Source organism: Virgibacillus senegalensis, from assembly GCF_000821245.2.
GTDB lineage: Bacteria > Bacillota > Bacilli > Bacillales > Amphibacillaceae > Sediminibacillus > Sediminibacillus senegalensis.
In genome coordinates, this window is the sequence record NZ_LN611424.1 from 835,368 (window position 1) to 893,038 (window position 57,671).

50 protein-coding genes, 2 tRNA genes, 3 pseudogenes and 2 riboswitches (1 of these 57 only partly in view) are annotated in these 57,671 nt (G+C 43.5%); of the genes and pseudogenes, 33 read left to right on the forward strand and 22 right to left on the reverse strand.

Features of this window, described 5'->3' with window-relative positions; genetic code table 11:
- From BN1067_RS08150 to BN1067_RS08160, 3 genes are all read right to left on the reverse strand, one after another.
- Positions 1 to 641, reverse strand: a 641-nt coding sequence (locus tag BN1067_RS08150; protein ID WP_199868490.1) for an NTTRR-F1 domain, incomplete at its 3' end; no start/stop codon positions are given.
- A 133-nt stretch (positions 642 to 774) separates the two neighbouring features.
- Positions 775 to 2,163, reverse strand: a complete 1,389-nt coding sequence (locus BN1067_RS08155; protein ID WP_053218391.1) for an LLM class flavin-dependent oxidoreductase — start codon at positions 2,161 to 2,163, stop codon at positions 775 to 777.
- A 35-nt stretch (positions 2,164 to 2,198) separates the two neighbouring features.
- On the reverse strand, positions 2,199 to 3,698 hold the full coding sequence (locus tag BN1067_RS08160; protein ID WP_053218392.1) for a sodium:solute symporter family protein: 1,500 nt from the start codon (positions 3,696 to 3,698) through the stop codon (positions 2,199 to 2,201).
- Between the two features lie 183 nt (positions 3,699 to 3,881).
- Positions 3,882 to 4,034: riboswitch (SAM riboswitch) on the reverse strand.
- A 230-nt stretch (positions 4,035 to 4,264) separates the two neighbouring features.
- Between BN1067_RS08160 and BN1067_RS08165 the strand changes: the two genes are divergently transcribed.
- Positions 4,265 to 4,531: a hypothetical protein gene (locus BN1067_RS08165; protein WP_053218393.1), complete on the forward strand. Its 267-nt coding sequence runs from the start codon at positions 4,265 to 4,267 to the stop codon at positions 4,529 to 4,531.
- A 228-nt stretch (positions 4,532 to 4,759) separates the two neighbouring features.
- On the opposite strand, the gene BN1067_RS08170 is transcribed toward BN1067_RS08165, so the two are convergent.
- Together BN1067_RS08170 and BN1067_RS20140 are read right to left on the reverse strand one after the other, a co-directional pair.
- Positions 4,760 to 5,521, reverse strand: a complete 762-nt coding sequence (locus BN1067_RS08170; RefSeq protein WP_053218394.1) for an STAS domain-containing protein — start codon at positions 5,519 to 5,521, stop codon at positions 4,760 to 4,762.
- Positions 5,508 to 5,945, reverse strand: a complete 438-nt coding sequence (locus BN1067_RS20140) for a cobalamin-dependent protein (RefSeq protein WP_053218395.1) — start codon at positions 5,943 to 5,945, stop codon at positions 5,508 to 5,510. The genes BN1067_RS08170 and BN1067_RS20140 overlap by 14 nt, the downstream gene beginning before the upstream one ends.
- Before the next feature lie 471 nt (positions 5,946 to 6,416).
- On the opposite strand from BN1067_RS20140, the pseudogene BN1067_RS20145 reads away from it, so the two are divergent.
- A pseudogene (locus BN1067_RS20145) lies at positions 6,417 to 6,671 on the forward strand (IS5/IS1182 family transposase); the annotation flags it as partial.
- Positions 6,672 to 6,819: 148 nt separating this feature from the next.
- Here the strand turns inward: BN1067_RS20145 and BN1067_RS08180 are convergent.
- The 5 genes from BN1067_RS08180 to BN1067_RS08195 all read right to left on the reverse strand — a co-directional run bounded on the left by BN1067_RS08180 (position 6,820) and on the right by BN1067_RS08195 (position 11,184).
- Positions 6,820 to 7,413, reverse strand: a complete 594-nt coding sequence (locus BN1067_RS08180) for a nitroreductase family protein (RefSeq protein WP_053218396.1) — start codon at positions 7,411 to 7,413, stop codon at positions 6,820 to 6,822.
- A 145-nt stretch (positions 7,414 to 7,558) separates the two neighbouring features.
- Positions 7,559 to 8,689 (reverse strand): zinc-dependent alcohol dehydrogenase, encoded by a 1,131-nt coding sequence (locus tag BN1067_RS08185; protein ID WP_053218397.1) that lies wholly within the window; start codon positions 8,687 to 8,689, stop codon positions 7,559 to 7,561.
- A 163-nt stretch (positions 8,690 to 8,852) separates the two neighbouring features.
- Entirely contained in the window at positions 8,853 to 9,575 is a 723-nt protein-coding gene (locus tag BN1067_RS19830) for an amino acid ABC transporter ATP-binding protein (protein ID WP_053218398.1), read from the reverse strand.
- A complete protein-coding gene (locus BN1067_RS19835) occupies positions 9,576 to 10,238 on the reverse strand; it encodes an amino acid ABC transporter permease (RefSeq protein ID WP_053218399.1) in 663 nt (220 codons plus the stop codon).
- A 172-nt stretch (positions 10,239 to 10,410) separates the two neighbouring features.
- On the reverse strand, positions 10,411 to 11,184 hold the full coding sequence (locus tag BN1067_RS08195; RefSeq protein WP_053218400.1) for a transporter substrate-binding domain-containing protein: 774 nt from the start codon (positions 11,182 to 11,184) through the stop codon (positions 10,411 to 10,413).
- A 311-nt stretch (positions 11,185 to 11,495) separates the two neighbouring features.
- Between BN1067_RS08195 and BN1067_RS08200 the strand changes: the two genes are divergently transcribed.
- The 9 genes and pseudogenes from BN1067_RS08200 to BN1067_RS08240 all read left to right on the forward strand — a co-directional run bounded on the left by BN1067_RS08200 (position 11,496) and on the right by BN1067_RS08240 (position 17,219).
- A tRNA-Thr gene (locus BN1067_RS08200) sits at positions 11,496 to 11,568 on the forward strand.
- Between the two features lie 9 nt (positions 11,569 to 11,577).
- Positions 11,578 to 11,670, forward strand: a tRNA-Ser gene (locus tag BN1067_RS08205).
- A gap of 157 nt (positions 11,671 to 11,827) precedes the next feature.
- Positions 11,828 to 12,703 carry a 6-phosphofructokinase gene (locus BN1067_RS08210; protein WP_053218401.1) on the forward strand — a complete coding sequence of 292 codons (876 nt, stop codon included), beginning with the start codon at positions 11,828 to 11,830 and terminating at the stop codon, positions 12,701 to 12,703.
- A gap of 380 nt (positions 12,704 to 13,083) precedes the next feature.
- Positions 13,084 to 13,506, forward strand: a pseudogene (locus BN1067_RS08215) (transposase); the annotation flags it as partial.
- 290 nt (positions 13,507 to 13,796) lie between these two features.
- Positions 13,797 to 14,348 carry an acyltransferase family protein gene (locus BN1067_RS08220; protein ID WP_053218403.1) on the forward strand — a complete coding sequence of 184 codons (552 nt, stop codon included), beginning with the start codon at positions 13,797 to 13,799 and terminating at the stop codon, positions 14,346 to 14,348.
- 26 nt (positions 14,349 to 14,374) lie between these two features.
- A pseudogene (locus tag BN1067_RS08225) lies at positions 14,375 to 14,797 on the forward strand (transposase); the annotation flags it as partial.
- Between the two features lie 290 nt (positions 14,798 to 15,087).
- The gene (locus BN1067_RS08230; RefSeq protein WP_053218404.1) at positions 15,088 to 16,194 is read left to right on the forward strand and encodes an acyltransferase family protein; all 1,107 of its coding nucleotides are present in this window, start codon (positions 15,088 to 15,090) and stop codon (positions 16,192 to 16,194) included.
- Between the two features lie 180 nt (positions 16,195 to 16,374).
- Entirely contained in the window at positions 16,375 to 16,836 is a 462-nt protein-coding gene (locus tag BN1067_RS08235; RefSeq protein ID WP_053218405.1) for a chemotaxis protein CheW, read from the forward strand.
- 26 nt (positions 16,837 to 16,862) lie between these two features.
- The gene (locus BN1067_RS08240) at positions 16,863 to 17,219 is read left to right on the forward strand and encodes a response regulator (protein ID WP_053218406.1); all 357 of its coding nucleotides are present in this window, start codon (positions 16,863 to 16,865) and stop codon (positions 17,217 to 17,219) included.
- A gap of 102 nt (positions 17,220 to 17,321) precedes the next feature.
- Here the strand turns inward: BN1067_RS08240 and BN1067_RS08245 are convergent, their stop codons facing one another.
- The 6 genes from BN1067_RS08245 to BN1067_RS08270 form a co-directional block, all read right to left on the reverse strand.
- Complete coding sequence (locus tag BN1067_RS08245) at positions 17,322 to 18,275, reverse strand: ribose-phosphate diphosphokinase (protein ID WP_053218407.1); 954 nt, start codon at positions 18,273 to 18,275, stop codon at positions 17,322 to 17,324.
- 204 nt (positions 18,276 to 18,479) lie between these two features.
- A complete protein-coding gene (locus tag BN1067_RS08250) occupies positions 18,480 to 18,959 on the reverse strand; it encodes an NUDIX hydrolase (protein ID WP_053218408.1) in 480 nt (159 codons plus the stop codon).
- Between the two features lie 201 nt (positions 18,960 to 19,160).
- Positions 19,161 to 19,880 carry a metallophosphoesterase family protein gene (locus tag BN1067_RS08255; RefSeq protein WP_053218409.1) on the reverse strand — a complete coding sequence of 240 codons (720 nt, stop codon included), beginning with the start codon at positions 19,878 to 19,880 and terminating at the stop codon, positions 19,161 to 19,163.
- A gap of 153 nt (positions 19,881 to 20,033) precedes the next feature.
- Positions 20,034 to 21,365, reverse strand: coding sequence for a (Fe-S)-binding protein (locus BN1067_RS08260; RefSeq protein WP_053218410.1), 1,332 nt, complete (start codon positions 21,363 to 21,365; stop codon positions 20,034 to 20,036).
- Positions 21,365 to 22,774 carry a glycolate oxidase subunit GlcD gene (gene glcD, locus BN1067_RS08265; RefSeq protein WP_053218411.1) on the reverse strand — a complete coding sequence of 470 codons (1,410 nt, stop codon included), beginning with the start codon at positions 22,772 to 22,774 and terminating at the stop codon, positions 21,365 to 21,367. Before glcD ends, BN1067_RS08260 begins: the two co-directional genes overlap by 1 nt.
- Positions 22,775 to 22,867: 93 nt before the next feature.
- Entirely contained in the window at positions 22,868 to 23,998 is a 1,131-nt protein-coding gene (locus BN1067_RS08270; protein WP_053218412.1) for a CdaR family transcriptional regulator, read from the reverse strand.
- A 229-nt stretch (positions 23,999 to 24,227) separates the two neighbouring features.
- Here BN1067_RS08270 and BN1067_RS08275 point away from each other — a divergent pair, with 229 nt between their 5' ends.
- Complete coding sequence (locus BN1067_RS08275; protein WP_053218413.1) at positions 24,228 to 24,494, forward strand: hypothetical protein; 267 nt, start codon at positions 24,228 to 24,230, stop codon at positions 24,492 to 24,494.
- A gap of 147 nt (positions 24,495 to 24,641) precedes the next feature.
- Here BN1067_RS08275 and BN1067_RS08280 read toward each other — a convergent pair whose 3' ends face one another.
- Entirely contained in the window at positions 24,642 to 25,181 is a 540-nt protein-coding gene (locus BN1067_RS08280; protein WP_053218414.1) for a hypothetical protein, read from the reverse strand.
- Between the two features lie 152 nt (positions 25,182 to 25,333).
- Here BN1067_RS08280 and BN1067_RS08285 point away from each other — a divergent pair, with 152 nt between their 5' ends.
- The 5 genes from BN1067_RS08285 (at position 25,334) to BN1067_RS08305 (ending at position 30,956) form a co-directional block, all read left to right on the forward strand.
- Positions 25,334 to 25,927 (forward strand): TetR/AcrR family transcriptional regulator, encoded by a 594-nt coding sequence (locus tag BN1067_RS08285; protein WP_053218415.1) that lies wholly within the window; start codon positions 25,334 to 25,336, stop codon positions 25,925 to 25,927.
- Positions 25,928 to 25,941: 14 nt separating this feature from the next.
- On the forward strand, positions 25,942 to 27,102 hold the full coding sequence (locus BN1067_RS08290; RefSeq protein ID WP_053218416.1) for a GNAT family N-acetyltransferase: 1,161 nt from the start codon (positions 25,942 to 25,944) through the stop codon (positions 27,100 to 27,102).
- A 90-nt stretch (positions 27,103 to 27,192) separates the two neighbouring features.
- Complete coding sequence (locus BN1067_RS08295) at positions 27,193 to 28,029, forward strand: DUF1206 domain-containing protein (RefSeq protein WP_053218417.1); 837 nt, start codon at positions 27,193 to 27,195, stop codon at positions 28,027 to 28,029.
- A gap of 196 nt (positions 28,030 to 28,225) precedes the next feature.
- A riboswitch (cyclic di-GMP riboswitch) is annotated at positions 28,226 to 28,333 on the forward strand.
- A gap of 247 nt (positions 28,334 to 28,580) precedes the next feature.
- A complete protein-coding gene (locus BN1067_RS20150) occupies positions 28,581 to 29,162 on the forward strand; it encodes a response regulator transcription factor (RefSeq protein ID WP_234400651.1) in 582 nt (193 codons plus the stop codon).
- 72 nt (positions 29,163 to 29,234) lie between these two features.
- Positions 29,235 to 30,956, forward strand: coding sequence for a methyl-accepting chemotaxis protein (locus tag BN1067_RS08305; protein ID WP_053218418.1), 1,722 nt, complete (start codon positions 29,235 to 29,237; stop codon positions 30,954 to 30,956).
- A gap of 207 nt (positions 30,957 to 31,163) precedes the next feature.
- Here the strand turns inward: BN1067_RS08305 and BN1067_RS08310 are convergent, their stop codons facing one another.
- The 3 genes from BN1067_RS08310 to BN1067_RS08320 form a co-directional block, all read right to left on the reverse strand.
- Positions 31,164 to 31,349 carry a hypothetical protein gene (locus BN1067_RS08310; protein ID WP_053218419.1) on the reverse strand — a complete coding sequence of 62 codons (186 nt, stop codon included), beginning with the start codon at positions 31,347 to 31,349 and terminating at the stop codon, positions 31,164 to 31,166.
- 120 nt (positions 31,350 to 31,469) lie between these two features.
- Positions 31,470 to 32,099, reverse strand: a complete 630-nt coding sequence (locus BN1067_RS08315; RefSeq protein ID WP_053218420.1) for a class D sortase — start codon at positions 32,097 to 32,099, stop codon at positions 31,470 to 31,472.
- 22 nt (positions 32,100 to 32,121) lie between these two features.
- Positions 32,122 to 33,615 carry an alkaline phosphatase gene (locus tag BN1067_RS08320; RefSeq protein WP_053218529.1) on the reverse strand — a complete coding sequence of 498 codons (1,494 nt, stop codon included), beginning with the start codon at positions 33,613 to 33,615 and terminating at the stop codon, positions 32,122 to 32,124.
- A 460-nt stretch (positions 33,616 to 34,075) separates the two neighbouring features.
- On the opposite strand from BN1067_RS08320, the gene gndA reads away from it, so the two are divergent.
- On the forward strand, positions 34,076 to 35,494 hold the full coding sequence (gene gndA, locus BN1067_RS08325; protein ID WP_053218421.1) for an NADP-dependent phosphogluconate dehydrogenase: 1,419 nt from the start codon (positions 34,076 to 34,078) through the stop codon (positions 35,492 to 35,494).
- A gap of 192 nt (positions 35,495 to 35,686) precedes the next feature.
- On the opposite strand, the gene zwf is transcribed toward gndA, so the two are convergent.
- Positions 35,687 to 37,162 carry a glucose-6-phosphate dehydrogenase gene (zwf, locus tag BN1067_RS08330; protein ID WP_053218422.1) on the reverse strand — a complete coding sequence of 492 codons (1,476 nt, stop codon included), beginning with the start codon at positions 37,160 to 37,162 and terminating at the stop codon, positions 35,687 to 35,689.
- Positions 37,163 to 37,466: 304 nt separating this feature from the next.
- Between zwf and BN1067_RS08335 the strand changes: the two genes are divergently transcribed.
- The 13 genes from BN1067_RS08335 to BN1067_RS08395 all read left to right on the forward strand — a co-directional run bounded on the left by BN1067_RS08335 (position 37,467) and on the right by BN1067_RS08395 (position 52,083).
- Positions 37,467 to 38,483 (forward strand): LacI family DNA-binding transcriptional regulator, encoded by a 1,017-nt coding sequence (locus tag BN1067_RS08335; protein ID WP_053218423.1) that lies wholly within the window; start codon positions 37,467 to 37,469, stop codon positions 38,481 to 38,483.
- Positions 38,484 to 38,564: 81 nt separating this feature from the next.
- Positions 38,565 to 40,250 (forward strand): glycoside hydrolase family 13 protein, encoded by a 1,686-nt coding sequence (locus tag BN1067_RS08340; RefSeq protein WP_053218424.1) that lies wholly within the window; start codon positions 38,565 to 38,567, stop codon positions 40,248 to 40,250.
- 121 nt (positions 40,251 to 40,371) lie between these two features.
- On the forward strand, positions 40,372 to 41,598 hold the full coding sequence (locus BN1067_RS08345; protein ID WP_234400652.1) for an ABC transporter substrate-binding protein: 1,227 nt from the start codon (positions 40,372 to 40,374) through the stop codon (positions 41,596 to 41,598).
- Between the two features lie 15 nt (positions 41,599 to 41,613).
- Complete coding sequence (locus BN1067_RS08350; RefSeq protein WP_199868491.1) at positions 41,614 to 42,477, forward strand: carbohydrate ABC transporter permease; 864 nt, start codon at positions 41,614 to 41,616, stop codon at positions 42,475 to 42,477.
- The gene (locus tag BN1067_RS08355; protein WP_053218425.1) at positions 42,474 to 43,295 is read left to right on the forward strand and encodes a carbohydrate ABC transporter permease; all 822 of its coding nucleotides are present in this window, start codon (positions 42,474 to 42,476) and stop codon (positions 43,293 to 43,295) included. Before BN1067_RS08350 ends, BN1067_RS08355 begins: the two co-directional genes overlap by 4 nt.
- A gap of 380 nt (positions 43,296 to 43,675) precedes the next feature.
- Complete coding sequence (locus tag BN1067_RS08360; protein WP_053218426.1) at positions 43,676 to 44,245, forward strand: isochorismatase family protein; 570 nt, start codon at positions 43,676 to 43,678, stop codon at positions 44,243 to 44,245.
- Between the two features lie 143 nt (positions 44,246 to 44,388).
- Entirely contained in the window at positions 44,389 to 44,763 is a 375-nt protein-coding gene (locus BN1067_RS08365) for a PH domain-containing protein (protein WP_053218427.1), read from the forward strand.
- 157 nt (positions 44,764 to 44,920) lie between these two features.
- Positions 44,921 to 45,844, forward strand: coding sequence for an ArsR/SmtB family transcription factor (locus BN1067_RS08370; RefSeq protein WP_053218428.1), 924 nt, complete (start codon positions 44,921 to 44,923; stop codon positions 45,842 to 45,844).
- A 215-nt stretch (positions 45,845 to 46,059) separates the two neighbouring features.
- Positions 46,060 to 47,085 (forward strand): family 43 glycosylhydrolase, encoded by a 1,026-nt coding sequence (locus BN1067_RS08375; protein ID WP_053218429.1) that lies wholly within the window; start codon positions 46,060 to 46,062, stop codon positions 47,083 to 47,085.
- A 56-nt stretch (positions 47,086 to 47,141) separates the two neighbouring features.
- Entirely contained in the window at positions 47,142 to 48,431 is a 1,290-nt protein-coding gene (locus tag BN1067_RS08380; RefSeq protein ID WP_053218430.1) for an ABC transporter substrate-binding protein, read from the forward strand.
- Between the two features lie 99 nt (positions 48,432 to 48,530).
- Positions 48,531 to 49,466 (forward strand): carbohydrate ABC transporter permease, encoded by a 936-nt coding sequence (locus BN1067_RS08385; RefSeq protein WP_053218431.1) that lies wholly within the window; start codon positions 48,531 to 48,533, stop codon positions 49,464 to 49,466.
- Positions 49,463 to 50,296 carry a carbohydrate ABC transporter permease gene (locus tag BN1067_RS08390; protein ID WP_053218432.1) on the forward strand — a complete coding sequence of 278 codons (834 nt, stop codon included), beginning with the start codon at positions 49,463 to 49,465 and terminating at the stop codon, positions 50,294 to 50,296. The genes BN1067_RS08385 and BN1067_RS08390 overlap by 4 nt, the downstream gene beginning before the upstream one ends.
- Positions 50,297 to 50,313: 17 nt before the next feature.
- On the forward strand, positions 50,314 to 52,083 hold the full coding sequence (locus tag BN1067_RS08395) for a glycoside hydrolase family 2 protein (protein WP_053218433.1): 1,770 nt from the start codon (positions 50,314 to 50,316) through the stop codon (positions 52,081 to 52,083).
- A 343-nt stretch (positions 52,084 to 52,426) separates the two neighbouring features.
- Here BN1067_RS08395 and BN1067_RS08400 read toward each other — a convergent pair whose 3' ends face one another.
- On the reverse strand, positions 52,427 to 53,614 hold the full coding sequence (locus BN1067_RS08400; RefSeq protein ID WP_053218434.1) for an MFS transporter: 1,188 nt from the start codon (positions 53,612 to 53,614) through the stop codon (positions 52,427 to 52,429).
- A 507-nt stretch (positions 53,615 to 54,121) separates the two neighbouring features.
- On the opposite strand from BN1067_RS08400, the gene BN1067_RS08405 reads away from it, so the two are divergent.
- Together BN1067_RS08405 and esaA are read left to right on the forward strand one after the other, a co-directional pair.
- A complete protein-coding gene (locus tag BN1067_RS08405; RefSeq protein ID WP_053218435.1) occupies positions 54,122 to 54,418 on the forward strand; it encodes a WXG100 family type VII secretion target in 297 nt (98 codons plus the stop codon).
- 258 nt (positions 54,419 to 54,676) lie between these two features.
- A protein-coding gene (gene esaA, locus BN1067_RS08410) for a type VII secretion protein EsaA (RefSeq protein ID WP_053218436.1) crosses the window boundary here: on the forward strand, positions 54,677 to 57,671 show its 5' portion. It continues 551 nt past the right edge of the window; only the first 2,995 of its 3,546 coding nucleotides appear in the window; its start codon is at positions 54,677 to 54,679; its stop codon lies beyond the right edge, outside the window.

Sequence of the window (57,671 nt, forward strand, 5' to 3'; positions counted from 1 at the left end):
GTAGTCCCCGTAGGTCCAGTAGCCCCAGTAGGTCCGGCAGCCCCAGTAGGTCCGGAAGCGCCGGTAGGTCCAGTAGCCCCCGTAGCCCCAGTAGGTCCGGTAGCCCCCGTAGGTCCGGTAGCCCCCGTAGGTCCGGTAATGCCCTGGATGTCGTCATTATCTGTTCCCAGGAATGCCACATCATCTACAAATACATAAGGAGTCATGAGTGAACTGACCGGTTTACTGATTAGTATTTGTGCTTGCGTAGTAGTAGGCGGAGATTTATCGGTGGTTTGATAAATCTCTATCCAAGTATCTTCAATAGCAGAAGGAATGCTGTCATATACAATATCAACTTTTAATCCTTCCGTTAGTACGTTTTCTTGGTCATCCAGGAATAACACTTGGAATCGGATAACTGGGCTTGCTTGTAAATTACTTTTAGATAGAGAAGCGATTAGCTCATAGCTTTTATTTGGCTCTGCAGACACAATTTGAGAAAGAGTAGATTGAGTAGAACTGAATGCCATCCTGGCTGCATAATATCCAGAGTGTTTATGTGTAGAGGAGATGCTTACATTTTGGGCCTGCCAATTTGATAAATCACCTGATTCAAAGCTGCCATTTACGATTGAATTATCGATGGAGATGATAGCCACCTCCTTTCTACTCGTTTAATTTAATCGTATGCTGGCAAGGACAGCTTGTTTCAGACAGCTGTCTTTAGAAAAATAACGAATAAAAAAATGAGTGAATAATGGAGAAAAGTAAACGGACAGTCGAGACTGTCCGTTAACGAAAGGATGCTGCATTATTTCTGTATCTACTGCCGGGGTGGTCCGCGGGCAGGACGGCTTCCTGGGAGAAAAGTTTTTCTCTCAGGCTTCCTTGCTTGTACGACTTTTTATAAATCCCGCGTTTTTGCAGAACAGGAACGACTAATTCCACAAAAGCTTCTAAATCACCAGGGGTGACAAGATGGTTTAGGTTAAATCCGTCTACTCCAGATTCTTCGAATTGAAATTGGATGGCGTCAGCTACTTCTTCTGGATTTCCGACAATAATATTGGTACGGTCCAAGGTTTCAAATCGGTCGAGTACTTCCCCAACGGTCAATTTTTTAGGAGCGTCTTTTGTAAGTGTTGCCGCTTTGTAATGTCCGCCCTCTGTCTTTTTGGTGTATTCAAATGGCAAGGAGCGATCCCATTCCTCATACTCCGCAATATCGGAGCCGCTTGCACCATATTGTGCTTTGGCTGCATCCGGACTCCAATGACTGGCATATTCTGCATATTTTTGTTCCGCTTCCTCGGTAGTTTCCCCGACAATCACATTGAGGAAGGATAAAAATTTTATTTTGGAACTATCACGTCCATGTTTTGCGGCCCGTTCTTTGATGTCTTCGATATAATAACGAATCCTTTCCGGAGTCGGACCACCAACAAAAATACACTCAGCATGTTTGGCGGCGAAAGCACGACCGCGTTCTGAAGTTCCTGCCTGGTAGAGAACCGGCGTTCTTTGCGGGGATGGTTCACTAAGATGAGGACCCTCTACCCGGAAATACTTGCCACGGTGATTAATTTCGTTTACTTTATCAGGATCTATGAGAACACCTTTGTGTTTGTCCTCGATGAAAGCATCGTTTTCCCAGCTGCCTTCCCAAAGTTGATACGACACATCCAGATATTCGTCGGCGATATCATATCGCTCATCGTGTTTAATCATTTCTTCAAGACCAAAGTTTCTTGCTGCGTTTGGCAAGTAGGATGTCACGATATTCCAGGCAATCCTGCCATTGGTTAAATGGTCAAGTGTGGAAAAGCGTCTTGCATTGCCGAAGGGTGGTTCATAGGTGGTACTGACAGTAATGGCAAATGCCAGGTGTTCGGTCGCTTGAGCCATTGCCGAGACAAGCAGGGCGGGGTCGTTTACCGGTACTTGCAATCCATCCCGAATGGACGGTGCTTTACTTTTGCGGTAAACGTCGTAAATGCCGAGCACATCTGCAAAAAATACGGCATCGAATTTCCCTTTTTCTAACAAGCGGGCAAGGTCTACCCAATATTGCAAGTCTTTATAGCTGCGATGTCGCTTGGTATTTGGGTGCTTCCAAAGACCATGTGAATTATGCATCGCACTGTTCATTTCAAACGCATGTAAAATAATTTGTTTTGTCAACAGAAATCCCTCCTGAAAAAAATTGTTATTGCGATTCAAGCACTATGTTTGCCAGCGATACTTACCTTAGGTCTGATTACAGCTGCCAAGTAGCTGGCTGCCATCATGCTGATTAATCCAAGTGTGGAACTGACAAACAGGGCAATATATAAATTTGGCAGCAGGTCGAATTGCGTAAAGGCTAAATAGGACAGGGAACCGGTTAAAACGGAAACAATTGCACCGGTTTGGTTTCCTTTCTTCCAAAAGTAGCCTAGCAGGACTGGACCGAATACGCCGCTGATGATGGCCGAGAAGCTGAACTGGATTAGCATGGCCAGGGATTCTGGTCGACTTATCGACAAGTAAAGGGAAGCACCACCGACAACAATCAAAGAAGACTTAGCGATGATAACTGCGCGTTGGTCATAGTTGATGGAGGAAAGACTTGCCCGGGTTTTTTGAACCAGCGGCAAATAAATGTCATTCCCGATACTGGAAGTTATCGACAGATAAAGACTGTCTGTGCTCGAAAGCACAGCTGAAATGACTCCGACAATCATCAATGCAACAAGGATCGGTGGAAATGCTTCGATTAAATAAGCGGGCAATGCTTGATCTGCCTCGTCCAGGCCTGGAACGAGAATTCTTGCGGCAAATCCGCCGAATACGGGCAGGTATGAGATGAAAAACAGATGGACACCGCTGGAAATGACAAATGGCCGCAGTTCTTCTTCCGTTTCGATCGCCAAAATTTTGTTTAAAAGCTGAGGCATCAAAACAAAACTGATCATGAGAAATTGAATGGCCAGAACGGTCGGTACACTGTCATAAGGTCCGTCAGGCGAAAAAGTGGAAACAAGTGCAGGGTTGATGGCCGCCAATTGATCAAACATCCGGTTAAACACCTGGAAACCACCCCCGATTGTCCAGAACAATGAAGTAACAATTAAGACAGAGGTGACAGACATCAATACTCCTTGGAAAGCATCGGTGATAATTTGCGCGAACGCTCCACCAAGCCCTATGTAAACAATGGTGATGACGACTCCGATGACTACTCCCCACTCATATGGGATGCCAATAATGGTTTCAAATATCGTGGCCAATCCAACGTTTTGGCCAACAATATAATAGATATTGAACAAGAGCAGGATGGACACCAGAATTTGCAGCGTTTTGCTGTTATACCTTTTTCCCAGCCATTCCGGAAGGGTGGAAACACCGCCGTTTTGCTTTTGGTATTTCCAAAAGGTTTTGGCGAACAGAAGCAAGCCGAGCCAGGCGGTACCAAAGCTTCCCAAGGTGTACCATAATACCGAGATGCCGTATTGATAGGCAAGTCCAGGCAAACCCAAATATAAATTGGCGCTGGCAAAGGTGGCGGCAAAGCTTGCTCCGACCAGCCAGGGGCTCACTTTTCCGCGAGCAGTGGCAAAGCCTGTCATCGTCCTACTGTGTCGAGCCCCCCGGTGGCCGATATAAAAAACAACAAAAAAGTACCCAACTAAAAGTGCCACAATCATAAAAATGGTCCAGGTTGGCAATGTACTCATTTAGCTGCCTCCTTGTTTTTTGGATAAATAATCGAGCAGACAAGACTGCCAATCACCCCGAAACCTAATGCAGACAATCCATACATCAGAAACATGCTACATCCTCCTTTTATGTTTTGAGCAATTAAAAAACCTCTTTCCAAGAGAAAGAGGTTTTTTTATCCAAAATATCCAACGCCCTTTCTCTCATCTTGCAGTATCGCTACTGCAGGAATTAGCACCGTGCTTTAAGCGGTAAGAACCGCGGCGCAGCTAAACGCCCCATCTCACAATGGTATTACAGTCGGTTGCCGGGCTTCATCGGGCCAATTTCCCTCCACCTGCTCTTGATAAGAGACAACTTATTTTATTTGGTTTTCAATTAATTAGGAATTATATTACCAGTGGTACCGATCACTGTCAACACATAATTCTGAATATTCGTTTATCTATTTGGTTGATACTTATCATTATTGTTACCACGCCTGACTATGGGATGCCTTTGATTCTCTGGTGATAGATTCTGCTTCTATTTTTTCGATAAGATGCATAGAAATAGAATAAATAAAAGCAGAGGAGGAAGTGGAGTGGGCGGGAAGGCGTTATTGGACGAGCTCGAAGATCAACTATTAAAAATGTGTGTTTCTTATGGAATTGAAGCCACTCAATCGAAGGATTTGATGCAGTTATGGGCAGAGCTGGTAGAAAATTTGGATCAGGGGACTAAGCGGCTGCTATATCTTCAATTGCAGAAAGATGTAGCTAATAGAAAAGGAGTTATCTTTCAACAAATGCTTGATCGGTTACAACAAGAAGAACTGTCTTTTTCTATAAAAAGTTATCGGACAGGTTAATAGCCTTTTAACAGTAGATTTGCGCCGGAAGCCATCCATTCTTTTGATGGGTACAAGTGATTAGGTAGAATAAAAAACATGAACGCACAAGCGTTCATGTTTTTTAGTGCTTCTCAAGGTTGGTTGACCTGCATGATAGAATGATGGCGCAAGGATACCTCCACTCTTTTTCTTTTAACGGTTCATCACTGGAGGGCAAAGCTTTTCCAGATTGGTTGACTGCCATTCCTATTTGTTATTACCACCAAAATAGTGATGAATTGCCTGGCTCAAGCTGGTAACAGTCTTGGCTTTTAAAAAACGGCGAAGGTTGTTGATTGCTTGTGCATGTTTTGGTTTAACCCCGCATAGTACTATTTCCTGTCCCATAAGATGGATTGTGTTCATCAGTTCTTCCAGACTATTGATTCCTTCCCTGCTTATGTTTCCGACGGCGGTAAAATCAAATAGCAAGTAATCGATGGAGGAATCATAGATGAAGCGGAGGATGTCCGTTTTAATGATATCCAGTTTTTCTGGGGGTAAGTCGCCAAAGAATGGAACAAGCGCAACATCTTCATCAAGCGGGATGACAGGGCCAGAAAGTTTGTTTACTCGTTCAATCGCGTCTTCCAGTTCTTCTTTCTTTGCCAACAGTTCAAAATCCGTGCTATTCAATCTGTCTCTCAATTTCTGGAGCTGGTCTGTAATTTTCTCCGTCTTTTCTGGAGCCTCAAAACAAATAATATGGCCATCCTCACTGTTCCAGTGAATATTTACTTCATAAGCTGCTGAAGGATTATTTTTCGTTTTTAAATTCAGCTCTACATTGTTATCGACTATTTCCGGATAGATGTTACTTCTGGCTTTTTCCATGCTTTCCTCATCCACAAGACTTAAAAACCCATCTCCAATCATAAATAGCTGTTTTGCCTTATCAGACATGGAAAGGATGTCTAGGTTTTTATTGATCTTAAAATAAGGAAGAGGCAGGTATTCAGCTTGCTCCATCAACCTCAACCTCCTCTCGCGAAGGATCCAGCCATTGATTCAATGTATGAAGGTTGTCAAAAATGGCTGTTTCTTTACTCGTAAATTTGGATAAACCATGAATCCCGGCGAGGCGGCCGCCCACGATGACTTTGAGATGAAATGGCAAACTCTCCAAATCATCGATGTATTTTTTTAATAGTGGAAGCCGGTAGGAAAGGGCAGCAGATAATCCGATAACATCTGGTTTCCAGTCGGTTGCCTGTTGTAGCGCATACTCCAATGGCAGATTGGCTCCGAGCAGTCTTGTCTTCCAGCTTTTTTCCGCGCAAAGTGCCACAAAACCCGAAGCTTGATCTACCAATCTGGATCGATTTTGATAGATGGCAATAACTTCTTCTGATTTTTCCGAAGGTACTTCGAATATGGAATGGACGATATACATATGGACACCCTTCGTTTCTGTTAAATTAAATATTTTCGAATATACCGATTACAATCATCCTATCATGAATCATCTTTGTCTATAAACCTATAAGCATAACGGTGGAAGGAGTTTCCTGAATGGGAATTTTAATGGGAATGTTGCGGACAGAATGGGGATGATCAACTGGAAAGCTAGCTATATGGAAGAGGTAATCAAAGCGAAAGCAGTTTGCTTCCGAATAAGAGCATAATAAAAGCATCGCTGCTCAGGAGGCAACTGAAAAAGTTCTTTCAACCTTCCGCGAATCGCTTGTCGGTGGATGCTTGCCGCGGGCACGGCCTCAGCTAACTTGGTCAAGAAAATCACTTGACCAAGTGGATCTTCGGCTAGCGCTGTTCCTGCGGCGTCACCATCGCTCGCATCGTGGAATTACCAAGGGTCAATCTTTTTATTTAATTTAAAAAAGAAAATCACTCTTTTTTCTTGTACTGTTATAAACATGGTGCCAAAACCAAAAGTTATTCGGTCAGCTTAAAATCTGGAGAACATATCGCTCAACTCACCTTTCAAAACAGTGATACCTTTAAAGAAAGGGCGAAGGAACGATATAAGATTAAAGCTAAAAATAGCGAATGGAAGCATAGACACGGATATGAGGCCGCCTCATCTTCGGGTCTCGAAGGCATGCGCGTTCAAGGTGCGATGCGATTTTCAACGGCAAACGTAAAACGAATCGTTAACTAATGAAGGAATAGAGGCACAAACCTTAAAAATTAGACGAAAAGCGGTCAGTATGGAATAATTTCCGCACAGACCGCTTGTTTAAAATTCTACCTAGCATAAAACTTCGGTTTTTCAGTGGTCACCTTCTCAGCCATGCTTTTTCATCGTTTTAAAAAGATCCTTCATGAATCGTTTCATCGAGTGGGCGACGGGGAGAAGGCTGTTCTCTTTCTTGAAGGTTTACCGGCAAAGCGGATTTTTGGCCCTGGTAGCCAATGGCGACCACGGCGTGTAGCGCGTATTTATCCGGGATATTTAAAACCTTCCGGGCTTTTTCTTTGTCGAAACCACCCATTGGATGGGTTACAAGCCCTTTTAAGGAAGCTTGTAAAGACAGATAGCCCCAAGCAGCGCCCGTGTCAAAGGCATGGGCTGCATTTTCTCCCATTTTATCATCCGTTTTCTCCGAAATGATCAAGGTAAGCACTGGCGCTTTCTCACACCAAGTCAGATTACCAGGCAAAATAAAAGAATGGAATTTTTCCAGATCGTCCTTTGTTCTTGCTACGACAAACCGCCAAGGTTGAATGTTGAGAGCAGAAGGTGCCCAGCGTGCTGCCTCAAATACACTGAATAAAATCTCGTCTGGGACGGCCTTATCCAAAAAGGAGCGCGGAGACCAGCGGTTGATAAATAACGGGTCTATATCGTAACCGGCTTTCCGGTACTTTTCTATTTCCGGTACTACTTTCGCAGAACTCATCTAATATCCCCCTTTTGTTTATTTCCGAGTGTTAGAATAAGTATAAAAAAGTTTGAATTTGACAGCAAGATAAATGCTTACCGATCAACTCGGAATTAAAAAAACGGACAACAGATTCAATCTGTTGTCCGTTTTTTTATAAGTCTCAAGGTTTGAGTACGACTTTGATGCAACCATCTTCCTTTTTATCGAATAATCGATAGGATTCTGCTGCATCGTCCAGACTGACTTTGTGGGTAATGATGTCCGTCGGATCGAAAACCCCGTTTTCTACCATCTGATACAATTCCGGCATGAAATGAATGACGGGAGCCTGTCCGGCCTTTACGGTAACATTGCGGGAGAAAATCGAATTCATCGGATAAGCTGTAGCAGGCGCTCCATACACGCCCGTCAATTGGATCGTACCGAATTTTTTTACGGAGTGTGCTGCCGTGATAATCGGGTCAATCGTACCAACTTGCCCTGCGAGTGTCTTTACGTGGTCTTTCATGGTGACTTTCCCATCCATTCCGACGCAGTCGATAACCACTTCAGCTCCGCCTCGAGTAATTTCATGTAAATGGTTGCCCATATCGCTGAATTCCTCGAAATTATACACTTCGACGTTGTTGGTTCGTTTAGCGTGCTCCAGCCGGTAAGGGACATGATCGACAGCAATTACGCGGTTTGCACCTTTCAACCAGGCGAATTTTTGCATTAACAATCCGACTGGGCCTGCACCGAGGACGATTACAGTATCTCCTTCTTTAACGCCACTTCCGACGACACTCCAGTAAGCGGTTGGAACAATATCGGAGAGAAACAACAAACTTTCATCCTCAAGTTCGCTGCTTTCAGGTACTACAAAAGAAGAAAAATCTGCATAAGGCACACGTAAGTATTCGGCCTGTCCACCGGGATAGTTGCCGTACATTTCCGAATAACCGAAGTAGGCACCTGTATCACGGTGCGGGTTTGCATTGTCGCACTGGCTTTCCATTTGGTTTTTACAAAAGTGGCATTCGCCACAACCCACATTGAATGGAATAACGACACGGTCGCCTTTCTTTACCTTTTTAACATCCGGTCCCACTTCTTCGACTATTCCCATTGGTTCATGGCCGATTACATAATCGTCTCCGAGAGGGATATGTCCATGATATAAATGTAAATCGGAACCGCAAATGGCGGTGGATGTAATCCGGACAATCATATCGTCTCCAGTTGTGATCGAAGGATCTGCGACATTTTTCACTTCTACTTTTTCTTTGCCCTGATTGGTTACTGCTTTCACTCGCTCACACACCTTTCCATACGTGTTGCTTGTCTATTGCCGTAGGCGACCGATTTGAAACCTTTTCTGTTTTACGTCAATAAACATTACGATAGAGAAGAGGGTGAAGTTCGAAAATGAAAAAACCGCCCTCTGTGGACGGTTTTCATAAACTGCTGCCAAATTATAAAATTTTACTTAAAAAGGATTGTGTGCGTTCATTTTGAGGATGGAGAAATACCTGCTCTGGATCACCTTCCTCTTGAATGATTCCTTCATCCATGAAAATAACGCGATCTCCGACTTCACGTGCAAACCCCATCTCATGGGTGACAACAACCATGGTCATGCCTTCGTTTGCAAGGTCTTTCATGACCTGTAGTACTTCACCGACCAACTCGGGGTCTAATGCGGAAGTAGGCTCGTCAAACAACATATATTCCGGATTCATCGCCAGGGCACGAGCGATGGCAACCCTTTGTTTTTGTCCACCGGAAAGGCTCTCCGGGTATGCTTCGGCCTTATCAGATAACCCAACCTTTTCAAGTAATGGTATCGCCACATCCTTGGCTTCCTTCTCTGACATCCTTTTTACTTTTATGGGAGCAAGCGTGATATTTTCCAATACGGTTTTGTGTGGAAAAAGATTGAAATGCTGAAAAACCATCCCGACGTTGGTACGCAATTTATTGATATCAGTTGACGGGTCTGTCAAATCGGTCCCGTCGATGATTACCTGACCAGATGTGATGTCTTCCAAAAGGTTCAGGCAGCGCAGCAGTGTACTTTTTCCGGAACCAGACGGGCCTATGACACATACAACTTCTTTTTGGTTGATAGTGGCGTTGATTCCTGAGAGCACTTCAACGTCACCAAACGATTTATGCAAGTCTTTGATTTCAATCATTTATACATCCAGCTTCCTTTCTAAACGTCGTAAAATGATAGAGGTAGGAATCGTGATGATCAGATAAAGGACACAAACCATCACAAGAGTTTCGAAAATCTCGTAAGTCACATTGTAGTACTGTTTTCCCATGTAAAGTACTTCATGAACAGCGATAACAGAAAACAAAGAAGTGTCCTTCAAGCTGATGACAAACTGATTTCCAAGCGGCGGGATCATTCGTTTGAAAGCTTGGGGCCAAACGATATAGCGCATGGTTTGTTTTTCGGTAAGGCCAAGAGATCGACCGGCTTCACGCTGTCCTTTTTCGATCGAATAAACAGCCCCACGGACGATTTCGGCTATGTAAGCAGCGGCATTGATCGTGATTGCGACGATTGCTGCGGTCAGGGCATTGATGCTGAGCCCGATCAAATCCTCTGTCAGCCCATAATAGATGAACAATACTTGAGCCAAGATCGGTGTACCTCGTACGACTTCTACATAAACGGTACAAATGCCCTGTATCAGTTTGTTTTTTGAAAGCTTGCCGAGCCCGACTATCCCGCCAAGGATAAAGCCAAGGAATAAACCGGCTATCGTTATTAACAAGGTCATTTTCAACCCTTCAAACAGGGTTGGCAGTGAGTTTATATATGGTGAATCCATTATTGCTTCAATCATGCATGCATCTCCCCTTGATTGACAAGGCGCCTGAAAGCAGAATCATCATCCTGCCAGACGCACGTTTTTATTTACGTTGCTTTTGATGAAAAGCGACAACAGCCTTTCTAAAAAATAGCGTAACAAGCTTTCGCTTGTTACGCCTGATACTTGCTGTTCTGGATCTGCCGGCTTATTCTGCAGGCTCCGTGCCGAACCATTTTTTATAGATTTCATCGTAAGTACCATTTTCTTTTAGAGTTGCCAACGCCTCGTTTACTGGGTCAACCAGCTCGGAGTCTTTCGGGAACGCAATACCGTAAGGCTGTCCTTCCATTACATCGCCAACCGTTTTTAGCTTTCCTTCGGCATTTTCCTTGATATAATATTGAACGTTCGGCAAGTCATAAAGTACGGCATCAAGGCGGTCTTTTTCCAGATTCATATAAGCTGTTACGATTTCCGGATAGGCTACGACTTCGGCATCCGTGTTAGCGTTCAAATAGGATTCACTCGTTGAACCTTGTCGGGTACCGACTTTCAAGCCATCGACATCATTAATTGACTGGACATCCGATTCTTCCGGTACCGTAAGGATCAAACCTGAATCATAATAGGAGTCGGAAAAGGAAATCGTTTCTTTTCGCTCATCGGTAATTGAAATACCGGCGATTCCGATTGGAAATTTCCCTGATTGCATGGAGGCAATCAAACCATCGAATTCCATTGTTTCAAATTCTACATTAAAGCCTGCCTCATCGGCGATTGCCTTAATCAAATCGATATCGAAACCTTCCATTTCTCCGGTTTCAGGATTTTTATATTCGAATGGCTGGAAGTTGGCATCGGTGGCCACTGTATAGGTTTCGCCATCTTTGGATTCTCCCGATGTTTCGTCTGAGCCGCAAGCTGCTAACATTAATAAAGATAGTAACAGTGCAAATATACCTACATATGCTTTTTTCATGCTTTTGCTATCCCCCTTGTATATTTTGAATACCCTTCCATTATCCCAAATATTTTGAAAATCATAAATTTTCAAAAACATAGAAATAATAGAGTTAAGTTTGATATTTTATCATGAGAACCATATAGCAGCGATATGATGCAAAATAGCTGTAGGTTTGTTTGTTTTTCTATGAAATACAAATGAATAGAGCACAAAGACAGTTTTAAGGATTACTTTGGAGAGCATAAAATTTTTTATTGGAAATCCAGCAAGTTGGTTGAAGAAAAACAGAAAATGTATTATTATTTTCTATGTGCTTTTAAAGACTCGCTGGTGTAGCACAGTTGGTAGTGCACTTCACTCGTAATGAAGGGGTCGGAGGTTCGAGTCCTCTCACCAGCACTTGTATATGGAGAAGTACCCAAGTCCGGCTGAAGGGGATGCACTCGAAATGCATTAGGGCGGGTTACCGCCGCGTGGGTTCGAATCCCACCTTCTCCGCCACTTATTTTTATTTCGTCCTTCTTTTTCCACTCTCTTTTCTTCTGAATTTCTCTTCATTGATTTATTACTTTTCATTACTCCTTATGAGCAACCTGTTTTTCAAGTGAATTTTTTGTATAATGAGCGGTAGACTACATCAGGAAGTGAGGCGGTATATGTGCATATAGGAATTATCAACTTTGAAATGGCGCCAGCCGGAGTAAATCAACTTTTACATAAAGTGATTTCTGAGCTTTTGTATACCCATACAGTCACTGGGGTCAGACTAGATCAACGGTCCGGCGTGCTTACTTATAAAAATTTTGCCGAAGAAAACATTTCAGGAGCATTTGTGGATTTTAAAAATGTCTTGCAGCTTTCACCGCTTTCAGAGGATTTATCTGTATACGACGCCCTCGGAGAATTTGACGCCATACTAGCGATTGGACCGCAGCAGGTAGCATCGATGGTCGAAATGCTTCGGGAAAGGCTCGGGGAAACGAGATGCTTATTTATCCCCGTGTCGATATACAACAATGTGGAAGGGACTGATCTGTCTTTAGGTTATGACACGGCACTCAATTATATGATTGAAAGTATCCTGCGCATTCGCGATACGATTGATTCTTTGAAGTATCCTAACCCTCGTTTGCTGGGGGTTCAACTCGGAGCCAAAGCGCCAAAGCACGTACTTGATGAAGTAGCGCTGGCAGTCAATGGGCATGTCCTGCATCACGACTTCGATGATGGGGATGTTCTAGCATTGAAAACCAAGTTGCAGAAAGAATTTGCTCTTGGACATACCCATGCATTTTTGCTGTTTGACGAGCGAATCGCTGCGGAACGAATTCCGAACGAACTTTTGGTGGACATCGCAATCGATTGGAAGACGCATGGTATCGATGAAGCTCTCTGTATGGGACCGGATCCGACTGCACAGGACCGCATCATTGCCATGAAACTTGCCGGGGCAATCCTTGAATGGGTGGAAAATAACCGGACAGGCGGGAAATTGTTATTTCAAGCGAAAGAGGCGCAGTTACAATTAGATTAACGAAAATTCAGGTTTGTTAATAAGATCGGGAAGGCTGTCGTGATTTCTGACCTTATGAAATCTATTATCAAGTTTCCTTCTATCGATCAGCAAATGAAAATAACTCCAATAAGTTAACCAAACTGAAAAGTCCTTTCTAATCTAGAAGAAATTTAAAAAGTTTGTTGTTGATTCTCACGAATCGCTTATCGGTGGATGCTTGCCGCGGGCACGGCCTCAGCTAACTTGGTCAAGAAGATCACTTAACCAAGTGGATCTTCGGCTCGCGCTGTTCCCGCAGGCGTCACCACCGAACGTTTATCGTGGAATCAACAGAGGATAAATGATAAAGAAGTGACTTTCTTTAAATTCTAAAAGAAAGTCACTCTTTTTCTTGTACACTGAAAACCATCTATACATTGTCTGATGGGGATCTCGTGGAACGAGCTCAGGTAGACATGTCCTTCAAATATTTCCTTGAAATGGCACCAGAAGATGACGTCATTGATCCCAGCTTATTAGCTTACTTCCGTCGTAAACGTCTGAAAGACACAAACCTTTTAGATCTCCTGATTGGAAAAACCGTAGAGGTCGCTCTTGAGAAAGGCGTGATTCAATCGAAGTCTCTTATCCTTGATGCGACACACACCAAGGCTCGATACAATCAAACATCCTCTCAAGAAGTATTACGTAGCCGTTCCAAGAACGTCCGTAAAATGATTTATTCTATCGATGAATCCATGAAGAAAAAATTTCCTGAGAAACCAACCGAAGATACGCTTAAAGCTGAGCTGGACTATTCAGAACGTCTTGTCGAAGTCATATGTATGGAAATTAAATTCCATACATACCGCTTTTTAAAATTCTACTTTTCAAAGACCTTCAGTTTTTCAGTGGCCTCGTTACGGTTAGCTTTCTTTTTCCCGGTTGCTTTTATTATCTTTGGCCAGCCTGTGGTCGATAGGACGGACTTGTTCCTGCCAGCCGCCACGTCTTAGCTTTCCCTTAACTTGAATAGTTCAATGACATTAAAACCGGAAGGACTTTTTACCGCTAGAAGCCTAAATGGAAGCTCAAGCGGGTATTTCCCTAGTAAAGGCGAGGAGGTAAATCGATGAAGACATACCATAGCATTGATTTCGGCAAGTTTCTGGCTATGCTGGGAATTGTTTATATACATGCTCAGGCATTTGCATCTGTTCAACTTGCTGCCGGCTTTGACGGCGAGCAGCTGGACATCATTTTAAAGGTGCTGGCAAGGTTTAGTGTACCCTTTTTCTTTATTGCCTCCGGCTTTTTATTCACCATGAAAACAAACAGCAATGATAGGGCGTTTGGTTATTTTTTATCCTACACGAAAAAACTGCTGTTATTGTATGTTACCTGGTTTATCGTTTATGCGGTTTACGATTATGCGAAAATTGCCTGGGAGAGTGGGGGAATGGTTAATCAACAGACTGAAGATTATGTCGGCGGTTTGCTTACGAAGGAGTTTTTTGTTTACGGTGTAAGCAACACACAGTATCACCTTTGGTTTTTACCGGCACTGATTTGGGCGACTATTATTCTCTATTGTTTTATGCGGATGCAGGCGGTTNCCACCGAACGTTTATCGTGGAATCAACAGAGGATAAATGATAAAGAAGTGACTTTCTTTAAATTCTAAAAGAAAGTCACTCTTTTTCTTGTACACTGAAAACCATCTATACATTGTCTGATGGGGATCTCGTGGAACGAGCTCAGGTAGACATGTCCTTCAAATATTTCCTTGAAATGGCACCAGAAGATGACGTCATTGATCCCAGCTTATTAGCTTACTTCCGTCGTAAACGTCTGAAAGACACAAACCTTTTAGATCTCCTGATTGGAAAAACCGTAGAGGTCGCTCTTGAGAAAGGCGTGATTCAATCGAAGTCTCTTATCCTTGATGCGACACACACCAAGGCTCGATACAATCAAACATCCTCTCAAGAAGTATTACGTAGCCGTTCCAAGAACGTCCGTAAAATGATTTATTCTATCGATGAATCCATGAAGAAAAAATTTCCTGAGAAACCAACCGAAGATACGCTTAAAGCTGAGCTGGACTATTCAGAACGTCTTGTCGAAGTCATATGTATGGAAATTAAATTCCATACATACCGCTTTTTAAAATTCTACTTTTCAAAGACCTTCAGTTTTTCAGTGGCCTCGTTACGGTTAGCTTTCTTTTTCCCGGTTGCTTTTATTATCTTTGGCCAGCCTGTGGTCGATAGGACGGACTTGTTCCTGCCAGCCGCCACGTCTTAGCTTTCCCTTAACTTGAATAGTTCAATGACATTAAAACCGGAAGGACTTTTTACCGCTAGAAGCCTAAATGGAAGCTCAAGCGGGTATTTCCCTAGTAAAGGCGAGGAGGTAAATCGATGAAGACATACCATAGCATTGATTTCGGCAAGTTTCTGGCTATGCTGGGAATTGTTTATATACATGCTCAGGCATTTGCATCTGTTCAACTTGCTGCCGGCTTTGACGGCGAGCAGCTGGACATCATTTTAAAGGTGCTGGCAAGGTTTAGTGTACCCTTTTTCTTTATTGCCTCCGGCTTTTTATTCACCATGAAAACAAACAGCAATGATAGGGCGTTTGGTTATTTTTTATCCTACACGAAAAAACTGCTGTTATTGTATGTTACCTGGTTTATCGTTTATGCGGTTTACGATTATGCGAAAATTGCCTGGGAGAGTGGGGGAATGGTTAATCAACAGACTGAAGATTATGTCGGCGGTTTGCTTACGAAGGAGTTTTTTGTTTACGGTGTAAGCAACACACAGTATCACCTTTGGTTTTTACCGGCACTGATTTGGGCGACTATTATTCTCTATTGTTTTATGCGGATGCAGGCGGTTAGTCTGTTGCTGGTTATCAGCTTTGCTCTGCACTTGTTTGGGTTGACCGGCCAAGGCTATTCCTTGTTATATGATATACCCTTTAACACAAGAGACCCGTTCTTTTTCGGTTTGTTTTATGTGGCTCTTGGAAGCTTTTTGGCACTTAAGCACGAAAAGGCAGAAATCCTCGCTTCGCGGGTTAGCGGGGTTATTTATATGTCGGCCATACCATTTCTGCTTTTCCTTCAGCTTATGGAGCGTAACTGGACGATGGAACATTTGGGGGGGATCCATGAAGAATACTTCCTTTCTACGATTCCGTTAAGTCTGTTGATATTTGCTGCTTTAATGAAATTTCGAACCATCGGGGAGGCAACTCATTACAATCGAATCGGAAGGAATACAATCGGAATATTTGTCATTCATCCTCTGATCATCAGTGTGACGCATCTTTGTTTGGCGGCTGCCGGACTAGAATGGTGGAAGGAGCATCTATTATACGGTTTATTATTTTTTCCTTTCGTTTATTTCAGTTCCTACTTTATCTATCGATTGATTCAATTGGGGAAGCAGCGACTATATCGTTTTGTGAAAATCCCCCTGATTGGAAGGGAGCGAAACCTAAGAAGTTGGTTTCGTTAATAAGAACAGAATTTCAAGATGAAAAAAAAGAGAAAAGGAATTGGTAAAATTTTGTTGAAAAATACGCTTTAATAGTCTAATATTACTAGATAAATAAGTCTATCTAACCTAAAAGCTTAGGGTCTGGAAATCGATCAAGTTAAAGAATGACAGATGGATAGAAACACAGGGGGAATCAGGATGCAGACGGCAGTTAAGACCATTATTTTTCAATTGAAACAACAACAGTACGGCGTGGATATCCAGCAGGTCCGTTCCATTGAGCGTTTGGTCGATGTAACGGAGGTTCCAAATACATCTGATTTCATTAAAGGAATTGTCAATTTGCGAGGAGAAGTAATTCCTATTATTGACTTGAAAGAGCGATTGGGTTTGGGTAGAAAGGACTATACGGATGAAACAAGAGTCCTGATCATTGAAATTGATGGTGTGACTGCTGGTTTGATTGTTGATGAAGCAAAAGACGTGATCGATATCGACCCGGACTTGATCGATCCAGCTCCCAAGATGGCAGGAGGAATTCATTCGGCCTTCTTGAAAGGTGTCGCGAAACTGGAGGACCGATTGCTGATTATGCTTGATTTTGCCAGTATTTTTGATATCGAAGAAATGCAGGAAGTAAAAGAGATAAGCCAAGTTTAATTTCAACAGAGTGGGGGATTTAGCATATGAAGAGCGTACTCGTTACGGATGACGCAGCCTTTATGCGATTGCAGCTCAAAGACATTTTAAGCAACATTGGTCTGGAAGTAATCGGGGAAGCAGCAAACGGGCAGGAAGCAGTGGAAAAATATAAAGAACTGCAGCCTGACTTAGTGACAATGGATATTACCATGCCGGAAATGAACGGTGTAGAGGCATTGCAGGCCATCAGACAATATGATGATGATGCGAATGTGATAATGTGCTCGGCAATGGGGCAGCAGGCGATGGTAGTAGAAGCAATCAAAGCCGGTGCGAAAGATTTCATCGTCAAACCATTTACCGCGGAACGAATTGAAGCAGCATTGCAAAAATTCATGTGAACGAAGGTCTATAGGCGCGTTCATCATCTTACAGCGATGGACGCAAGATGAAAGCACTGCATAAACGGAAGAAACCAGAGCCTTTCAGGGCTCTGGTTTTTATCAATCAAATAATGGGCTGACTGAACGATCTTCAAAAACTCTGGTAATCGCATCGCTCATCAACGGTGCTACCGATAGCTGTGTAATGCGGTCAAGGTGTTTCTCTTCCGGAATCGGGATGCTGTTGGTGACAATCAATTCTTTCAGCTCGGAGTTTTTGATTTTATCAATTGCAATACCGGATAAAACCGGATGGGTACAGCAGGCATAGACTTCCTTGGCGCCTTTCGCCATCAATGCTTTGGTTCCACTGGTCATACGTGTTCCGGTATCGACGATATCGTCGACCAGGACGGCCGTTTTTCCTTCGATATTTCCGACAATATTCGATTCGCCGACTTCTGTTTCCCTTGGCCCGCGTTTATCGATGATAGCGATAGGAGCTTTCAGATGATCGGCAAGCTGTCTTGCGCGCGATACACTGCCATGATCCGGTGACACAACGACCACGTCTTCGAACTGTTTTTCCTGCAAGTAATTAGCCAAAATAGGAATGCCTGCTAATTGGTCGACCGGAATATTGAAAAATCCCTGGATTTGCGGAGCGTGCAAGTCTAACGATATCACACGGGAAGCTCCGGATTCCTGAATTAAGTCTGCGACGAGCTTTGCAGTGATTGGTTCTCTCGGCCGCGCTTTACGGTCTTGTCTGGCATAGCCATAATAAGGGATCACAACATTGATCGTCTTGGCTGAAGCCCGCTTCAATGTATCAATCATTATTAGTAATTCTAAGATATGTTGGTTCACCGGTTCACTTGTAGACTGGATGACAAAGACGTCGCATCCGCGGACGCTTTCTTCGATACTGATTCGTACCTCACCGTCACTAAAGGTTGTCACCGTACTTTTTCCAAGTTCCACACCCATATTGTCGGCGATTTCTTCTGCCAGAGGCAGGTTGGAGCTTAACGAAAAAACTTTCATTTTTGATTCCTGGAAGTCTCTCGACACACTTGATTCCTCCTTGTTTACAGGGGTCTGTTACATTTGTTTTCCAACAATTTGTCAGGTTACAACCTGTTTATGTAAGGATTTTATTATCTCAAAAACAATTCAGGTAAACAAGCTGTACGCAATGCGAAGAGTGTCTAAAACGAGACTGGGTTAGATAGCTGTTATTCTCACTGCAAAATAAAACAAAGGATAGAACGCAGATTATCCCTTACCTACGCGGAGGAAAGGTGCAGGTGTTCTCCGGATAAAATGCTTATCGATAAAAGCAAGGTTTTCATCGTTTCCTGGGAGAGTTACGGTTTCGATTGCTTCCTCAACAGTCAGCCATTTGTACGCACTATGTTCGTGGTTAAGGATAACCTGCTGCCGACTGTCGACATAACCAACAAAGAGGGGAGCCATATAGATGTATTCCTCCTGCGGCGAGTAAAACTGGTCGAATCTATTGGAAGAATACAGCATCACTTCATTTATACCGGTTTCTTCTTTAATCTCCCGCAAGGCTGCTTCCCATGCTTTTTCTCCCTGTTCGATACTTCCGCCGATATAGCACCAGGCACCATCGAGGATTTTGCTTGTCCGTTTGACTAATAAAACATGATAGCGACCTTCGATTTTCTTTAATAGAATAGCTGCTATACCTCGACAGCTGATTGGAACTTCAAAAATGGTTTGCGACATTGGACATCTCCTTTCGAAATCCGTTTTACAATGTTCCATGGTTGGATGATCTGTTTGTGACACCTGAGTTGGTTTTTTGTCTTTCTGTTGTGTACATAATTGCTCTCTTATTTATATTAGCATGATTTTCCCTATGGAAAGTGGAGAGAAACGAAAAAACTGCCCATCACCAAGTTGTGACAGGCAGTTTAAGCCACATTTTTATTGAACAGCAGCCTTACGAAGGATGTTTTCCATCATATCGATATTCGGATAGTTGTACTGATGATACTTTTCAATCGTCTTTTCTATATCATAAGCTACTTTTCTAATGCTTGTACTTACAGAGCCATTATGGACTTCGAGCATAGCATAAGACGCTTTGGCAATTCCGTCGAAAGGAAGGCCGACACTGCCTAGATTGACAACCGTTTTTCCTTTGATTGTCCGAATGTATGATTGATGAATATGACCATACAAATAGACGTCTGCTGGAGCTTTTGCCAGCTTGGATTCCACTGTGCTCTCCGCTGCATCTGGCGGCACGATTTCAAATAAACTGTCGGGGGTGGCATGGAAGACATGAACAGTTATTCCGTCTAGATCCAGCAGTTTCTGTTCGGAAAGTCCGGCTAAGTAGTCGACATCCTGCTTTTCAAGCTGGGAAACCGTCCAGTCCCGTTCTTTGTTCATAAGTTCCAGTGCCTGCTCCGGTACTTCTCCATCCTTGATTCCCCGAACGACCCATTCGTCAGCATTTCCTTTGACTACATCGGTATCCAGATTGCGGATAAGGTCGATTGAACGCTTTGGTTCTGGTCCGCGAAAGGCAATGTCGCCCAGCACAAGCACTTTGTCGACTTGCTCGGTTTCGATATCGTGCAGCACTGCATCGAGCGCATCGGCATTGCCGTGTATATCGGAAATACATGCAACTTTCATGACTATCTCTCTCCTCGTTATAAGTACTTTTGTTTATCGTAGCAGATTTCTTTTGCTCATAAAAAGATTGTGCTGTGTTTGCAGCTCTAAACAAAAAGAAAACCACCGTCTTGGTAGCTTTCATTTTTAAGGTTGTTGCTTCGATTTGTGGGATTATGCTGGATTGGCATTTTCGTAGGCTTCTAAAAGTAGATCAACGATATGGACAGCCCTCATATGATCAGAGAGTCCTTCTTTTTCAATTCCCAGTTTCATTTGCAAGAGACAGCCTGGATTGGCTGTAACGATCGTTTTTGCCTTAGTCGCTTTGGTTTGTTCCATTTTGTAATCAAGAATCTGCATAGATATCTCCGTTTCGACCAGATTGTAAATCCCGGCCGATCCACAGCACCGTCCCGCATCCTTCATCTCCACGTATTGAGCACCTTCGATCGAAGATAACAGTTTTCTTGGTTCCATGAATGTTTTTTGGACATTCTTCAAATGGCAGGAGTCCTGGTACGTGATGATTTCCTCCGAAAGGGACAACGGCTGTTGATCAAAGCCTAGCTCCACCAATACACTGGAAATGTCCTTTATCTTGCTGGAAAATGCTTCAGCGCGTTGTTTCCACTCCGGTTCATCTTTCAATAAATGACCGTAATCGACTAAAAAGGCACCACAGCCTCCGGCATTGGTAATAATGTAATCCACTCCGGTTTCTTCAAACGCGGCGATATTACGCTTTGCCATTGTCTTTGCCTGTTGTTTTTCCCCGCTATGTCCATGGAGGGCGCCGCAACATGCCTGGGCTTCAGGCACAACAATCTCACATCCGGCATACTGCAACAGCTTTGTCGTCGCCTCGTTGGTCGGAAGAAAGACAGTGTCCATCAAGCAGCCTGAAAAAAAGGCGACACGTTTTTTTGCAGGGACTGTCGGCTGCAAATACCGCGGCCGTTGTTTCATGGTTTTGCTTGTCGGAACATCTGGCAATACCTTTTCCATCAACTGCATAGATTCTGGGAGCAGCTTCATCATGCCTGATTTACGGGCTACGGTCCGCAATCCGGAACGCTGATAAAAGCCCAGAAGACCGGTAAGTCCGATCATGCGGTTTTGATAGGGAAACAGGCCCTGGAATGCAGCCTTGCGCACGGCTTTGACTGGTAGGGGTTGCTCCTGATTTTGGTAGATAATATCCCTTGCCTGTTCCAGTAAATGGCCATAGTTGACGCCGGAGGGGCAAACTGGTTCACATGCCCGACAGCCAAGGCACATATCCAGCGAACGCTTTACATCATCATCAGGTTCGATATCTCCATCTACAACCGCTTTCATAAGTGCGATTCGTCCGCGAGGAGAGTGGGCTTCGTCTTTACCGGACTCGATGTAGGTAGGGCAGCTGGGCAGGCAAAAACCGCAGCGCATACAGTTCAGTAATTCGTCATAATCCATCTTTTCTTGGAATTGCTGTTGAATCCGTTGTTTTTCAGCTGTCTTCATTAGGTAATCACCACCCGTTTCCTGCTTTCCTTGGCAAACATTTTTCCTGGATTCATGATATTTTTCGGATCAAATGCTTGTTTGACGGAATGCATCGCTTCTACCCCCGCCTCTCCAAGCTTCAGATGCAAATAAGGGGCCTTCATAGCACCAACCCCGTGTTCGCCGGTTATCGTTCCGCCAAGTGCAACGGCAGTAGTGAAAATTTCTTCGAAGGCTTGTTCCACCCGTTCCATTTCTTCTTTATCCCGTGCATCTGTCAAACAGGTAGGGTGCAGATTTCCGTCACCTGCATGGCCGAATGTACAAATATCAACCTGATATTTTTCTGCAATTTTATTGATGGCATGAACCATGTTGGCAATCTCGGAACGAGGAACGGTAGCATCCTCGAGGATGGTGGTCGGTTTTAACCGTGCCAACGCTGATAAAGCAGATCTCCTTGCGGTCCTTAGTGCTTCCGCTTCCACCTCAGAAGCGGCCATGCTTACTTCGATTGCCTGGTTATCTTCACAAATCGAGACAATTTTTTCGATATCTTTTTCCACAACGGCGGCATCGCCATCCTGTTCGATCAACAGGACTGCTTTGGCATGTGTTGGCAGACCAATATTGGAAAAGTCTTCGACGACTTTAATGGTAGGCTGATCCAAAAATTCAAGGGTAGCCGGAATAATTTTGCCTGCAATGATTTTGGAAACGGTCCGGGCTGCAGCTTCCATGTCTTCATAAAGGGCCAACACGGTCTTTTTCGTTTCTGGCAAAGGGATTAATTTTAACGTTGCTTCGGTAATAATCCCGAGAGTCCCCTCCGATCCAACAAATAACCTGGTTAAGTCGTATCCAGCCACGTCTTTTGCCAGCTTTCCGCCTGTCCGGATTTTTTCCCCATTTGGAAGGACGACTTCCAGCCCTATTACATAGTCACGGGTCACTCCGTATTTCAATCCGCGTAAACCACCGGAATTCTCATTGATATTTCCGCCGATTTGGGAAACTTTCATCGAACTTGGGTCGGGAGGATAAAACAATCCCTTCGTTTCAACTGCTTCCATTAGCTCCAGGGTGTTCACGCCAGGCTGTGTCGTCACTGTTAAATTCTCTTCATCGATTTCGATAATTTTGTCCAAATGCTTCATCAAAAGGACAACACCACCCTTAAGGGGAGTAGTACCGGCGCTTAAATTGGTTCCGGATCCCCTGGGAACGATGGGTATTTCCTGTTCATTGCACCACTTTACCACCTGGGAAACCTCTGAACTGTTGCGGGGAGAAACAACTGCGTCCGGCATCGCTTGAAATTGGGGAGTAGCGTCAAACGAGTAGACAAGCTTGCTCGCTTGGGAAGTTTCCACGTTTTCTTTCCCGACAATGGCCGTCAATAGTTCCAATCCATCTTTTGTCAGCATGTCATTCTCCTTATCTCTTATCTCGTTTTCTTTTATTGTAATGCTGGTTCTCAGGCAATTGTATGGAGAAACCTACAAAAAAGACTTTGATATTTACGACTGATTTGTATATTCTTCCAAAAATAACATAGCTAAATAGAAAGAAACCTGGGAGTGAAGCTGCTTGGGGTCATGACCGGTCAGTTCTTCGATTTTACTCAAGCGGTAGTGGATGGTGTTGGTATGGACTTTTAACTGGCGCGCTGTTTCCGCAATCTGCGCGTTATTGGACAAAAACACGTTCAAGGTAGTCAAGAGCCCTGAATCCGGGCGAAGACTGCCAAGACTGCGCTCAATAAAAGCTGTTTTGGTAGCTGCTTGTATGTCTTCGATACAAAGTTCCAATAACAAATTATCATAAAAGACGAGTGGCACCCGCTTTAATGCAATCGCCAACGTTTTTTCGGTTTTTTGAAACAGCTGTTTCATTGCCTTTGGAGGCCCGGATGGTCCCACTCCAATTTCTGGGACAAACCCAACACGCTTCTTCATATGCTGTTGGAATCGGGCAAACAGTCTGTGGTAATCCGATGATACTAGAGAATCCGATGACTCCAGCTCATCATGAATAAGCAGGCAATGGTCGTTTCCCCAGCTTAGTAACGTGTCTGTTGTTCTTTTTTCGAACCATTCACGGGCCAGTCGGTAATATGCGGCTGCGTTTTGGCTGTCCAGAGAGGGAAAGTGGATAAGGGAACACCGTTTCCAGGTGGTCATATCGAATCCTAAAATCTGGCCGTTGTGCAGGAAAGCGTCGTCCGCTTCTTCTTGCTGAATCCAATCAAGAAAATAGGCTTCCATTCTCCGGTTTTTCCACTCCGTCTGTTGGAAGTAGATATTTTCCTGGATGAGCAATTCGGTCATTTTCTTGACCAGTGAACCAAACGGTGCAACCTTTTCCGGGAGGCCGGTAATACCAATCACGCCGATCGGCTCTCCGTCGAAGTAAATCGGAAGATTGATCCCTGCCTTTACACCTTTTAGTTTCCTTTCATCTGCCTCGGAGAGAATCAATTCCGTTTTTCGATGGCAGGCTAAGACGGCTCCTTCATGAAAGCTGCCGACACGTCTTTTATCCGTACTGGCAATAATGTTACCGGCTGGATCAACGATGATCAGATGTTCGTCCATCAATGTTTTAACTTCCGATACAATTTTTCTGCCTAGTTCAGGGGTCAAATACATAATCGCATCCCCTTTACATGATTTGATAGAAAGCTAGAAGAGCGGCAGCATAGACTGTTTGTCCGCTTTCTTAGCCGAAAACTCTGTCCTAGTTAAGATTGTAGCAGACAAACCTGTAATCGTATACAACGTTATGAAGACAGTACTTTTTTACAGAATTCCGTTTATTTTGACTATCCAATGTCCATACTACAGCTAAATCATAAACCGGAATGGAGGTCTTAAGCGGATGAAGGATGATATTGCACTGAAGGAATTATATTACCAAGTTTTGAAAACTTGTTTTGCATACGAAATTCATATGGAACCGGGGATGACCTTTATCGACATGTGGAAAGCATTGATCGTAAAAATGGATGATCAAACAAAAGCAGTCCTAAAAGCAAGGCTTCAGCAGGATGTCCAGGAAAAACGAGGGACCACTTTTGAAAAAATGCTGTTGCTGCTTGAAAGGCAGGAAGCAAGCTTTAAAGAGTCACAGAAGCAGATAGGGTAATAGGGAGAAGAAAAAGCCTGAAGAGTTGCTTCCTTTAAAAGGATGCTCTTCAGGCTTTTTCATTTAATAAGGGGTAATATACTCTGGCATGGTGGCCAACCAGATCGAAGTTTCATTTTAGGTGGAAGCCTTTTGTCACCAGACTAGTCAAGATTTTGCCTGCTTTGGCCATATGAAATAGCTGATAGTAGCAAAGGTATCAACCCCAACGACCAATGCCCACATTTTGATTATTCCTGCCAACGCTTCTGTGCGTTCTGGATTGTCGATTATGAAAATTGTAATGGAAAGTAGCCCGGCACCGATGAAGAATGCCAACAAATGCCGCAGCCAGCCCTTGGCATAATGTCTGGCATAAGCAAAGCCATACCGCTTTGGCGGTTTTTCCCCTTGTTTAAGGATGTAATATTGGAAGCGTTGATCGGCCCAATCTATCATACTTTTGCCGAATGCTATGGAGCTGCCGATGTAAATAGCGGCAACTCCATGGGCAACTGTTGCTGCCGTCCCCCGGTACAAATCAAAGCCAGCAAGCACTAATAATAACAAATCGATCACCGGTGTGGATGCCAGGAAAACCAGACCCAGCTTTTCTTTTTTAAAAAGATATCGGGTGGTCAATCCGGCGATGATGGCAACCCAAAACCCTATTTCGCACAAAACGATCATCCAAGCGATGAAATTCAACTATTTTTCTCCTTCCTTCAATGAATGAACATAAGTCCAGTTAATTTTATTAATACAATTGTATTGGATAATACGATCATAGCACGACTGTTTTTTTAATACAATCGTATTAAAAAATTGAATAATCTTCGTTAAGTTGCTATCGTAAGAATATGCCAAAAATAGTGAATCATGAACAACGTAGAAACCAAATAGCAGAAGCGGCATGGCGGGTTATCCTTAAACATGGAATGGAAGGGGTGACAGTGCGTAAGGTAGCAGAAGAGGCAGGATTATCGCTTGGTGCCTTGCGTTATTACTTCTCGAACCAGGAAGGATTGCTCCGCTATGCGATCAATTTAGTTAAGGATAGAGTTGCGGAGAGGATCAAGCAGATTATAAGCCGTGACTTACCGCCTAAGCAGAAAATGCTCAACGTGTTACTGGAAATTGTTCCAACAAACCAACAAACAAGAGCAGAGATGGAGGTGTGGTTTACTTTTATTTCTTATGCACGGCATCACCGTCATCTCCTGGAGGAAGAAGGAGATGGAATCTTACAAGCCATTCAATTGATGTTTGGTTATTTGCAGAAAAAAGGGTTGCTGCGTAAAGGGCTCGATATCGAATTGGAAACGGAGAAACTGTATGCAATAGTAGATGGATTGGCACTGCATGCCATGCTGGAACCAAAACGGGTAACAGAGAAACAGGCGGCGAAGGTTATCTCCAGTCATTTGGAGAATATATTGGGGGAATCAGAATAAAGGGGGAACCAACGGTGGGAGAAATCATACAATTGACTGAAAAGGATTTTCCGGAAATTTTTGCTTTATCCAAATTTGCCTTTCAATATGAAATTCCTCCAGAGGATATGCAGAAAAGAATTGAAGAAACCAAGCGGCATAAAATTTGGGGTTGGATGGAGCAGGGAGTCCTTGCAGGCAAGCTCCATCTCCATTCCTTTTCTTGTTATTTGGACGGTGAAAAATTTGCAATGGGAGGAATCGGGGGTGTGGCTACATGGCCGGAACATCGCCGGAAAGGGATAATCAAAAGACTATTGTACCACGCGCTTCTTGATATGAAAAGAAACGGTCAGACACTATCTTTCCTGCATCCATTTTCTTTCCCTTTTTATCGAAAGTATGGGTGGGAGCTCGTTTTTACCAACAAACATTATTCCATCCCGATGGAGCGGTTAAAGAAAGATTGGAATGGCAGCGGGTATGTCCGCAGAATAGAAAAGGACATTCCTTTTTTGCAATCCCTATATACACCATACGCCCTTCGGTACAACGGGATGCTGGCCAGAGATGAAAAATGGTGGCAGCAAAGGGTCTTGACTGGGAACGATCATATAGCAGTGGCCTATGATGAGAAGGGCAAGGCAGAAGGCTATCTTATTTACCATGTAAAGAATGATGTGTTTACGGTAGAGGAGTTTGTGCATCTATCGTTGAATGCCTGGCATGTACTCATGCAATTCATCGCCAACCATGATTCCATGGCTGAAAAGGTGGAAATGGTGGCATCAGAAAATGATCATTTACCCTTATGGATCGATGAACCAAGGTTCCCACAGGAAATCAAGCCTTATTTCATGGCACGGATTGTCGATGTGCAAGCCTTTCTGGACGCCTATCCTTTTCGGGAATCACAAGGTTCAGTACCAGTCTATCTACATGTGGACGATGATTTTTTGCCAGACAATGCAGGAAATTACCGCATTGAGGGTGGGCAAGTGGTTCGCAAAGACGATGAAATTCCTGCCGAAAACGGTATTTTTTGCACGATCCAGCAGCTTACTGTGATGCTGCTTGGCGCAAAGCGGCCCATGGAGTTATATACTGCTGGATTAATTAGCGGCAGTAGTGTGGCCGTGAAACAGCTGGAGGAAATCGTCCCTGTTCAGCAGACGTATCTTACCGACTTTTTTTAATGTTGCATCGGAAGTTGCCAGGCAAGTTTCGCTTTTTTTCGTAGGGGAATAAAAGATAATACCTCAATCATGCGAAAGAAGGAAACAAATATGGATATATCTTCCGAGAAAATAGATTTAAAGAAGCAACAGAAGCAGGCCAAGCCTTGGATCCGCCGGTTTGGAAGAATCGGTTATATGGCACAGGGAGTGGTGTTTGCCTTGATCGGAATTCTTGCTTTTATGGCGGCTATTGGTGTGGGCGGAAAGACTTCTGGAACAAGTGGGATGTTTCAATCGCTAGCCGCCCTGCCATTTGGAGAAATACTGATCTGGATTATTGGCTTCGGACTTTTCGGTTACATTGTCTGGCAGTTGATCAGGGCATTTAAAGATCCGGATGGCTACGGAAAAAACATAAGAGGATTGACGGTTCGTGCAGGCTTCATCATCAGTGCGATGATTTATGGAGGCATCGCCTTCAAAGCGCTTCAAATTGCCATGCATGCCGGCAGCAGCGGGAGTTCCGAGCAAACGATGTCGGCAAAGCTTTTATCCCAGCCTTTTGGCCCATGGTTGCTTGGGCTGTTTGGAGTTATTGTCTTTGGTTTTGCTATCTATGAAGCAGGAATCGGCATCACAGGCAGTTACATGAAAAAGTTCGAGCAGGGCGAAATGGAGAAAAAGGAAGAAAAAACCGCGATAATCGCCGGTAAAGTCGGAATGATTTCCCGGGGAATAGTGTTTGGTCTTGTCGGATTTTTCTTTGTACAAACGGCTGTCACGACAAATCCCGATAAGGCGAAGGGATTGGATGAAGCGCTGTCGGAGTTGGCTCAACAGCCGTTTGGAAGATGGATGCTCGGGATCGTTTCCCTCGGATTTATATTGTTTGGGCTATACCAATTATTCAGAGGACGGTATCAAAAAATGGATTTCGGCCAATAGACCGATAGGAAAAAGCCAGCTTGTCGAATGCTTGTGACAAGCTGGCTTTTTTAGTGCCATTCGTTACGAAAAAAGTCATATAAGATTGGAAAGTTTTTAGATGTGAAAAAATATCTGCATAATCTGTAAAATTATGTTGAAAAGTGAAAAATGACACAGTATACTTACTAAAGTACTACATAATAGGTGAATAAATTTTTGATAAAGGCAAACTAATCGAAAGGTTAGGACGCAAAGCTTAGGGTCTAAGGTTATGGAATGAGCCATTATGCTCATGAATAATGATGATCGCCTGGCTGCCACACACATGATTCATATAAAATCATGCTTTGTTTGGCTGTTCCTAAATGGGAAGAGCCATTTTTTTGGGGTTTTTTAGAAGGAGGCTGGCTAATCACTGGGAAACGGAAAAAAGTAGGAAAGAACAAATATCATCGGTCATGGGATGGAAAAGTTAATCAGGGGAATACGGAAAGAAAGATTGGTGTGAGTTGAAATTGAATATTATGGTAATAAAAGATCGTTGCTTAATGAGGGATGGTATCGTTAATGTGTTACAAAATGAATATGCCGACCATAGGGTTCATGCGTTTGCATATGAGGAATGTAATGCATTAATCCGTGAAGAAAAAACAGCAGACCTTTTGATTGTCGACATCGATACGGACAACGAGATAATCATGGAGCTGATTGAATGGCACAAATATAAAAATACGAAAGTTATTGTCTGGACCGCTGATCCTGATAAATCCCGATTGGAAAATTGGTTTCAGGAAGGGCTTGACGGTTATTTCTTCAACGGCATGCAGCCCGAGGAATTGACTGCAGGGATAAATTGTGTCCTCAATGACGACGTGTATGTACATCCAAAGTTGTCAGCCATTTTATTGCACGACTATAGAAAGTTGTCTCATAAAGTGGCAGAGAGACCGGTCGGTGTTCTGACGGAGCGGGAATGGAATGTGCTGGAACTGTTGACGAAGGGTTCCAGCAATGACAAGATAGCCAAAATGTTGTTCATCACGGAAAAAACGGTAAAAAACCATGTGAGCTCCATCTTTAGAAAACTGGGCGTAACAGATCGTACCAATGCGGTTTTATATGCATTGAGGCACCGCTGGTTTTACTTATAAACAATTCAACTTCGACAATAGTGCAAGCGGCTTTAAGAACACTGGAATATAGCTTCTATAAGGGGAGTAAACATGAAGAATAAAAGAAAACTTTTCAGGAATTTTTCTGACATCAGTATCGGCTGGAAATATGGGTTAAGCTTGATTGTCGTGTTTATCTTGTTCGGAATTACTGCAGCAATAGTGACTGCACTTATTACAGGGATTGGCAATAACATCGATGAACTGGATAGAAGAGGGGACAGGGCAATCAAAGTGACCGAGATGGGTTCCTTAACCAGGGCGAAATCAGTTCGGATTGCCAGTTACTTGAATAACGATGATCCCCGCTACATAGACGAATATAACGAGCGTCTAGAGAAGTTCAATACACTGGAAAATGAATTGGAAATAAAAATGGATACAACCGAACAAAAGGAATTATTTTCTCAAATCCGTGAGAATGATAAGCGAATGAACGATTTGTTTCTGGAAGTTATAATTCCCGCAGTGGAGCAGGATGAAGCCTCCCTGCTTGCAAACCTGAAAGTGGAATCAGACAAACTACGGTCGGAAACTGTGCAGTTACTGGACGAATTACGTGAGACAGTTGTAGCTGAGCGGCAAATAGCAGTCGACCAAGCATCAGACAGTTCCACTGTGGCTAGAAGTGTCTTATTAATTGCAATGGCTGTTTCCATTATTCTTGGGGGATTGCTCGTCTTCTTGATCAGTCGATCTGTTATCCGGAATCTAAACAAAGTCATCTATGTCAGTGACCAGATCGCCGATGGAAACCTGGCGGTGGACCCGATAAATTATGACGGCAAGGATGAAATCGGCAGGCTTGCCACCTCGATTAATGGGATGGGGTATAGCCTGAAGAATATGGTAGAAAAAATTGCCGGTATTTCTGAAACGGTCAGTGGGCAAAGTGAGGAATTGACCCAATCGGCCAATGAAGTAAAGGCTGGTTCCCAGCAGGTAGCTACTACTATGCAGGAATTAGCATCAGGATCAGAATCACAGGCCAATAGTGCCTCTGAGTTGGCTTCTGTAATGGGTGATTTCTCTCAAAAAGTACAGGAGGCGAATGAAAGAGGTGCCCACATCGATGAAACATCCAGTCATGTCCTCGGTATGACTGAAGACGGAAGCAGGTTGATGGATTCGTCGGTTGAACAAATGAACAAAATCGATAAGATTGTCCAGGACGCCGTGAAAAAAGTGCAAGGGTTGGATGCTCAATCACAGGAAATCTCCAAGCTTGTATCGGTCATTAAAGACATCGCTGAACAGACCAACTTGCTTGCACTGAATGCAGCAATCGAAGCTGCGCGTGCGGGTGAACACGGAAAAGGCTTCGCTGTTGTTGCCGATGAAGTAAGAAAGCTTGCAGAACAAGTAGGAGTCTCTGTTACCGACATCACGAACATTGTGAGCAATATCCAGACCGAGTCCAGCAATGTGACAGAATCGCTTCAAGGCGGCTATAAAGAGGTTGAACAAGGGACCAGTCAAATTGAGAAAACTGGTAAAACATTTGCCAGCATCCATTCTTCTGTTTCTGAAATGGTGGAAAGTGTTCAAATGGTCTCTGGAAACTTGGCAGCCATTGCTGCAAACAGTCAGGAAATGAATGCTTCGATTGAAGAAATTGCTTCGATATCGGAGGAGGCTGCAGCAGGGGTAGAACAAACCTCGGCATCCTCGCAGCAGACGAGCAGTTCGATGGAGGAAGTTGCCAACAGTTCGGAACAGCTTTCCAGATTGGCAGAAGAACTGAATGGATTGGTAAGACAGTTTAAATTATAGGTGGTTTTCTGTATCGTAATCGTTGCATCACGAGAGATGGAAACGGTACTTAAATTCTTTTTATAGTCAGCGGATAAAAAGGCTGTCGAGCTATTTCAGCTCGACAGCCTTTTCTATTAATCAGAAATAAAGGCATGTCGCAAAGGTTTATTGTCCGGTACTTTCTATTTCTGTCTTATATATTTTGTCAGCTGTTGGTTTAAATCTTTATTGCTCTTGGTGGTCATGGCTTTGTGTGCTTTTTAGTTCGTCGATTTTTTGCTCGATCCGGTTTAATTGTTTTTGGCGTTTTGCCTGAGACCGGAACAAAGAGACAAACAACATAATGATCAACACCAAAATGATTAGGTAAAACAGCTGAACGAGCACGTCTCCCCATAATAAATCACCCATTAAAATGATCCCCTTTATGATAGATGTTAGGTTTATTTTATCAGATAGTAACAATGCAAGATGCCCTGGAAGGAAAAATGAATAATTAAGGGTTAATGGATACAAGAGATGGATTGAAAGCTATGCCGAATCCTTTGCATCCTGGGTTCCTATTAGTTCAGCCTGAATGATATAACGATCCGGAGCAGGTCCGATAAAATCAAAAGGATAACAAGTTGTCAGGGTCAAAGTAGGTGCTTGTTTCTCGGTAAGGACGGACCGATCATTCGCATCGGTGATCCAGGTTTTACGGATTTGGTATGCATAAGTGGCATCATGGAACTCAAGATAGATACGGTCTCCTGATTGTAATTGATCTAAACCTACAAAGACGGTATCACGATGCCCAGCCAAACCAGTATGGCCATACTGATCGGGAGGTGTCATCGAAGGAGAGTCATACATTCCGATGCCACGCTTGAGTGCTTGCTGGCCCGTTCCCCAATAAACCGGATATATTTTATCCAGTCTGGGGATGATCAATCGTCCAATTTCTTCTCCTTTTGTTGGTGTTTCTTTTGAGTTCTCAGAGAAGCGTTCTTTATGGAGGAGTTTTTCCCGGACTGCTGTTTTTTCCGAATCGGCTGAAAGGGAGCTGGCTTCCTTTTGATCGGAAGTTACAGCGCTTGCCTCTTCCCACCACATAAGGCCATGCCAGCTGCTCATCAGCAGACCAGCGATGAGCAGGATAACACCAACGCACTTTTTCATAGCCAATCCCTCTTCTCCTTGGTTAGCTGCTCTGTTTTTCCGTTGTTGTTTTTCTTCTGAACAAAAGCACGGATCCTCCAAGGATCAGCAGGCTGCCGATCAGAACACCGTTCGGATGATTTGTGGCGGTGTCTGCCAGCTGGTCACCCGGCTCTTCAACATCTAATCCCATTAAGCGGAAGATGTTTGCTGCGTTTTCCGTATTATCAATATGTCCGGTGAATTCTTCTGATCCCGGACCGTAAGCATATACAGGTACATCGACACCGGTGTGCCCGCTAGTAGTCCAGCCTGTACCAGAGCGCATATCAAAAATGTTTTCAATCGCTGCATCGACTGCTAAAATCAGATCCTCCTCATCCTGACCTGATGCCTCTTCGTATGCAGCCCTTACAGCTTCCAATTCATTTTCCGTTAAATCCAGCTCGATGTTTTCTTGTAATGTTTCTTCGATACCTGCTCCTCCGGCAATATGTTCTGCCATAAAGTCAGGGGTTTTTTCGGCAGCCTGCAGCACTTCAGGGTGCCATTGATATTCTCCATCCCGTCCAACTGACAAACCTCCTGTTGAATGATCTGCAGTAGCAACTACCAGCGTCTCCCCGTCTTGTTCCGCAAAATCAATCGCTTTGGCGAACGCTTGTTCAAAATCTTCCATTTCACTCATGGCGGCAACAATATCATTATCATGCCCCGCCCAATCAATCTGACTTCCTTCTACCATCAGAAAAAAACCATCTTCGTCGTTTTTCAACCGATCCAAGGCAGACATGGTCATTTCCGCCAGAGACGGCTGTTCCTCGGTCCTATCTATAGCTTTGTCGAGTTCAACAGGGGCAAATAATCCAAGCACTTGTTCATTTTTGTCATTTAGTAATTTTTTTCTTGTATCGATGTAGCTGTATCCGTCTTTTTTAAATTCCTTCGTTAAATTCCGATCGTCCCGGATGAAATAATCTGTTCCGCCTCCCAGGAGCACGTCTACGGCATGCTCTCCGTTTACGAGATTGTCATAGTAATCGTCCGCAATCTCATCGTAATTGTTTCGCGATTCATCGTGCGTGCCAAACGCTGCAGGAGTGGCATGGTTTATTTGCGAAGTAGCGACAAGCCCGGTAGCTTTACCATGCTGCTTGGCAGCTTCAAGCACCGTTTTGGTATCTTGTTCTTGTAAGTCGACAGCAATTGCTCCGTTGTAAGTTTTGACACCGGAAGACATTGCTGTGGCGGTTGCAGCCGAATCCGGGATATTTTCTTTTACATCATCTTCTCCGCCTTCATAGTAAGGATCGGCTGAGTATGTTGTTTGCATACCGGTTAAATAAGAATCAAAAAAGGTATTCTCCATTTTCTGTGTTTCGGGATCATCCTTGAAATATCGATAAGCTGTCTGATAAGCAGGTCCCATTCCGTCTCCAATCATGAAAATGACATTTTTTACTTCCGGTTCCTTTTCTGCTTCTGCGCTTATCTTGTATGTAGGAGCCATAATCGTGCTAGAAGCAAGTACTGCCATAGCTGAAGCAGCCAGCCATTTTTTTGTTCGCTTCTTCTTAATCACACCTAATCCCTCCTAAATAGTAATGGAAATGTTTACATGGGTAATTCCCGGTTTAAAAGGTGTCAAACTGGGGAAAAAGAAACAAATTTTCAGCTGCACAGAAAGGTACTTTTTCAGGTTGTGTGGGAAAGAGGGACTGTCCCTTCTTTTTTAATTAGTTCGGAAAAAAAAGCTGTTTCGTCACGATTCACTCTGATTCACTCCAACTATCGAACCATGCTATACTGTGAAAGGAAAGTTTCACCTAGCAAGGTGTCGAAAGCTGAGGAAACGCGATGGTTTGCATGCGATTTTTGATTTCCGTATAGTAGAGGTATTAAGGAAATAAAGCGTGCTTTCTACATAGACCGAGTTCAGACTGGCCAATCTAGGGAAAGCTGAGTAAAAAAATGCAGGAAGAAAGGATAGAATTGGTATGGCAAAGCAACAAATAGGTGTCATTGGTTTAGCAGTAATGGGTAAAAACCTTGCATTGAATATAGAGAGCCGAGGTTATTCCGTATCTGTTTTCAATCGTTCTTATGAGAAAACAGAAGACTTTTTGAACAATGAAGCGAAAGGTAAAAACTTTGTCGGTTCTGAAACCATCGAAGAATTTGTCGCTACGTTGGAAAAGCCAAGAAAAATTTTACTGATGGTGAAGGCTGGTGCTGCTACCGACGCAACCATCGAGTCATTAAAGCCTCATTTGGATGAAGGCGATATTTTGATCGATGGCGGTAACACATTCTTTAAAGATACGATCCGCCGAAATAAAGAGTTGGCAGAATCCGGCTTGCATTTTATCGGCACCGGCGTTTCCGGTGGAGAAGAAGGTGCTTTGAAGGGTCCTTCCATTATGCCGGGGGGTCAGAAAGAAGCGTTTGAAAAGGTGCAGCCGATACTGGAGGCGATTGCTGCCAAGGTAGATGGAGATCCTTGTACAACGTACATCGGTCCGGACGGAGCTGGCCATTATGTAAAAATGGTGCATAACGGCATCGAGTACGGCGATATGCAGTTAATCTCGGAAGCCTATTTCATTTTAAAACATGTGTTAGGATTAAGCGCCGAAGAATTGCATGAAGTATTTGCTGATTGGAACAAAGGGGAGCTGGACAGCTACCTGATTGAGATCACTGCAGATATCTTCACCAAAATGGATGAAGAAACCGGAAAACCACTAGTTGATATGATTCTTGATACAGCTGGCCAAAAGGGAACCGGAAAATGGACGAGCCAAAGTGCACTGGATCTTGGTGTGCCGCTTCCAATCATTACGGAAAGTGTCTTCTCACGCTTTATTTCAGCCATGAAGGAAGAGCGGGTCAAAGCAAGCAAGGTACTGAACGGACCAGAAATGGCCAATGCGTCCTTTGACGGGGATAAAAAAGAATTGATCGAGGCAGTACGTAAAGCTCTGTATATGAGTAAAATTTGTTCGTATGCTCAAGGGTTTGCTCAGATGCGCTCTGCTTCTGATGAATATGACTGGAACCTTCGCTATGGCGATATAGCCATGATTTTCCGGGGCGGTTGTATTATTCGTGCGCAATTCCTACAAAAAATTAAGGATGCGTACGATCGTGAGCCAGGTCTAACCAACCTGCTGCTAGATCCATATTTCAAAGATATCGTAGAAAATTACCAGGAATCTCTACGTGAAGTACTGGCAATCGCCATCAAACGAGGAATTCCAGTACCAGCCTTCTCTAGCGCATTGGCATACTATGACAGCTATCGCACTGAAAAATTGCCAGCCAACCTGTTACAGGCTCAGCGCGACTACTTCGGTGCCCATACCTACCAGCGCTTGGACAAAGAAGGCATCTTCCACACAGAGTGGATGAAGTAAAAAGAAAAGCGAAGGCGACTGATTAGCGACGTACGGAGCTGCGCCCCCGCAATGGGGGTGGTTCGGCGTTGCTGTACGGCCTGATATAGACAAGTAGCCCTGACCGACTAATCGGCAGGGCTTTTGTATTGCAAAAAAAGGACCAAAAACCCGTTTAATGAAAACAGGTTTTTGGTTCTCTATTTTACGTTCTTATATGGACCACCAATGGAAGCCATCTTTGTGCAGTAATTCATTCGCTTCTTTTGGTCCCATTGAGCCAGACTCATAATTAGGAAAGTTGGCTTTTTTCGCATTCCAGGCTTGTGAAATGATATCGACAAACTTCCAGGACAGGGCAACTTCATCCCAGTGCGTGAAGTTGGTAGAATCCCCAAGCATGCAATCGTATAACAAGACTTCATACGCTTCGGGTGTGTTGATTTTATCCCCGTTATGACTGTAGTAATTCAATTTGACTGGTGTGGAAGTAGTACCGACACCTCGCTTTTCCGCATTGAGGTGGAGGGTGACTCCTTCATCCGGATGGATATGGATGACCAGCAGGTTCGGCTGAATATCTTTTCCTTTGTTAAAGTACAAGTTCATTGGCAGTTCCTTGAATTGGACTACAATTTCTGTTGCCTTGGCAGCCATTCTTTTTCCGGTACGTATGTAGAATGGCACTCCGGCCCAGCGGAAGTTGTCGATCAACAGCTTTCCGGCAACAAAGGTTTCGGTGTTCGATTCCGAATCAATCGCTGTTTCATCACGGTATCCTTCGACTTGTTCACCGTTACTCATGCCGGCGCCATACTGGCCGCGGACAAAGTAATCATCGACCGTTTCAGGGGTCATCGTCCTTAGCGCCCGCAACACTTTGATTTTTTCACTTCGAATTTCCTCAGGATTCAATTTAATTGGCGGTTCCATTGCCAGCAGGGCAAGCATTTGCAACATGTGGTTTTGCACCATATCCCTTAGCGCACCAGACTTGTCGTAGTAGCGTCCGCGTTCTCCGACCCCGAGCGTCTCGCTGGAAGTAATCTGAATGTTATCAATGTATTGGTTGTTCCATAATGGTTCAAAAATCGCGTTGGCAAAACGTATGACTTCAATGTTCTGTACCATTTCTTTACCAAGATAGTGGTCGATCCGGTAAATTTGCTCCTCATCAAATGCCTGGCGAATTTGTTCGTTCAACTGCTTGGCAGAAGGGTAATCATGGCCGAACGGCTTTTCGATAACGAGGCGGGACCATCCTTTTGTATCAGTCAGCCCTTCACTCTTTAAGTTCTCTGCAATGGTGCCAAAGAAATTAGGTGCCATGGCCAAATAAAATATCCTGTTTTCTTCGGTACGGTGTTTTTTATCAAGACGTTCCAACAGGCCTTTTAATTCTTGATAGGAGGCCAAATCAGTAACATCGAATGGTTGGTAATAAAAATGGGAAAAGAACCCGTCATTGATTTCTTCATTTGCGGGTCTTGATGCCTTTACAGACTGCTCTACATTTTCACGGAATGATTCGTTGGTGTGCGGCCTGCGGGCTACCCCGACAACAGCAAAGTCTTCTGATAGTTTTCCGTTTTTATAAAGACGGTAGATGGATGGGAACAACTTACGGTTCGCCAAATCTCCAGTGGCTCCAAAGATTACAAGTATGGATTTTGGATTGTCCTCGTTCATAACGTTCTTGACCTCACTTTATCATTTATAGTTACGTTTAGTATGTGAAAGATGCATGATTAAAAACGTCCTTTATCATGAAAGTAATAGAAGACGTTTCTTTCTACCATACCATGTAAGTGTCGAATGACAAAATTATTGAGCCCCGATTTAAAGCATATTTTCAAGGAAACGCTTGCGTATCCGCTTTCCTTTTTCAGAAAATTATCGCCCCAGTCATTGACACCCTGAAGGCAATTAAGTAAACTTACAACCATAAGAAAAAGAAAACGTTTACTTTTCGGTGTGACCAAGGGAGAATGCTATGAAGCCTACCATTAAAGATGTAGCCAGACATGCCAATGTATCGATTGCTACGGTGTCGCGAATTTTAAACCAAACTTCTGTTGGCTATTCTAAAAAAACAGAAAAGCTTGTTATGCAGGCGATCGAGGAGCTCGGCTATCGGCCAAACGCCGTAGCCAGGGGATTGATCAATAACAAAACGCAAACAATCGGCGTATTGTTTCCTGACGTGTCCGGTATGTTGACATCCGAATTGTTATACGGAGTAGAAGAAGTGACACACCGGCTTGGACATAGTGTGATCTTCTGCAACACTTCATCAAGCGGAGAAAAGACATTGGATTATCTTCAGCTTCTGTCGGAAAAGCGGGTGGAAGGGATTATCTTTGGCAGTTCTTTTTTGACGGATGCGTATTACGAGGCGATTGCTGCCATGAATGTGCCTGCAGTACTCGTATCGACAAAATCGCAAAAACATCAGCTTCCATATGTAAAGGTGGATGATAAAGATGCAGCCTATGCGGCTACTGCTCATCTCATCAAAAAAGGACACCGCCGTATTGCCATGTTAAGTGGAAACCCTGCAGACATTGTGGCAGGAAAACCACGAATAGATGGATTTAAGGAAGCTTTACTCGACTTCGGATTGGCGAGAATCGATGAGGAACCACTCGTATTTGCTGGAAATGGTTTTTCTTATGAGGATGGAAGGGATTTATTTACAAGACTTATAAAAGCAGAATCCGATGTAACAGCGGTATTTGCCGCAAGCGATGAAATGGCAATAGGAGCAATGTCTACTGCTTATCAAATGAATATCCGTGTACCGGATGAACTGTCGATTATTGGCTATGACAATTTGAAAATCTCAGAAATGGCTATCCCTCCTTTGACGACAGTAGAACAACCACTTCGGGCAATGGGGAGAAAAGCTGCAGAATTGCTTTTTGAAGGAATGGAAACAGGAGCAACTGGCAAAAGCATCATCATGCCACACCGCATCATCGAGCGACAATCCGTGAAGCAATTGGTTTAAACAGAATGGCTTGCGTGAACTAGCAAGCCACTTTATTCACGAAAAAGAGTAAACGTTTACGTAAACCGAGGAGGAGAAGAGATGAGTGTACAATGGTGGAAGGAAAGTGTGATCTATCAAATTTACCCGAGAAGTTTTAATGACAGCAATGGGGACGGAATAGGCGACATCAAAGGGATAACCTTAAAGCTTGATTATCTGAAAAAACTTGGGGTGGATGTCATCTGGTTATCACCGGTTTATGACTCGCCAAACGATGATAATGGCTATGACATTCGTGATTACCATAAAATCATGGAAGAGTTCGGATCCATGGAGGATTTCGAAGAATTGCTGAACGAGATGCATAAACGGGAGTTAAAGCTGGTTATGGACCTCGTTGTCAATCATACTTCCGATGAACATGCCTGGTTTGTCGAGTCCCGATCATCCAAAAGCAATCCGAAACGGGATTATTATATTTGGAAGCCTGGCAAAGATGGGAGGGAGCCGAACAACTGGGGATCAGCCTTCAGTGGCTCTGCTTGGCAATATGATGAAAAGACAGATGAATACTATCTGCATCTTTTTAGTAAAAAGCAGCCGGACTTGAATTGGGAAAACCCCGACCTTCGGGAAGACATTTATCAGATGATGCGCTGGTGGCTCGATAAAGGGGTTGATGGATTCCGGATGGATGTCATTAATTTTCTTTCCAAGGATCAGCGTTTTCCGGACAGTGCAGCGGAACCGGGGCAGCGTTTTGCCGATGGCGGTAATTTTTTTGCTCAAGGGCCGAGGATTCACGAGTTCTTACAGGAAATGAATCGAAAGGTATTATCGGATTATGACATTCTGACGGTAGGGGAGATGCCGGGTGTCACGGTGGAAGAAGCGAAGAAGTTTACAGCTGAAGACCGCCATGAGCTACAGATGGTTTTCCACTTTGAACATGTTGGTCTTGGCAATGGACCGAACGGGAAGTGGGATAACTTACCGTGGAAGCTGACAGAATTGAAGGAAATTATGACCAAGTGGCAGAAAGGGCTGGAACAAAAAGGCTGGAACAGTCTGTATTGGAATAACCATGACCAGCCAAGGGCTGTTTCCCGGTTCGGAAATGATGGGCCGTATCGTGAGCAATCCGCAAAAATGCTGGCAGCTTGTCTGCATTTGATGAAGGGGACACCCTATATTTACCAAGGGGAGGAAATTGGGATGACCAATGTACCGTTCCCTTCTATAGAAGAATGTCGCGATATTGAGACATTGAACTGGTATGAAGAGCGGATGAAAGAAGAAGGGGTTGATTCGGCTGAACTGCTGGAGGCCATTTATGCAAGAAGCCGTGACAATGCCCGAACACCGGTCCAGTGGGACAGTAGTAAGCACGCAGGATTTACTACGGGAGAGCCATGGCTGCAAGTTAACCCGAATTATCAGGAAATCAATGTCGAGAAGGCGCTCGAAGATTCGGAATCTGTTTTCTATTTTTATCAAAAACTGATTCAACTCCGTAAGCAAGAGAAGGCAATGGTTTACGGTGAATATAACCTGTTGCTTGAAGAAGACGAAGAAATATTCGCTTATACCAGGTTGTTGGATGAAGAGATATTACTGGTCGTCTGTAATTTCAGCAGCAAGGAGCAAAAGCGGAGTTTCGCTGATATAACAAAAGGAAAACAACAACAATTGTTAATCACCAACAACAAGGAACGAACCGATAAGGAAAATTTAACCGAAGTAACCATTCAACCATACGAAACATTCGTTTATAAACTAACCTGATGGCTGATGTTGGGGTCAGTGTTGGGGTCAGTCCCCCAATGCGGTAGCGCTGCGTCGCGTTAGAGCGGTGGGGGACTGACCCCTCTTGATATAAATTTTATTCAATGGGGAGGGAAGGGTTTTGTGGAAAAAGGGTGTTGGTATGATTCTTTCTGTTGTTGTTGCTTTGGCGTTGGCTGGGTGTGGGAATAGCAGGGCGGAACAGGAAAACATCGAATTAGAGTTTTTCAGTAACAAAGCTGAAAATATTCAAACCTATGAAAAATTGATTGAAAGGTTCGAGCAAGAACATCCTGACATAACCATCGATCTGTATGCCCCGCCGGAAGCGGAAACGATTTTGCGGACTCGGCTTGTGAAAAATGATATTCCGGATATCCTTGCGATTCCTGGGAATGCCTTATATGGTGAACTGGCAGATGCCGGGATTTTAACCAACTATCAGGGAAGTAAGTTGTTGGAAGGAATTCAACCAGCATACTTACATATGCTTGATAATCTGACAGAAACAGACGGTACTTACGGTGTCCCTTATGCCACCAATGCTAATGCCGTTATTTATAATAAGAAGAAGTTCGAGGATTTAGGCATGGAGGTGCCAGGGACTTGGAATGAATTTATCGAGTTACTCGGCCAGGCTAAGGAAGCTGGCGAAATCCCTATTTATTTTACCCTGCTGGACGCATGGACAGGGATGGTGATGTGGAACGGAGTTGCCGGTAATATGGAGCCTGAGCGGTTTGCACTGAAAAAAAATAACGAAGAGGCTAGTTTCGTAGATGATTATCAGGAAGTGGCTGATAAAACGCTAAAGCTTTTGGAATATGGGCATGATCGGATGTTTGATGTTGGTTATAACGATGGGAACACCGCTTTTGCCAATGGAGAAGGAGTATTTTATTTACAGGGCAATTGGGCTATCCCGGAGCTGTTGAAGTTGAATCCTGGTGCTGAACTTGGTGTTTTTCCACTCCCCGTTTACAACCAGGTGGAAAAAAATCGATTAGTCTCCGGTGTTGATGTTTTGTTAACTGCCACTAAGGACACCGAGCATCCGAAAGCTGCACAAGCTTTTATCGATTTTATGCTAGAGCAGGAACAGATGGAACAATATATTGATGAACAGGCAGCATTTTCAGCTGTGGAAGATATTTATTCGGATGATCCAGTAGCCGCAGGAATTCGCGAAAATTTTGAAAACGGTACCATTACTAGTTTCCCAGACCATTTTTACCCACCTGGATTAGGGGCGGAGAATTTGGTGCAGGAATTTTATATAGAAAAAGACAAGCAGCGTTTTCTCAAAAAAATGGATAACCAATGGGATAATGTCCAGTTAAGGTATTAAAAAGGAGCGAATAACATGGTGAAGCGAAACAGAGCATTTTTACTCATGACGATTCCTGCATTATTGCTGTTTTTTGCATTTCATACTTATCCGGTTTTACAAGGGATTTTTTATAGTTTTACCAATTGGCGTGGGTACGGAGAGTGGGACTTTGTTGGTTTCGCAAACTATTTGAACGTATTTCAGGATATGCGTGCACTTAGTTCATATGGGTTTACTTTTCAATTTGCAATTGTCTCCACTATCCTCGTTAACATATTCAGTTTGTTGATTGCCATTGGCCTGAATGCCAAAGTAAAATTCCGTAAAACGTTGCGTGCTGTCTATTTTGTCCCGAATATATTAAGTATTTTAATCGTCGGGTTTATTTTCAACTTTCTATTCACTCACTTTCTACCTGATATTGCAGAAGCATTAGGGATCACTTGGCTGACTTCCAATATATTGGGAGATCCAGACACCGCCTGGATTGGTATTGTCATCATGGCCGTATGGCAGGCAACTGCATTCAATACCATTTTATACTTGGCTGGTTTGCAAACGGTTCCAGAAGATATTTATGAAGCGTCCAAGATCGACGGTGCCGGTAAATGGCGAAATTTTTTCAGCATCACCTTTCCGTTGATTGCCCCATTCTTTACCATTAACATGGTTTTGGCAATGAAGAACTTTTTAATGGTATTCGACCATATCATCGCTTTGACAGGAGGGGGACCTGGCCAATCGACCGAGTCCATTTCCCTGTTGATTTATCGAGGCGGTTTTCAAGGCGGACAATTTGCTTACCAATCTGCCAACGCGGTTATCTATTTTGTGATTATCATGGCAATCTCTATCTTTCAAATCAGAGTCCTACAGAAACGGGAGGTGGAAATGTGAAGGATAAGAAAACGAATTGGCCGGTCACCATCCTGTTGATTTTAGGATCGCTTATTATTTTATTGCCAATTTATTTAACGGTAACTGTTGCTTTGAAATCGCCGGAAGAAATGTCGCGTCCACTGCTCTCCTTACCGCAAGACTGGCGTTTCGACAACTTTATCGAAGCAATCGAACTGACCAACTTTTTCAATGCACTCAGTAATAGTTTAATTGTTACCGTATCTGTGGTTATTCTTACTTTAATGACAAATTCACTGGTGGCTTATGCAATTGCACGGAATATGCACAAAAGATTTTACAAATTTTTATTTTACTATTTTGTCAGTGCCATGTTTGTGCCGTTTCCGATTATCATGCTGCCAATCGTCCGTCAAACGGCAGTTTGGAATATGGATAATTTGCTCGGACTGATCTTTTTGTATGTCGTCTATCAGTTATCCTTTAACGTGTTTATTTATGTAGGCTACATTAAATCGATTCCGAAAGAATTAGAAGAAGCGGCGATTGTTGACGGGGCAGGCCCATGGAAAGTGTTTTGGAAGGTGATTTTCCCATTGCTTTCCCCGATGAATGCTACTGTAGCAATTCTTACTTGTTTGTATGCCTGGAATGACTTCATGCTTCCTTTGGTCATAATTTCCGACCAGGAACAGGCGACATTGCCGCTCGTCCAATACATCTTCCAATCCGAATTCAGCACCAATTATAATCTCGCCTTCGCCTCCTATTTACTCGCGCTGGTTCCGATGATTATTGTCTATTTGTTCGCTCAAAAATGGATTATCAGCGGAGTCGTCCGAGGAGCGATCAAATAAAAAACGGACTAACGAGGTAGGGAAGCGAGGAGGGGTCGAGGAGGGGGTCAGTCCCCCAATGAGGTAGCGCTGCGTCGCGTTAGAGCGGTGGGGGACTGACCCCTTAAGACATCCCGCAAGCAGTACGGCGGTTCCCAGGTAGAAATGTAAAATTAATGCACTGTGCTCTTTGCACGGTGCATTTTTGATTATGTGGATTCAGAGGGAGTCTTTCGAAGCTACGAGAAAAAATTTTTGAAAATTCCTCCGACTGTGAGGGGTATCGTGTTAATCTATAGGTAGTATTTGAAATGAAATTGTGACAAGCAACAAGGAATCCATTATCAAGTAATTAGCTTCTCTAATTTTGCTGTTCGACAAACTAAACAGGGGGAATCAGGATGAATCAGGCTCTTTTAGTAATCGATGCACAACAGGATTTAATGGAAGGAAGTGAAGTGGAACAAGGGGTTATGGAAAAGGCTAAGGTGATTGCCAATATCAATCTAGTGATTGAAAAGGCTATGAGCCATCAGGCGCTGCTTGTGTTTGTAAGAGATTTGGATGTTGCTGGCGGAGAAGGTGCTGGTTTTCAAGTCCACAAGGATATTAATGTTCCCTCGGATGCTGTGATTATCAATAAAAAGGCTACCAACTCATTTTACGGTACTCCTTTACTCTCCCTTTTAACCGATAACAAGGTGGAACATCTTGTGATCATGGGCTGCAAGACAGAACATTGTATTGATACAGCTGTCAGAACAGCGACCATCAACCAGTTTGATGTAACGCTGGTCGGGGATGGACATACGACAAGCGATTCCAAAGTATTACCAGCAAGCAAGATCATTCTTCACCATAATGAAATCTTGCACGGACATTATAATGTGGATAATTTCTCTATCGTCCGAAATGCGGAGGAGGATTTATTCGAGGCGGAGCATAATAAATACAGAGAAGAAGGGGATTAAGTTTTCGGCACATTAATTGGAGAAACTATACAAATTAAAAGATAAGATTAGGGAGCTTTCGGCTAAAACACAGACAACCAGGGCTCTTTTTTGTTGCAATTGTTTCCTTGCGGTATAATCGGTAGAGAAAGGCAGGGATCAATATGTTCGACAGCATCAAAAACACGATAGAAAATGCAGGCTTCGGCAGAAAAGGAATTATGAAAAGGTATATCCGGACATTTTCCGACAATAATTTGCAAGAGGGTGAGACGCTGCTCGGAGTGGCCGCTCCAAGCGATAAACCAACTAAACTGTTATTTGTAACTGATAAAAAAACGTGCTTTTATCATATGGCTGCTGCAGATCAAACGAATGATCTCAAAGTACCGAATGAAGAAATAATCTCCTGCAAGGTCGATAATCAAAACGGGAGTGCCGTAATCAATATAGAAACAACGAAAGGCAATATTACCATAAGCAATGTCCCACAGCAGACAGCCGATCAAATCAAAGAAATCATGGAGAACTTTTCTTAACCCTTTTGGGGACAGTCCCCCAACGTATTAGCACTGTGTCGTGGTAGAGTGGTGAGGGTCAGTCCCCGCGCGGGGGTGTTTTATGCTTTTAAATGGCAGCGCTTTAGTTTATACTTCTTATTATTACAACAAAAGTTAGAATAAAGCGGGGAAAATCATGCGAACGTTACATTTAAACTTCGAAGAAGCGATTGAAATATGTAAAGCGATATCGAATAAACACAGAATGGCGATACTGCGATTGCTCAGCGAGCGGCCGCACAATGTCAATGAACTGGCCGAGCGGTTGAATTTACCATTTTCGACGACAGCTGTCAATGTCAAAAAACTAGAGGATGTCAATTTGATTATTACCGAATTGCTTCCTGGCCGGGGAACGCAAAAAATCAACACGAAAAACTATGATCAAATCGTTATTGACATCGGTCCTCAGGAAACGAAAAAGCCGGAGCATGCTGTTGTGTACGATATGCCGATCGGTGAGTATAGCGACTGTGAGGTGGAGCCGAGTTGCGGCTTGGTCGGGGAAACAGATTACATCGGAATCCAGGACGATCCGCGTTCCTTCTATGAAATCGGTCGTTCAGAAGCACAACTCCTTTTCTTCAAAGCAGGACATGTCGAATACCGGTTCCCGAACAGGCTTCCATACGGGGATAAAGCGACACAAATCGAATTCAGTGCCGAGCTATGTTCGGAAGCACCTTTGTACAAATTGGATTGGCCATCCGATATTACCGTATGGGTCAATGGACATGAAATTACAACCTGGACTTCGCCCGGTGATTTCGGTGGAGAGCGTGGTTTTCTTACACCGGACTGGTGGATGACCAACCATACCCAGTATGGCTTGTTAAAAAATTGGCGCATTACAAAAGAAGGATGTTTTCTCGATGGAATCAAAGTCAACAGCGATTGCACAATTGATACGTTGAAAATTGCAGAAAAACCATTTATTTCATTTAAAATTGGAATAAAAAGCGATGCAGTCAATATGGGCGGCTTGAACTTGTTTGGAAATAAGTTCGGTAATTATGAACAAGGGATTGTCATGAAACTAAAAGTTGAAGAAAAAAATTAAAGCTTCCGCCCGTATAACACCTGTATTCCGCACTATGCGGTATGCAGGTGTTTTATTAATGATTATTTTTTCTTTGGGTCAATGTATAGCGAATTGTTATTATATTTTTTTATATTTCATAACAAGAATACTTGAAATAAAACAGCATAATATATTATAATAACCACATGAAAAGGGTTACATTTTCTCGGGAAGGGAGGAGGGGCCAAATAGCCGTGGTGAAAAAAATACTTCTTTTGGGTTTTATTTGTACCATGTTGTTCGGATGTTCTTCAGACAAGAAGGCAACCGAATCACAAGAAACTTACCAAAACCCAGTATACGAACCAGTTTTGGCAGACCCTTCAATTATCAAAGCTGATGATGGTTATTATTATGCTTACGGTACAGAGGATGCATGGGGAGACGACTCCGATACCAAACTTGTGCCGATTGTCCGTTCGAAAGATTTGACGGAGTGGGAATTCATTGGGGAAGCTTTCGAAAATAAGCCCGATTGGAAAGGGACTGGCAGTTTATGGGCTCCCGACATTCACTATTACCGGGACAGCTATTATTTGTATTATTCCTTGTCGGTATGGGGAGACAGTAATCCAGGCATTGGTGTAGCTGTATCAGACTCACCTGAAGGGCCCTTTGAGGATAAGGGAAAACTGTTCACCAGTGAAGAAATAGGCGTGGATAATTCCATTGATCCCTTTTTCTATCACGAAGACAACCAAGCGTATTTGATCTGGGGAAGCTTTCGTGGAATTTATGGAATCGAGCTGGCAGAAGACGGACTTTCCGTTCAAGGAGAACCCTTTGAGATTGCCGGAACTGACTATGAAGCGCCTTACATTGTAAAGCGAGATGAGCACTATTACTTTTTTGGATCAAAAGGATCCTGCTGCGAAGGGGAAAACAGCAGTTATCATGTTGCCATCGGGCGTGCAGACAGTTTTAAGGGGCCATACGTCGACCTAGAGGGCAAAGCATTAACAGAAAATGGCGGAACCACCATATTGACCGCTGATGCAGATAGTAAATTTGCTGGTCCGGGACATAATGCCATTATCACAGATGAAGATGGAGAAGACTGGATCGTGTACCATGCGATTGAAAAAGAAGATCCTCTATTGTGGACGGGAGCATCCAGGCGACCATTGATGATTGATCCGATTAACTGGCAGGATGGATGGCCTGCTGTCGGAAATGGAAAGCCAAGCGAGGAACCGCAAAAAGTCCCCGTCACTGATTAGACAGATTCATTTTTTCACAATATGTAAGCGCTTATTAAAAAAGAGGGAGTGTTAGGATGAGACAGACGAAAAAATGGGTAGTAGCCTTGTTTGTTGGATTTTTGGCCATGGTATTGGCTGCATGCAGCGGTAACAGCGGTGTAGCAGATAACGATGGTGGCAGCGGAGACGAAGGTGGTGGATCCGGAGACAGCTCTAAAATTACATTGTGGGCTCCGTTCTCTGGTCCGGATGGTCCGTACATGAAAGAAATTGTCGATGGTTATAACGATTCACAGGATGAATATACGGTAGATTTTCAAATCGTTCCGCAAACCGAATATTACAAGAATGTCGACTTGGCCATCAATGGGGAGAAAAACATGCCGGATCTCATGATCATGCATGGGGACCAAATTTTCACTTATGCAGAAAAAGATGTTCTTCGAAATATGGATGATATTATGGGTGACCAAATCAGCGAAGAAGAATACCACCCTAGTGCTATAGAAGGTGCTTCAGTGGATGGCGAGCTGTACGGGGTACCGCTGGACATTCATCCACTATTATTCTATTGGAACAAGGACCTGTTCGAAGAGGCCGGCCTTGACCCGGAACAGCCGCCAACCAATCGGGAAGAGTTCATTGAATATGCACAAAAGCTGACAGACAAAGAAAACAACCAATGGGGTTATGCAGTTCCTACCTTATGGCCACAAGAATTCATTTTCCCTACGATCGTCAATCAAAATGGCGGTGCGTTATATAAAGACGGAGAGGTACAATTTACGTCTGATGCGGTTGTAGAAGCATTGGAATTTGAAAAATCACTGATTGAAGAATACGAGGTTTCTCCAAAGGATGTACAGCAGGACGGCGAGGTCACCCTGTTCCTGCAAGGTAAAAGTGCAATGCAGTTAAACGGGCCATGGATGCTTGAGCAGTGGGAAGAATCAGGCATTAATTATGGTGTGGCACCAGTCCCGCAGCTTGGAACCGAACAAGAAGGTGTATATGCCAACTCCCATAACTTTGTCATCCCGCAAAACACAGATGACGCAAAGCTGGACGCCATTACCGACTTCTTAAGCTACGCTGGAGAAAATGCTTTGTCATGGGCAGAATCCGGCCAGGCACCGGCATCGAAAGCAGTATATGAAAGTGATGAATTCCAGGAAGTGAATGATCAGTCTCCACAAGTAGCCAAGCAGTTTGATTACGTCACATTTGCTCCTGACGTCGAAAACTGGGGTCTGGGAACAACTCCATTAATGGAAGCAATCAATGTGGCGCTGTTAGGCCAGAAAGATATTGAAGAAGCCTTGGAAGAAGCCCAGCAAAAGGCTTCGCAGGCATTAGGAGAGTAACCAAGATGGAATAAGCAGGCAGCGGTAGCTCCTGCTTATTCTATGAAAATATGATGCCCTGGCTGGACGTCAAAGCTACATGAAATTGAGGTGAAGGCAATGGACAAAGTAAGACAGCCAATCAGCAAAGCAAAAAGAGACCGGCGTTCCAAGCTGACATCCTTTTTGTTTGTGTTGCCGTATTTGGTCATGTTTTTGGCCTTTTTGTTTTTTCCGCTTGTTTATGGAATTTACATCAGTCTTAATGACTATAACTTGCTGGAGCAAGAACATCCGTTTATAGGACTGGACAATTATGCCCGGATTTTCAATCCAGATTCAGCGATGCACGCGATATTTTTCGATGGGCTATGGAATACAATCAAATTCGTTGTATTTTCCGTGCCGCTGCTCGTCATTATCGGTCTCGCCCTGGCATTGTTGTTGAACAACCTGCCGGGAAAAATCAGGGGATTGTTCCGTACCATTTACTTTATTCCCTACGCGATTTCGGTTTCGGTTATTTCCATCCTGTTTTTATGGATTCTCGACACCAATTCTGGATTGTTAAACAACTTTCTGATGAATCTGGGTATGGACCCTGTCCCTTGGCTGACCAGACAGCCATTTGCCTGGATTTCCCTGGTGGGAGCGACAGTCTGGTGGACGCTGGGATTCAACATGATCATCTTCATCAATGCACTGAATGAGGTACCGGAAGATATGTATGAAGCAAGCTCGATTGATGGGGCTTCTGCCTGGCAAAAATTCATTCATATTACGCTTCCGTCGATTCGGCCCATTATGTTATTTGTCGTGATTACTTCAACGATTGCTTCATTCAATGTCTACGGCCAACCTTATTTGATGACAAGGGGAGGTCCAGGAGATTCGACAGAAGTATTATTAATGGGTATCGTCGACCTGGCATTTGAGCAGCGGGAATTGGGGATTGCATCGGCAATGGCCTTGCTTATGTCCTTGATCATGATTGCCGTATCGATTGTTCAGTTTAAAATATCCAACCGGACGCAGGAAGGGAGGAAGGCCAAATGAAACAAACAGGAAAAAAGACAGCATTGATTATTCTTGCGACCATCATTGCACTTTTGTTTCTCATCCCGCTCGCCTGGATGATTTCCACATCCTTTAAAAATGATTTTGAGGCGATTGCCGGAGGCCTGAATTGGATACCAGAGGATTTCACCTTTGAAAATTATACCTATACCTTGCTTGGAGAAGGGGTAGATGTTCCGATTTTTAAATGGATGTTCAACTCCTTGTTTGCCGGAATTGCCGGTACAGCGATCATTGTGACGATTGATGCGATGGCCGCTTACGGTTTGGCAAGACTGGACGTTCCATTTAAAAAATATTTATTCCCTCTATTTATTAGTACATTGATGATTCCTTTTGTGATCACCTTTCTTCCTATGTATATGCAATTCAGCAACTTTGGATTGTTGAACACGTATGCTGTGTTGATTTTTCCTTATACAGCCAACGCTTTCGGCGTGTTTTTGCTTTATCAATTTTTCCGGTCGTTTCCAAAAGAATTGGAAGAAGCGGCTCATTTGGACGGTGCAAACAAATGGCAAATCTTTTTGCGCATAGTGGTTCCCTCAGCCCGACCAATTTTGTGGACGCTGGCCATTTTCTCATTCATGCAAATTTACAATGACTTCTTATGGCCGCTGGTTGCCACCAATACACCAGAAATGAGGACCATTACTACTGGAATCGCGATTATGCAGCAGGGTAGCTTTGTTTCTTCGTATGGAAAATTAATGGCACTGACGACAATTGCCACAGTACCAATTCTTATCGTGTTCTTGATTGGACAGAAGCAACTAATTAAAGGAATTACGCAAACAGGTATAAAATAACTCATCGGAGGTAGCATATGGCAAACTTACAAACAGAATATCCAAGACCTCAATTTCAAAGAAAACAATGGCTGAATTTAAATGGAGAATGGAACTTTGCTTTCGATGATGAGCAAGTCGGTTTAACCGAAAAGTGGTACCGCTCCTTTCCAAAGGGCCGGACGATTCAGGTTCCGTTTGCCTATCAGGCATCTAATAGCGGGATAGGGGATCCAACGTTTCACGATATTGTTTGGTATCATCGGGTATTCACCATACCGGAAACCTGGAAGGGGCAGGAAATCGTCCTTCACTTTGGCGCGGTTGATTACAGGGCATGGGTTTACATCAATGGGGAACAAGTCGCTTATCATCAGGGCGGAAACGTTCCTTTTTCCGCAGCAATTACACCTTTATTGAGGGAAGGAGATAATGATTTAGTAGTGCGTGTGGAAGATCCATCCGAGGACACAACGATTCCTCGTGGTAAGCAGTACTGGCATGAACAGTCGGCTTCGATTTTTTATACAAGGACGACAGGGATTTGGCAAACAGTTTGGCTGGAGCCGTTGGCAAAAACATCAATCGACCAGGTGCGCTGGACACCGGATATCGATACCGGTTCGATTGAGTTGGAAGCGGAAATTGTAGGTGATATTCATGATGAGACAGAATTGTTAGTCGACATCAACTTCCAGGGTGAACCAGTCGTTTCCGAACGGATTCATGTGTATCATCGCCACTTGAAACGCAGCTTCGATATCCGCGGCCGCTTTACTGATCGCAGCAACATACACGGACCTGGCTGGTATTGGAGCCCGGAGCAACCTAATTTATTCGATGTCACCTTGCGATTGAATCGTGAAGGCAAGACGTTGGATCAAGCAGACAGTTATTTTGGAATGCGTAAGGTGTCTGTGGAAGATGGTACCTTTATGCTGAATAATAAGCCGTATTTTCAGAAGCTTGTACTGGACCAGGGATACTTTCCAGGTGGATTGTTGACTGCAGGATCAGATGACGCGTTAAAACAGGATATTGTACTGGCGAAGGAAATGGGTTTTAACGGCGCACGAAAACACCAAAAGGTTGAAGATCCCCGTTACTTATACTGGGCCGATCGCTTGGGCTTTCTCGTTTGGGGAGAAATGGCAAATTGTTCGGAATACAGTGAAGCAGCTGTTGAGCGGATATCAGCAGAGTGGGCGGAAGCGGTAAAACGCGATTACAACCATCCATGTATCGTTACCTGGGTACCGCTCAATGAGAGTTGGGGGATTTCCAGGGTTGCGAGGGAAGAGCAGCAGCAACACCATTCCTTAGCGATGTACTACTTAACGAAGTCATTGGATACAACCAGACCTGTCGTTTCCAACGAAGGCTGGGAGCATACGATATCCGATATTTGCGGCATTCATAATTACCGCTCTGCAGAAGAGATGGCAGCCGCTTATCAGTCAGTAGACACGGCCATCACCACTGAACCTGCACAGCGACCGATTTATGCCCGTGGATTCAGCCACCGGGGAGAACCGATTTTGGTGACCGAATACGGCGGAATTGCCTATGACGTGAAAGAAACAGACCAGCCAAATGGCTGGGGGTATTCTGCAGTCCAGTCAGGAGAAGAATTGGTGGATCAATACCGGAAGATGACTGAAGCTTTGCTGAATGCACCTGCCCTGCAAGGGTTCTGCTATACACAGCTGACTGACGTCGAGCAGGAAATCAACGGCCTGCTAACCTATCATCGCAAACCAAAATGCGATCTCGATGCCATCAGAAAAATCAATCAAAGCAAACACTAGAGGGAAGGGACAGAGAGAAGGGGACAGCCAGAGGGGACAGAGCCAGAGGGGACAGTCCCCAAAATTAAAACGTTTCCCCTTATGTGCTTGATTGGGGACTGACCCCACTAACAGTCAAAATGGCGTAGTTCTTATGATTCTTTGGAGAGAAATCCCTCTATTTAAGGAATTTTGGTACTAAACGTCTATATTGGGGTCAGTCCCCGATAGCGAGCTAAATGGCTACAAAGAGCTGGATTGTCCCGTTCGGGGACTGACCCCTCTTTTCCCCTTCTTTCTGACCCCTATTTTGGCTCTTATAAAAAACCTCCGCGGCTTGGCGAAGCTCGCGGAGGTTTTGGTGTTATGCGGTTTTTCTGCTGCTATTGACCAATAGGATAATGTACAGCAGCATGGATATGAATACGGACGCCGCTGCTGTCACGTAAATGAAGCTGTAACCAAAAGCATTGGCAATTTGGCCAAATGCTATGGCGCCTATCCCGACCCCTAAATCGAAAAACGAGAAGAAAGTGGCATTTGCCATCCCCTTCCGGTTCGATGGTGCTTCATCGACCGACCATGCTTGAAGGGCGGGCTGTACACTTCCGAATCCAAGTCCATATAAGGCTGCAGCGATATACAATACCAGCGAATTAGGCAGCCAGACCAGCAGCATCATAGCGCAAAGAATCATTAAGGTGCCCGGAAGAAATACCAACAGGTGGCCTTTTCTATCATACAATCTACCAGCGAATGTGCGAGAGACCATTAAAAACAGGGCATAAATAAGAAAGTACACTTCAATGCCGCCGATGTCTTTTTGAGCGGTATATAAAGGCAGAAAAGAGGCAATCCCGCCAAAGGTCACCGTGATGAAGAACAATAGAACGGAAGGCGTAATGGCGCTCTTTTCGAAAATATCAAACTTAACGGGAACGGTCTTATGGCTGGATTGTTCCACTTTCTTGTATCGGATTTGAGTCGACAATACAAGGGCCACTAATCCCAGTGCAGAACATATCAAAAACAACTGTGTGAAGGATATTTTTCCTACCAGCGTCAAACCGAGAGCCGGACCAAATGCAAGTGCCAGGTTACCCGACAGACCAAAGTACCCCATTCCTTCTCCTCGCCGTTTGGGCGGAATTAAATCAGTGGCAATTGTCCCGGTGGCAGTTGTGGAAAATCCCCATCCAACACCTTGAATAACCCGCATGAGAAATAGAAATGCAATGCTGGCAATAATGGCATAGGAACCAACGGAAATAACAAAAATCGCCAAACCTATCATATAAACAAACTGTCTGCCCTTTGATTCCAATGCGTGGCCAGCGTAGGGGCGTAATAATAATGCGGAAAACGTGAAAATACCAGTGATGATACCGATTAACTGATCACTACCACCTAAGTGCTGAACAAACAGTGGAATGGTCGGCAGGGTCATTTGAAACCCCAGAAAAATAAAAAAGTTTGCCAAGCAAATCAGGGCAAAGTCCTTTGTCCAAATTTTTTCTTTTGAAGCAGTGTTACTAATTGTATGTTCTGCCATGCAGCTCTCCCTTTCTTTCGAAGCTCGAAATATATTATACACGAGATTTTTTATATGAAAATATATATGCTTGTTTTTCGAAAAACGGCGAATAATTAGTTGTATGTTCCCGCTTTTTGACAGTAAGTATTCATGTTTTATTCCTATGTCCAATCTCATTATTTGAATTATATCCAACAATAAAAAAATCGCTGATTGTCTACTGGGCTAAAGAACTACTCGATATCAAAATTCTTTAATTCAAGATATTAGACTATTGAACTAAAAATAAATTATGCGGGTAATTTATCCTAATATTAATGGAGGTATATATACCCAAAAAATAAAAATTGGTTATTTATACCATGGAAAATTTAGTGCCAAAATATCAATTTTCAAAAAATGACAGGAAGTAAGTTGACAGTAAATTTTTGGTTCATTAGCCTTAAGTAAGAAGGAGCAGACACATAACAAATTTTTACTTTCAACCCTTCACCTGAAACTAAAATTTAAAGGGAGATGAGACGTATGGCAGGACAAATTCGTATGACGCCTGATCAGTTGCAGGCAAGAGCAAAAAGGTATGGTCAAAGCTCGCAACAAATCGAGCAAATCTTAAGAGATTTAACCAACCTACAGGAAGAGCTTCGAGGAGAATGGGAAGGTCGTGCTTTTGAACGCTTCGACGACCAGTTCAGAGAGTTGAAGCCAAGAGTCCAGGACTTTTCCCAATTGATGCAGGAGATTGAGATGCAGTTGACCAAAACGGCTGAAGCTGTTGCCCAACAGGATGAGGCATTGTCACAAAATTTCGGGCTCAGATAAAATTCGACCTCACTTGGAAGAGCTGCACGGCCGTCGTTGTGCAGCTCGAATCTTGTCACTATCTATCAGTTTATGAATCTAGAATGCCCATTTGTTCAAAGAGCCACGAAGGATTATTGGCCGTTGAAGCCGGCCGTACCACGACTTACACTTCTATGTTTATACCCCCAGACAATCGGAGTACTTTAAAAGTAACTTCGCTGACTCGGCTGACTTTTTGAACGCACATCACAAATGGTTTAGTAGGAGTTGTCATATATGAAAAAGTTTGATAAACGCTGGTTATTATTTTTGCTCTTAATTCTTATTCTTGGTTCTAGCTTATCCTATCTAGCGTTAAACAGGCAGACCGCAGAGTCGGAATCAAAAGAAACAGAGAATACGCAAAAGATGGCCATTGCTTTGGTCAATGAAGACAAGGGTGCTTCATTGAGTGGAGAAGCATTGGCTTTTGGTGATGCGTTTATGGAAAGTATCAATAACCGGGACGACCATGACTGGTTTGTTGTCAGCCGTGGAGTGGCTGAAAGCGGTCTGGAACGGAATACATACGATATGATGATCGTCATCCCGGATGATTTTTCCGAAAAAGCTCTCTCCATCGAGTCGGAAAACCCCGAACAAGTTGTCCTGAATTATAAAATCAATGCCTCGGACGACGAGCAAATTAAAACAGAAGCTGAAAAAACGGCAAGTAACATACTGAACGATTTCAACCGCAGGATTATCGATGTGTACTTTGCCAGCATCGTCGGCAACTTACAAGACGCTCAAGATAATATTGGAGAAATCATTTCCAAACAAGCGTTATATACACAAACATTTAATACGGAAATCCATAGCACATTGGAAAACTATACGAATCAATTTGGAGCAATAAAAGACAATACCCAGATGTCAAAAGACAGTTTTGCAGGTTTCCAGGAATTAGTGGAGGACTTTGAAAGGCAGCTGGCAGAAAACGCTGAGCTGGATGAAAATTACCGATCAGGAATGGAGGATGTATTCCAGTTAGCTGAAAACAACAGCTCGCAAACGCTCGATTTCTCTCAATCTATCAATCAATTTGACGAATCGTTGAACCAATACGATGTCGAGCAGCAGCTGGAAAACTTAAAGCAGGCCAATATCCATATCAATAATCAGTTTGCGCAACAGAACAACAGCCAGCCAGAAGAACCGCCGGTCACAACGTTTATGCTCAGCCGGCAAAGTGTTCCCCAAGCGCCGACAAATAACATCAAGCTGGGCGCGGCTGCCTTGCAACAGCATTTGAATGAATCGCTGGCAAATGTCGAAGCGACTCAGCTCGAAATAGACAACCGGCTGAACCCGGATAACGAAGGCGGGTACACTGGAAAGGTCAAGGCAAGTATTTCTTCTTATCTAGACGAAGCGTTTGAGGGGGAAAGTGAACCATTAGATAATTTGCTTGAAGCCCAGGACGATTTAGCGAGAAATTATATTAAAAATCAAATTACTAAGCTCCCGACACTTGATGAAGATAAGTTGAAGGATTTTGGTTTAACTGAGAATACATTAAAAGAGATTAGAAAAATAATTAAAGTTACAAAGGTATTTGACCCGGATATTTCACTCCCGCCTGATAGTGGAAATATTTTAGAAGAACATATTACCGAAGTGAAAAATCATTTAAAATCTAATGGCGTGGAAATTTCTGATACTGTCCACATTCCTAAAAATGAGAATGAAGGGCAAGTCTTCACGTTGGAATTGCCAGAAGGGGATCCACAATTTGAAGTTGCGAATCTTCAATTAAAACTTCCTGGAAAAAAGGACTTTAAAAATTACACGGATGTTTATAGAGATACAGGAAAAGTTAATCTTTCTCCAAATGAGGAAGGTAAATTTAATATTAAGATCACCCTGAAGCTAAAAGAAAATAGCACTATTGATATATATCAACCCATCAAGTGGACATGGAATTTGAAACAAAAAAATATAACAAAAGAAGATAAACCAAAAACAGCATTTTTACAAGAGAAGAATGTTTCGTTAGTTGCAAGTACTACGGTTTCTAAATCAGATGAAGAAGCAGTCCAATCAGACATTGAGAAGAATCAAGAAGATGCTGAGGTAAATCAAAATAATGTTAATAGTAGTGAGCAAGGGGCTGCAGAGGTAAACGTTAGTGAATCGGAAGTAAGTGATAATCCAGAAGAACCTGAAACAAATGAACCTCCAGAAGAGCCTGAAACAGAAGAACCAGGGTCTGGTAATGAAGAAGACCCGAATGATAAACCGGAAGAAGAAACAGAAGTTGAAGTAGTAGAGATAATTAATAATCAAATCAATCGAACGGTCCTAACCCCTGTGAAAAAAATGGATGATACTACTCAATTACTGTTCAATGGAGCTATTAATAAAGTTGCTCCATATTATAAGTTGTATTCAGCTTTTGAAGCTTACTATGGTTTTGATATTTCCTCAGACGGTTTCTTAGAGAGTCTGAATGACAGGGATAGCCTTAAAGAACTAGCAACAGAAAATTCACTGTACTATCTATTCAATGAAAAAGATATCAAAACGTTGCTAAAAGACTATATCGTAGGAAAAATCGTAAACGATGTTACTGCAGAAATCCGACAGCCTTGGGATAACCTGAAGACCAGAATTGGTATCTATCAGACCCAAGTGCAACAAGCCAAATTGAATGCTGACAGACTTGTTGAACGCATCAATACAACCGCTAAAGAGGCGGAGAGACTTAACAAGAACCTTGCTGCAACCTTGGCAGACGTCGAAGCATGGCGGGAAAACAGCTTGCAGCTACTGGAATCCAACAAGCAGCTGCAAACCAATCAAGAAGAAGAACAAACAGCGATTATGGCACTCGACCAGGAGTTTCAGCCACTGCTTACAGCTAGTCAAAGTCTATCCGAACAGGCGCAGGGCAACTTGACTTCTGCCGAGACGGTTTACGACACATTCGACCAGATCGATGAACAGGCAACAACGATCCAAGAAAGCGGTACAGACTTGGTGAGTCAGGCAGAAACATTGTCCGTCGACATGACCAATAAGCTTCTGACTGATCAGGAATTCGCCGAGAACTTCAAAGGTGTGCTGGCGAACAGCAGAGTCGGGGATAGGCAGAATGAAGAGTTATATGACTTTCTGTCCAACCCAGTCCAGACGAGCAACCAGGGTACCAATAGCAAAGTAGCAGCAGCGACGACTGAAAACACTTTCACACCATATTACCTAGTGTTGATTTGCTTTATCGTCGTGT

Coding starts and splice junctions, on each gene's coding strand:
- BN1067_RS08160 (WP_053218392.1), bottom strand. CDS start 3,698: ATGAGTACATTGCCAACCTGGACCATTTTTATGATTGTGGCACTTTTA.
- BN1067_RS08170 (WP_053218394.1), bottom strand. CDS start 5,521: ATGGAGCAAGCTGAATACCTGCCTCTTCCTTATTTTAAGATCAATAAA.
- BN1067_RS20140 (WP_053218395.1), bottom strand. CDS start 5,945: ATGTATATCGTCCATTCCATATTCGAAGTACCTTCGGAAAAATCAGAA.
- BN1067_RS08180 (WP_053218396.1), bottom strand. CDS start 7,413: ATGAGTTCTGCGAAAGTAGTACCGGAAATAGAAAAGTACCGGAAAGCC.
- BN1067_RS19830 (WP_053218398.1), bottom strand. CDS start 9,575: ATGATTGAAATCAAAGACTTGCATAAATCGTTTGGTGACGTTGAAGTG.
- BN1067_RS19835 (WP_053218399.1), bottom strand. CDS start 10,238: ATGATTGAAGCAATAATGGATTCACCATATATAAACTCACTGCCAACC.
- BN1067_RS08195 (WP_053218400.1), bottom strand. CDS start 11,184: ATGAAAAAAGCATATGTAGGTATATTTGCACTGTTACTATCTTTATTA.
- BN1067_RS08230 (WP_053218404.1), top strand. CDS start 15,088: ATGAAGACATACCATAGCATTGATTTCGGCAAGTTTCTGGCTATGCTG.
- BN1067_RS08235 (WP_053218405.1), top strand. CDS start 16,375: ATGCAGACGGCAGTTAAGACCATTATTTTTCAATTGAAACAACAACAG.
- BN1067_RS08240 (WP_053218406.1), top strand. CDS start 16,863: ATGAAGAGCGTACTCGTTACGGATGACGCAGCCTTTATGCGATTGCAG.
- BN1067_RS08250 (WP_053218408.1), bottom strand. CDS start 18,959: ATGTCGCAAACCATTTTTGAAGTTCCAATCAGCTGTCGAGGTATAGCA.
- BN1067_RS08255 (WP_053218409.1), bottom strand. CDS start 19,880: ATGAAAGTTGCATGTATTTCCGATATACACGGCAATGCCGATGCGCTC.
- BN1067_RS08260 (WP_053218410.1), bottom strand. CDS start 21,365: ATGAAGACAGCTGAAAAACAACGGATTCAACAGCAATTCCAAGAAAAG.
- glcD (WP_053218411.1), bottom strand. CDS start 22,774: ATGCTGACAAAAGATGGATTGGAACTATTGACGGCCATTGTCGGGAAA.
- BN1067_RS08270 (WP_053218412.1), bottom strand. CDS start 23,998: ATGTATTTGACCCCTGAACTAGGCAGAAAAATTGTATCGGAAGTTAAA.
- BN1067_RS08275 (WP_053218413.1), top strand. CDS start 24,228: ATGAAGGATGATATTGCACTGAAGGAATTATATTACCAAGTTTTGAAA.
- BN1067_RS08285 (WP_053218415.1), top strand. CDS start 25,334: ATGCCAAAAATAGTGAATCATGAACAACGTAGAAACCAAATAGCAGAA.
- BN1067_RS08295 (WP_053218417.1), top strand. CDS start 27,193: ATGGATATATCTTCCGAGAAAATAGATTTAAAGAAGCAACAGAAGCAG.
- BN1067_RS08305 (WP_053218418.1), top strand. CDS start 29,235: ATGAAGAATAAAAGAAAACTTTTCAGGAATTTTTCTGACATCAGTATC.
- BN1067_RS08310 (WP_053218419.1), bottom strand. CDS start 31,349: ATGGGTGATTTATTATGGGGAGACGTGCTCGTTCAGCTGTTTTACCTA.
- BN1067_RS08315 (WP_053218420.1), bottom strand. CDS start 32,099: ATGAAAAAGTGCGTTGGTGTTATCCTGCTCATCGCTGGTCTGCTGATG.
- BN1067_RS08320 (WP_053218529.1), bottom strand. CDS start 33,615: ATGGCAGTACTTGCTTCTAGCACGATTATGGCTCCTACATACAAGATA.
- gndA (WP_053218421.1), top strand. CDS start 34,076: ATGGCAAAGCAACAAATAGGTGTCATTGGTTTAGCAGTAATGGGTAAA.
- zwf (WP_053218422.1), bottom strand. CDS start 37,162: ATGAACGAGGACAATCCAAAATCCATACTTGTAATCTTTGGAGCCACT.
- BN1067_RS08335 (WP_053218423.1), top strand. CDS start 37,467: ATGAAGCCTACCATTAAAGATGTAGCCAGACATGCCAATGTATCGATT.
- BN1067_RS08340 (WP_053218424.1), top strand. CDS start 38,565: ATGAGTGTACAATGGTGGAAGGAAAGTGTGATCTATCAAATTTACCCG.
- BN1067_RS08350 (WP_199868491.1), top strand. CDS start 41,614: ATGGTGAAGCGAAACAGAGCATTTTTACTCATGACGATTCCTGCATTA.
- BN1067_RS08360 (WP_053218426.1), top strand. CDS start 43,676: ATGAATCAGGCTCTTTTAGTAATCGATGCACAACAGGATTTAATGGAA.
- BN1067_RS08365 (WP_053218427.1), top strand. CDS start 44,389: ATGTTCGACAGCATCAAAAACACGATAGAAAATGCAGGCTTCGGCAGA.
- BN1067_RS08370 (WP_053218428.1), top strand. CDS start 44,921: ATGCGAACGTTACATTTAAACTTCGAAGAAGCGATTGAAATATGTAAA.
- BN1067_RS08380 (WP_053218430.1), top strand. CDS start 47,142: ATGAGACAGACGAAAAAATGGGTAGTAGCCTTGTTTGTTGGATTTTTG.
- BN1067_RS08385 (WP_053218431.1), top strand. CDS start 48,531: ATGGACAAAGTAAGACAGCCAATCAGCAAAGCAAAAAGAGACCGGCGT.
- BN1067_RS08390 (WP_053218432.1), top strand. CDS start 49,463: ATGAAACAAACAGGAAAAAAGACAGCATTGATTATTCTTGCGACCATC.
- BN1067_RS08395 (WP_053218433.1), top strand. CDS start 50,314: ATGGCAAACTTACAAACAGAATATCCAAGACCTCAATTTCAAAGAAAA.
- BN1067_RS08400 (WP_053218434.1), bottom strand. CDS start 53,614: ATGGCAGAACATACAATTAGTAACACTGCTTCAAAAGAAAAAATTTGG.
- BN1067_RS08405 (WP_053218435.1), top strand. CDS start 54,122: ATGGCAGGACAAATTCGTATGACGCCTGATCAGTTGCAGGCAAGAGCA.